Below are 55021 nucleotides of genomic sequence, written 5' to 3'. Positions count from 1 at the left end.
GATATAATCTAAATCTTTCTAAAATAGTTTCTAAAGAATCTTCGTTATCATCAAATAATTGATTTTCAACAAATTCCTTATTCTTTACTATAGTGTTAGATATCAAAGCGATTAATGTATTTTTAATTTGAATGTTATGTTTTAAGAGCTGTAAATCTTTTACATCCATTTCTATGCTTTATCCTCCTATATTTTATAAAAAAGGTATTTATTACTATCCTTATTTAAAAATAAGAGTAAAAACAGGTTAATTTCCTTAAAAGTTTGCAAATAAGCTATATATTTTTGAGTTCTTATTTTTAAAGCTTCTATATTTTCCGCTCTTGCAATCTGAAGATCAGGATTACTTCCCAGAACAATTTCTTTATAAATACTGTAGCGAGGATCATGTAAAAGCGATAAAATGTTTTCTTTATTTGTTATATGTGAAAAATAAGTTTTTAGTAGATAAATTTTCATTTGTAGTTCAGATAAAGCTTGTGACACGGCTTGAAATGATAAATATTGTTTAGCCTCAGCGAAAATAAGAGAATTATTATTTTTGATTACAACATCTATTTCAATTCTTCTTGTCCCAAATTTGTTTTCAATTTTTTCATCTAAAGTAAATGCTATCCGTTTATATTCTTTTATATGAGTTTGTAAATTAAACTTATCTTTTAATACTTTTTTAGCCTTATCATATAACCATTGTTCTCCACTTTTATTATTACTCATAAGCTATTTCCTTTATGATATTACTGACACAGACATTGCATTACTTTGTAATCTATACCCCACAACCCCTTTCTTTCCCTTTTAGCTTTCTCAAGTAAATCATCAAGAACCTCTGGATACCTCGCTTTTTTATATATACAAGCATAACCGTCAGCAATAATGTCAAAATTATATGGTTGCTCTGCACTTTTTCTATAAACCACAGCAAGACTGCGACTATAATAACCTTTACCATAAAAATCAACTTCAATGTTTTTGCTGTTTTTGAAGTATTTTTTTGCATAGCTGGTAGCCATTTTTCCTAACCTGATTATTCTGTTTTTAGATACATCACATTTCATTGCATCTTTTTCAAGTTTTTTGGATGGATATTTTTCTGGAGTATCTATCCATAATAATCTTAATTTTAGTTTTCTATTATAATTGTTTTTAATTATAAAAGTATCTCCATCTGAAATTTTAACTAATCTAACAACATCACCAGCATATACTAATGTAGTTGCTAATATTAGCAAAGTTGATATTATATAAAGATTATTAAAACTCATTTTTGATTTGATATTTTTATTCATCCTTTTGTAAAAAGTCGCATTTGTATATCTGTTAAAACAGGAAGTTTTTTATCACATTTTATATCACTTTTATTATTTTTTTCTTCTTTTGATATCTTTACTTTTGCCAATTTTTCTAAAATATTTGTTAAAGTATTATAATCAATTTTATCATTTTTGTTTGTTGGTATAAGAGTTAAATCATAAATCCCAAAACTTTTATATAAATTCCAATTTGTGTAAGCATTTGTTTCCGTTAAAGTTTTAATTATTGTTTCTAATGCATTATTTTTACAATAAGTAGGTATTTTTGAAGAATATCTTAAAAAAATTTGTGGAACAGGCAATTCTATCTTGTTTTTATCTTTTATATTTTTTATAGTAACATTAGTTACTGTTTTTTTAAATAATAAGTTATAATGTAAGTTGTTTTTTAAATTTTCCAATAGTTCATAAAGTTTCCCATCATTGTTTAATTTAAAGCCTAAAAGAATTATAAAATCTGCCCAGGTTGATGTTTGTATGACTAAAAATTCAAAGTTTGCAAAATAACCAATAAGATACTCTTTTACAGAATTACAATCATATGAATCAATTTCATCTTTTTTGATTAAAAGCTTTATAACTTCATGGGTTAAATTTGTTTCTTTTCCTCCAACTGTAATAATAGTATGAAAAAGATTATAATAAAATTTAGATTTGAAATTTGGAGATAATAGTTCTTTATAAATTTCTTTATATTCTTTATCCAAAGTTAATTCAATATTTATTATTATATCATTTTTATCAAAAAAACCTATTAATTGATTGTCAATGTCATTATAATTGTTATTTTCTGATAAAATATCAGATAAAAGTTTTTTGTAAAATTTCTTTATATTACTTTCATTTATAGTATTAAATAAATTATAATTAAAATGATATATAATATGACCTACTATTTCATATTTGTAGTAAAATATATTTCTCTGTTGATTAGAGTTTTGTTCTGAATTATTCGTTTGATTTGAATTTCCTCTTTCATTACAAATACTAATTATGTTATTTATTTTATGAAAAACTTTGTTGAAATAATTATCATGATGGTCTTCAAAATTTTTGTCTTTTAAATTGCCTAAAAGCTCGTAGTTAACTAAATTATAGGCTCCAAAATTCAAAAAAGTGAAATTTTTATAAACATTATCTTTCTCTATGAAATTATAAATATTGCTATAAGAAAAACTATCATTATCAAATCTCATCTTTAAAAAACTTATTTTTAATAATCTAAACTTAGTAGTTTCTTGTAAAAAACTTATAATACTATTTTTAGATTCTGACTTGGTTATGTTTCTAGCATTTTCATCTATATTACGAATTAATTCGTTATAATCAATGTCTGTAAAGTCAACAAAATCTAATAGATTTAAAAAATTGGTAGTAATTCTTCCCTCTTTAAAAGAAAACCTATTGAATTGTTCATTATCTAAAAGTTGTTCAAAGTTAAATTTTTTTGCTTTCTCTATAATTTCATGAATTAAAAATCTCTGAGCAATTAAATAATTATGTAAGATATTTAATGGATAGTTATTAGTAGAATTATTATTATCAGAATTTTTACTGTTAGAAGCTTTTAAATAATTATTAAAACCAATCTTTTCATTCAAATTTTTAAATAGTAGTTCCATAGATTTAGTTATTATTCTGTAAATTTTAATGTCTGTAAACAAAAATTCTTTTGATTTTTGTGGACTGTTTTTAATTATGGTTTCTTTGTATTTATGTAGCAAAAAATACTTTAACTTATCCTTTATTTCTAAAAAACTTTTATCTTTAATGAATTCCAAAGATATTATCAATCTTAACCATATTAAATCATTTCTTGGTTCATAAAGGTTAATATCAGAGTCAAGTTTAAATTGAGAAAATATTAAAGAGTTAAATAAAGGTAAATAGTATTCCATACCAAATATTTTAGTTAAATATGAATCAATAAATATGTCATCATATACTTGAGCAATAGCTTTAATATCTATTGATAAATTTTGTTTTATTATTGTATATTCAAGTTTTATAAGTAAATCTTTTTTGATATCAAAATATTTTTTGACAAATTCATTAGAACTCTCAAAGTCAACATTACGATATTCTAAATTAATCAAATAATGTAAAGCCTCATGTAACATATTTATCCATAATGAATGTCTATTTATAATAAAATATGAGCTATCTATTAACAATAAATCATTTTTATCTGATTCTAATATAGATTTTTCAATAAACATATTTATATTATTTGAAGACCAGTTAAAAATTACATCGGTAAAATTAAGTTTATTTTTATGATCTTTAATATCTGTATTATTTGTGTAAGTTTGTATTTTTGTTTCTAATATTTTTGCTTTATTAAAAATATTGAAATGTAAATAGTTCATAAAAGATACAACTAATCCTTTTAACCATTCATAACTTTTTAGTTCTTGTTTCGTTCTATATAGCGTAACTGTTGGAAAATATATGGGATAACAATCTAATATATAATTAATTTTTCTTTGAAGAAAGGATAATTGAGTCGAAATAATATTAGATAAAACATTTATTTCCAATAAATTGTTATAAAATATCTCCAAATTTTCTAGTTGTTTTGGTAATTCATTGAATATTTTAATTAAATTTTCAGTGTTTTTAGAGATTCTAATCGCCAATTTTCTCAACGTAGAAAATGCATATCTTATTGATTCTCTATTATTTATATCATTTTCATCTTTACTACAATGTTCAAGTGTAAAAAATGTATAATTTAAAAAAGTAGTTTTTATTTCTTGCAATAATATGTTAATATTATGTTTTAGATCTAAATAAATAATTTTTTCTATTAAGAAATCATCTTTTTCCATATTAACCCTCATAAAACAACTAATACAATTATGTTGCTTGTGAAAAGATTATCTTAATTAAACTATATAGTTTTTTTTCATCAGAAATAAGTTTATTCAAACTTTCTTTCAGTTCAATATTTAGTATATCATCTTTAATTAGTTTATAATATATTACAACATCTTCAATAAGCTTTTTTAATTGTATAAATCTTAATAAAATTCTTAAAATTAATATAAATATGATAAAATATATCAAAAAGTGAATTAAAATAGAAAAATACTTGAAGTTTGAGGAACTCAAGCATTGATATAAATTAAAAGAATTTGAAAGATTCAAATATTGTGAAATATTTGAATTTTTGTATGTATCCTTGTATATAAAAAGTAAAACAATAACCATTATTATCTCAACACAGTAATTGTAAACAAAATAACTTTGTTTTTTCATCACTAAATATAATTCTTTATATTTTTCCATAAAAATATTTATAATATTATAAACTTCATATTTTATTAAAATTCTATTTGATGTAGATATTTCAAATCTGGATAATTTTATTTTTTCTTCTTTTTCATATTGTTGCGGAAAATGAATTTCATAAGTTAATATATGTGAATTGTTAATTTTATTAAATGTATATGTAAAATTTGGTTTATTTTTATTAATAGTATTTTCACGTATTTCAATTTTTATTTCTCTATTACTATAAAGCGAAAGTCCACAAGAATTTAAAAACATAATAACTAAATGAATTAAAGATATTACGATAAATATAGTTAAAATTAATAAAATCAGTGGTATTATACTGTCCAATATAGAACTAAAAACATATATGGCTTTACTGCTCGAATAATCCAGATATGATATTTTTTGGAGAAAGGTTAAGATTAAACTTTTTATTTTAATTAGGAATAAACTATTATGAAATTTTGATAGATAATCAAAAAATTCAACAAGGATTGAACAACTTTTTGATGCTAACAAAGTCATAATAATAAATAATTTTTGAGAAAGAAAGTTGGCAATACTATAAATTAAGTCAAAATATAAACAATATAATCCTGTAGCAAACAATACAAAATCTACACTTTTAATGTCTAAAAAAGAAAAGAATTTATTGCAAAAGTTCTTGTATAATAACAACATTTAAAGCTCAAGCCTTTAAATAAAACCATAAAAATCTTGATAACTTAATATAATTATTTTTATACAAAAAGTTTTCTATAATTTTAGGTTAAAACATTATAGTTTAAATACTCTTTTTATAGCAGGCATATTAAACCCATGGCCTGAAGGAACTGTACTAAAAGTGGATTCATTTTCACTTTTAAAAGTTGATAGTAGCATTTGGGATAAATCATTTGATGTTTCAAGGTAACTAATTCTTCTGTTCATAGAATCTATATCATTTTTTACTTCTTTTACTGTAGATTCAAGACCTTTTATATCATTTTTTACTTCTTTTACTGTAGATTCAAGACCTTTTATATCATTTTTTACTTCTTTTACTGTAGATTCAAAATTCCCCATTCTTTCTTCCATGCTTTCTAATTTCTCCATAATAACTTCTAAAGTGATTTTCCTTTTTTCCATATCTGCCTCCCTAATAACCTAACCCATTCCCCTCCCCAAAAAAAATTGGAAATATTATATAAAAATAAATTCCAGAGTCAAGTTTTTCTAAACATAGTATAACAAAACTGCTATTCACAGATATAATAACAAACAATAATTTATTACTCATCTTTGAGTTAAACAGTTATTTTCATCTGCAATATCCTTACAATTTTTGTTACAGAGCCCAAAGTTTTCCTTTAACGTATTCCAATATTTTCAATATAGAATTTAGCTATTTTATGTTTCAAATCTTCAAAAGTATCAGTAGGTAAAAAATAATTAGTTTCTAATCCTATATTTAAGACCTCAACAAAAGATTCTTTTGCATAATTTTTTAATTCATTTAAATAATCGTATTCTATAGTATCTAATTTAGATATTAAACAAATCATTTGGTAAGATTTATCTATATAGCGTAAATTACCATTAGGATGTGCTCTACGATAGTGTTGGTCTGCTGTTAATGCAATTAAGTTTTCTACTTTATCTGCTAACTCAGGAAACTCATTTTTTGGAAAAATATGATGAATATAAATTGTTCTATAACTAGGAACAGGAAATCTATGTATTTCACTATATTCTTCTAGTTTTTTAACATAATTCATAGCTTTTTTTATTTCATATTCGTATCTTGCTTCACTATTACCAATCATAAGAGAATTATTAAACTTTTGTATAAATTCTTTACGAGTTATATACTTATCTTTTTTAATATCTCTCCAATTAGGTCTGTTATAAAGTAAATCATCAAAATTAATAATATTTTTTGATATGTAACCTTTTATTGCTCCTTGCTTTCTATATTTAAAAGATAACGGATTTAGTATTTTAGGAAATATTCTATTAACTTCTAATTCTTTATTAATAGGAGTATGTTCAATTATAAAACTACTAAATGTTTCTTTCAACACTTTAAAGTTCTCACTATCTTGTCTTTTAAAAAAATTATTAAAATATATCCATAAATCACTATCTCGTAGAACTTTTTCTAAATATTTTACGATGAATACTAAAGAATTTCTATCACTATAAGAAATAAACTCCAATATATCTTTTTCTAATATTTTATAAGAATTAACTCTACCATTAGTTGATTCTTCTAACACACCTGCGTACGATAACATTTTTAAAGGCTGAGAAAAAAATTTATCATATTCATTTGCAGCGTTTTCATTATTAACTGATGGTTTATTAAAATATGATGTAATAATATCATTAGCATAATCATAGTTCATTAAATCGTTTCTTGTAAAAATTTCACGATTTTCATTAGTTACATAATTTACTATAATATCTGCAATAACACTAAGTACATCAGGAGTTACTTTTTGATCCATAAATCTTGCATTTCCTGATATTCTTATATCATAATTTTTACTAGATAGAAGTTGTTCTATCTTTTTCACTACTCTCTTCATTTCTTTTCAACCTCCCAAAGAATTTAACAGATGTTTTATCTATATTAAGACTTCTAGTTCCAAAATTTTTTACAATTCTGTAAAAATCTCTAAATTCATCGCTTGAAAAGTATTCCAAATCTTTTTTACTTATTTCAATATTTTTTTTTGGTATTAAGATAGCAACAGATCCATCTACGATTGTATTTTGAGGTAAAAATACTGCTCTCGTAAAAGGTGTTAAATTAGGGACTAATACTACTTTTTTATTTAAAAATTCACTAACTTTCAAATTAGATATATCATCTATATATCTATCATAATTATCCATATTAACTATTTTATTATTCCCAATATTCCTTGCTTTTAAAACTCTATATTTACCGTAAGTTTTTAACATTTCTTTTTTTATTTGCCTATCTCTAAAAACATCAAATATATTTAATTCCAATTTGCTAACTATTCTATCAAAAAATTCATCTCTATATATTAACCATATATCAAAGTTTTTATCACATACATAATCTTGTTTTTTATAATAAACTTTATTTGTTATATAACTTTCAATTTCAACAATATTTTTTCTAACATTTTTATTTTCAATAAGTATACTAATAGTTTCAATTCTCACATCAAAAGCATTTTCGCCAAAATCAGTTATTTTTAATATTTTTTTCTTTGATAAAAGACTTCTTGTTAAGCTGTATTCTGGAGAACTTAAAAAACTTTTTGGAATTATTAAAGAAACATATTTAGCAAGAGTTAAGCTTTTTTCAATAAAAAAGATAAAAATATTATTAGTTTTTGTATTAACAACATTTTTTTTATAGTTTTCCAACAATTTTTTATTTTTAACTATTTTTTTAAAAGGGGGGTTACCAACTATTATATCATATTGTTTTTTAAATTCATGTAAAAGAAAATCACTATGTATAATATTTATTTTAACATTCTTTCTATGATTTATCTTTTGTAAAAGCAATTCAAATATTTTGATAGACTTTTCATCAATATCAACAGCATCGATCTCTAAGTCAGCATACTGATATTTCTTTATTAACAAAGGAATAAAATTACCAACACCAATAGATGGCTCTAATACTGTTATTTTATTTTGTTTTAATTGTGGTAAATCTTTAATTAACGAATAACAAATTTTACTATCAGTATAATATGCCGAATTTTCTAGTCTTTGAGTATTTGATAATTCTGCTATCTTAAATAAAGTATCTAAATCGTATTTAGATATATTATTTTTTAAAAAAATATACAAATTTTCAAATTCATATAAATTTTCTTTTTTAATTAATTCCAATATTTCTTTTTTATTTAAAATTAATTCACTTGTTTTCTGTATATATTTTTTACCTATTTGTTCAATTATGATAGGAGGAATTGCTTCTCCAATACATTGTCTAATATTCATTTCATGTTCTTTAAGAAATTTTACTTTTTTATCATAATCCCAAGTGTTTACTACACTATCATATTCAGTCCATTTAAAATCTTCGGGAATATTCATCATCCGCATTAATTCTCTTATACTGAAAACTCTGTCATCTTGTGGATGGATAGTATTTTGAGAGGCTAATATATCATTCCGGGTATGAACACAGGGAGCAACTTTATCCCAATATTGTCTTTTATATTTATCTCCATTTTTATTTTTGTTAAAGACTATTTTGCCATCTTTAATTTGATGAGGTCTTTTATATGGTTCTTTATTATCAAAAGCACTCTGCCCCTCTTTTAAGTCTTTAATCCATTCTCTCATATAACTTTTATAAGGACGAAAATTATGATAAATATCTTTTTCCCATATTTCACCCATATTCTTTAATGATGGTAAATCACCAATAACTTCTCTTAATGTTTTTTCTTTTGAATAATCTGGAAATATATCGAGAGGAGTAAAATTTAAGTCTTTTCTAACTCCTATCACAATAGTTCTAGTTCTACTAGAATTTGCACCATAATTTTTAAGATTAACAACTTGATATTCAATTAAATAATCTGTTGCCAAATTCACTTCAATTGACTCTTTAATTTTTTTATCTTTATTATCTAAGTCAGTACATATAGAATTCAAAAAGGTTGCAACATTTTCAAATATAAAAACTTTTGGTTTTAATTTTTTTACAATTTCTATACTTTTAACTATTAAAGAATTTCTTTTTATTTCACACTTTTTTTTATGGTTTACAACACTCATCCCTTGACATGGAGGTGTGGCAATTATTATATCTATTTCATTAACATTTTCTTTATCTTTATACCATTGTACCACATTAAATAATTTTTCCAGTACTTCTTTTTTTGAAAGATCACCATCGATATAGCCTGATTCATATTTACACTTTTGATTAACTTTTTGAATATCTAGTCGTTTTGAGATATACTCAACTGTTGCTATACAATCAAAACCCAACTTATTTAATGAATAACATCCAATTCCTGCACCACTGAATAAACTTATATACACATATTTATTCTTAACTTTACTTTTCATTAAACAACCTTTTTAGTTTTTTTTTTAATAAAAGAATAAATGTTTTTCAATATTGTTTATTAAGATATTCGTTTAATATTATCTTTAAAATTCAATTTAAGTTTATTATTTTGCTCATATTACCCCCTTGTCTTTCATAACTTCTTCTAACTCTTTACTTGTAACAGACAAATATATTGAAGTATTCAAAATACTCGCATGCCCCAAAAAATACTGAATATGGTTTAATGGTATCCCAACATTAATTAATTCAATAGCTTTTGTATGCCTAAGTACGTGGGGATGCAATTTATCCTTACTAATACCTGCTTTTTCGTCATTCTCTTTCATTTTAGCGTAGAAATTTTGATATTTCAATTTAAACACTTTACCTCTCATGTCTGGATATTCGGCAAGGTATCTAAGGAGCTCGTTTATAAGCTCAACAGGAACGGGAATTGTCCTGTAAACTTTCTTTTTTCTTTTTAACGTTATAAGTTTCACCCTTGAATATCGATAATCAATATCTTTAATGTCATCTATATTTAAAACTTCGCTTACCCTTGCGCCAGTGTATTTAAGAAACAAAAAAGTCAGCCAATACCTGCCGGCACTTTTCCTACGATAAGCATTATCATAATATTGTTGAAACTCGGCAGTTAAAGCGTTTATCTCCTGCTCTGTAAGAAACTTGATTTTACCGGCAGACTCTAAAATAGATGGGACATTGTAAGGGACTAAACTCATTATTTTTCTTTATTTTCAAGATTGTTTAACTGTTCAATATCAGCCTTATGTTTTTTCCATGCCTTTTCAAAAGCCTCTTCCATTTTTATAGCCATATCTTCAGCTGGAGTATCGTCCTCTTGAAAATCTTTTAAAAATTTTGCAAGACCTTTAAATGATTTTAAATTGTTAGTTCTTCTATTTAAATCGTCTTTTTTATTCATATCTGCCTCTCTTATTTTTCTTGCACAATATATGTTCCATTAATAATTACTGACTTACCGTTTTCATCAATGAAATAAAGACTACTGCCCCTTCTTTCTATATTGAATCTGCCTTCCCATCTTTTTATAATTTGGCCATTATCTGCATAAAGTATTATTTCTCTTTTAATTCCAATGGTTTCAGCTTTAAAATCCTTTAATTTCTTCTTTTGAGATTGTGTGCAACTTATAGCAAATATTGAAATCAATAATACTAATATTAATTTAGCTCTAAGCATACTAACCTCCTATTGTTATTCGCACAAACATTGCATTACTTGATAATCAATACCCCACAACCCCTTTCTTTCCCTTTTAGCTTTCTCAAGTAAATCATCAAGAACCTCTGGATACCTCGCTTTTTTATATATACAAGCATAACCGTCAGCAATTATGTCAAAGTTATATGGTTGCTCTGCACCTTTTCTATAAACCACAGCAAGACTGCGACCATAGTAACCTTTACCATAAAAATCAATTTCAACATTCTTGCTGTTTTTAAAATACCTTTTGGCGTAGCTTGTGGCCATCTTACCCAGTCTGATCATCCTCTTTTTACTAACTCCGCATCTTCTTGCATCTTTTTTCAGCTTCTTTGATGAAAATTTCTCCGGTGTATCGATCCAGATTAGTCTGAGTTTAACTTTCTGATTCTTTTCGTTTCTAACAATAAACGTATCACCATCGCTAACCCTTACTATCCTTGCCAACTCACCAGCGAATACATTACCTATAAGCAATAAAATTATATATATAATCATTAAATATTTTCTTTTTCTCATCAGCACACCTCTCTTTTATCCACAATAGAACTTGACAATCCACATGAATACTTACTGTATAATTTTGGCATACCTTGAACACTTTTCGGTAATTTTCTAACGAAACTTAGAAATTCTCTTATAACTGTATCAGAAAAATTACTTTTATATCCTCTCGTAACAATTAATTCTTGTAAACTGTCAGGTAAATTTATAGCATTAGAACCAAAATAAACAAAGTTTGTTGATATTAACACATACTTACCAGATAAATCACGTTTTTTGGTTTCTATGTTTTCACTACCATCTTCATTTGAGTGTAATGAATAAAGCTGTTGAAACTCACCGTTTCCCAAAGGTTTATAAATATTATCACCTAATCTTTCTTCAAATTTGATAGAATCCATCTTTGGCTTTTTTCTTTCAAATCTCGGATCATTAAAATATTCCTCAAATGTTAATTTTTCATTTACCTCCATCGCAAAAACAAACTTATTACTATCTGCTTTAGGTGAAATACCTATAATAAAGTCACCTATGTCAGCCGCACTACGTATTCTCGGTTTACACGTTGCCAATGTGCAATACCCCCAGAATGGATTTGGAGCAAACCCACTGTCATAAGCTATAATATAAGAAAATAACCTCATTTTCCCTCCTTTTGTTTTTTATAGTGGTAAAATACCGGCAAAAAATATTAAAAACAAAAAAGTTCTTTCAACCATGTGTTTCTATATCTCTTTGAAATATTTTTGCAAGCTCTTACAAAAGCATAAGGCTCACCAATAATATGAACCCCTATTTTAGCCCTCGTGATAGCAGTATAAAACCATTGGTTGTCAAGCATAATGTAATTACTTAAACTTAAAGGTATTATTACAATCTTAAATTCGCTTCCTTGTGCTTTATGAACCGTTAAAGCATAAGCTAAATCAATTATATCCCCCATTTCAAGAAAATCATAGATTACAATATCGTTTGTTACTGTCTCCACATAAACATTTTCATTGTCATGATCAATTCTCTTTATAACTCCTAAAGTCCCGTTAAAAATTCTTTTACTGCTAATATCTGAGTCATCCAATACCGGCATATCTTTGTTTTTCAAATGAACAACCTTATCGCCTACACAATACCATTTGCCATTCCTTTCAAGTTTGTCATATTCACTTTTCATTTCAGGAGGATTTAATATTCTTTGTAATTCTATGTTTAAATTCTCTATTCCTAAAAGTCCTTTTCTTTGTGGAACTAACACCTGCAAATCAGCAATCAAATTTTTAATCCCGTGTTCTTTGTATATGCTTGTAAGCTTCAATATGTATTGAAGAATTTTACTGTTTATATCTTCTCTTAACTTTTTAAATTCCTCATCATTCATTTTCTTTTTCTTTTCCCAATATCCTTCTATTTCTACAGGAATAAAATCCCAGTCTTTGTATCTTTCTTTGTAACCATTAGGAACGTTACCTTGTCTGATTGTATTTGCGAAAAAATTGATCACACTGTCATTTCCTTGCCTATATATTTTATCAAGCTTAACAGAAGGGATCATGCCAGTGTTGATTATATCAGAAAAAACATTTCCAGCACCTATTGGAGGCAACTGAGCGTCATCTCCAACCATTATAAAGATAGAGTCATCAGATATAGCATTTATCAAAGCATAAAACAGTCCTACATTAACCATTCCTGCTTCATCTAAAATAATGACTTTATAGGGTAGGGGATTGTCTTTGTTATATTCAAAACCATTGCCAGTAAATCTTAATAACGAATGAATAGTATAAGCAGGAAAACCAGTAACGTTAGCAAGCCTTCTTGACGCTATACCACTCATAGCACAACCAACTATCTCTCCCTTAAATAAACTATTCAATATGAGTAAAATAACTTTTGAAACTGTTGTTTTACCTGTTCCTGCGTATCCTGATAAAGCAAATATTTTGCTGTTTACCGCTGTCAATACCGCTTCTTTTTGCTTATCTGATAAGCGTATCCCTGATTTATGCTCAAAATACTTTATAAATTTTCCAATATCGCTGTCACTAAAAAAGTTAGTTTTTATGTTAGCCCTTTTAGAAATGAAATCGAAAATTTTTTCTTCAAGTTTTTTATAAACACCTAAATAAACTCTATCACCATCAACCTGTATGTTAGGATCAAGTGTTATTGCTTGCTCAAACAGGCTTTCTATATCAACTTGCGCATCCAAACCTAATTCATCTTTCAGCCTATCCAAAAAATAGCCGTAATCAAGATATGTGTGTCCATTCTCATTTGACTCTTTTTCTAAGATGTATTGACTACAAGCTTGAACCCTAAAGGGAGAATCTACTTCAATCCCCATACTTTTAGCGATCTCATCAGCTTTTTTAAATCCTATGCCTGTCACTTTTGTTAAACAGTAGGGATTGTTTCTGATTTCTTCAATCGCTTTTTCGCCAAACGTATTATAAACTTTTACTATCAGGTTTGATGTTGCACCGTATTGTCCGAGAAACTTTGATAATTGTCTTAAATGGCTGTATTTCTTCCATGACTTGAGGATTTTTTCTAACTTTTTCTCTTTTATCCCTTTTACTTCCATTAACAGGTGAGGCTTTTCTTCAATGACAGTTTCAAGCTCATCGCCGAATACTTCTATTAAGTGTTTTGCAAGTTTCTCGCCTATACCAGAAACTATTTTAGTCAGAAAGAAAAACAGTTCATTAGACTGCATTTCAGCATAATCAAATTGAAATACTCTACCATATCTATCCGTTGTCCAATTGCCATAGAATTTATATTTTAGACCAGTAATGTCACCGTTAAAACTATCCGTGATGTGACCTTTAACTACAATTTTGTTAGCTAATTGAATGATATAATATGATCCGTTATTAAATATAACTTTTTCTACTTGTCCAATAATACAAACCACTAATTCTCCTCAAAAGGTTCGCAACGATTGACATAATAGACTGTATTATCGTTTAGAATAATTTTATCGTTAATTACTCTATAGCTTTCTTTTTTTATAAGTTTTGTTTTACTTCCTATACCGCCAGAGCAAATCAAACTATATTTTCCAGTTATGACTTTGCTTATCCTTAGATAATCAGAATATGTCGCAAATAATAAAAGTGCGCACATTACAAAAAGGGATAGAATTGTAATTAAAATTATTTTCTTCCATGAATACTTTGAGAGTATGAGTCCAGCAATTATTCCACACATGCCTATTGTAAGCGCAAATAGCAATAAAATAAGCATTGGATTCGTTAATAAAATTTTAATTACTTTCAATTCCATTTTTACCTCACTTATACTTTTTGTCTAATATTTTTTCTAACCAATTAACAGCTTCCTTTTCTGTTTTAAAAGTATCAGAATCAAAGTAATTAGACATGCCCTCTGTTTTCACTCATAACTATTATATTATATTTTATAATCTCATATTTATAAAATAAGAAATTAAATTAAAAAAACAAGCATAATTTCAATTTTAGTTTGTAAATTAAGTATTTTAAAAGCTACAGTTCTAACTATGAGAAAAGAAATATTTGCTTATATTTAATAAAATTCCAAGTCAGTTTTAAATTATCAAAAAAATATCACATTCATTGATTAATACAGTATGTTTATCTAGCAGATAAGAGAATAAGATATCCCTAAGCTAGCTTAAAAATCTTTTATAAAAAAGTTAAAGTTAACATTAGTATAGTTAAACTTTAAATTTTAATAATAAAGAATGTAGTTCATTAATGTTGTCTTTCATTATCAAAACTGATTCTATTAATTTATCTAGTAATTGAGTATCCGAATCAATATCATTAATAACTGATTGTATAGAATCGTTTACAGATGCTATAGCAATAGTTTGTTCATCAATAGATTGAAGTATTATTTCACTGGAATTATTTATATCCATAATTAAATTATAGAAATGTTTAAAAATTTCATTTACATGATAAATCTCAATTTTACCTTTTTCTACACTTGACAGAGAAAGGTCCATTTGCTCATTAGCTTCTTTAGTTTCAGTTTTTAGTTTAATAATAATTTCTTCTACTTCTTTGATAGCTTTTTGAGTTCTTTCTGCTAATTTCCTTACCTCATCTGCCACTACAGCAAACCCTCTTCCATGTTCACCGGCTCTTGCTGCTTCGATGGCTGCATTGAGAGCTAATAAGTTTGTTTGGTCAGCTATGTCATTTATGACATTTAAAATCTCAACAATTTCCTCTGATGATTTATCAAGATTATTCATAACGTTTGATAACTTTTGCACATTTTCATTAATAGTATCCATATATTGCACAGATTGGTTCACAATAGTTGTTCCTTTTTCTGTTTCTTTAAACAAAATTCTAGTTTTATTAACATTATCTTCTACATTACTTTTAACATGTAGTGAAGTCGTATTCATTTCTTCAATTGCTGAAGCTGTAGAGGCTATTGCATCTTTTTGATTTTTAAATGAAGCTGTAAACTGGTTTCCATACTCGTCTAAAGATTTACTAATTGATTCAAGTGTTTTTTCTTTTTCTTTTATATTTATTACGATATTTCTTAGCTTATTAATAAACTTATTAAAATGTTGAGCTACTTCAGCAATAATATCTTTACCACTAATATCAAGCTGTTTAGTCAAGTCTCCTTCTCCTTGAGACAATTCAGCTAGTTTATTAGTTACTCTTCTTAATCTACTTATAACACCTATTACTACAAAGTAAGAGACAAAAGCTGTTATAATCAATAAAACTATAGTAAAGATGATAACCATTTTCATGTCGCTTTTCATATCATTTAAAGCATCAGCTTTTTTAATTGTTATTTTTTTATAAATGTCATCGAGATATACTCCTGTAGCTATTACCCATCCTAATTCTGGTATTCTTTTAGCAAAAGTAAGTTTAGCAACAGGTGTTTTTTCACCAGGTTTTGGCCACTTGTATTTTACAAAACCATTTTTCCCATTCATTGTTGATTCTACAATTGCAGTAAAAACATTTTTCCCGCCTTCTGCTACATTAAATTTTTCAGCAGTAAGTCTTTTACCTACAATTTGAGGTAAGATAGGATGCATGACAACTTTTGGTACAGGTAATTCATCATTTAATACAAAAAAGTATCCTCTACCTCTATCATAACGCATTTTTGCGATATACTCTAATATTTGTTTTTTAGTTTTTTGGATAACATCATCTATATAAACTCCAGTACCTAATATCCATCCCCAAGGCTTAAATAGCTTTACGTAAGAAAGCTTTGGTTGAGGATCTGTGTTGCCAGGTTTTGGCCAAAGGTAATCAACAAACCCTTCACCTTTTTCTCTACAAACTTTAACCATTGCAACAAAAAGGTTTTCACCTTTACCCAAAGCTACGTTATACTTAGGATTATTTAAAATCTTTCCATCTAAAGATGGAACAATAGGATGCATAATCATTTTTGGAAAGGGTAGTTCATCATTGTTTATCCATATATATCCAACACCTTCATCATAACGTAATGTTTTTATTAACTTTTTAGCTCTTTCTTTTGCTACATTTTCTGTAACTTCTCCTTTTCTATATTTATTATACTCAGTTTCCAAAATATGGTATGCCATTTCTATGATATTTTTTAAACGCGTACCATAGTATTTTTCAATGTATTTTTTATTAGTAGATTCTCTATAAGTTGTATATGCAAAATGATAAGCAGATTCAATATGATCTCTGAGAGTCTTTTTTATATGTTCTATCTCATTTATCTCATAATCTTTTATTTGTTTATTGAAAGTGCGTTTATTATCAATATAAAAAAATATTGAAATTGACAATGTAGAAAGAAATACAGCGAAAAATACTATTAGAAATATTTTTGTTTTAAATTTCATATAATACCTCACAAATATTATACTGTGTAAGTATGAATTCTATTTGTTATAATATTCTATTTTTTCAAAAGATGTCAAACATAATTTTTTGGAAACATCTCATTTTTTATTGCTAGTTTAATTTATGTATGCATATCAAAAGTTACATGTTGTTGTTTATGAAAAAATTTTCTCGAAGTTCAAGTTTCCATCAAAACTCATAAATTGTAGTTTTAAAGGAACCTGTCTTAATGCAAAACGGATGTTTTGTAAGAATGAAGAAAATGTCTTAATATAAATAACATAAAACATGGTTTTAAGAAAAAATGGTATAGTAATTTTTTTGAGACCATGAAAATTTCTTTTATTACTAAATATGCACATTTTTATTTTAACGCTTTAGAATTGAATTTAAAAATACTTGGGAAACTAATATAAGTACTTTATTATAACAAAACCTGAGATAACTACAGTTTTACAATTTCCCAAGTGGTATATTCGACCTCATAAAAAAGATTATTAAAAACGATATGGCAGGCACTCCATAAATAAACAAAAATGGATTAATAGGAAGCGGCGAAAATAAATAACCGAATATAAACAACAACTTCGCCGATAACGCCAAATTCTTAACCCAATGAAAACCTAAAGCGCTCACTATACCAAACTCCTCTTCCTTCCTCTGATACCTGATCTTACCTTCCACAAAACCAATTATTACGGCTATAACAAACAGCGGCAACATAAATTTATACATGTAACCCCTTATTATTACTAACTGCATCATAGGCTTAAACCAACTTTCTATACCAGAATACGCTCTCCTTAAAGCTCCCTTCATAAAATTATCTACATTGTTGATCACGTTTATAATTGCTTCAATATCTTCTCTGTCTGCAACCATTTTAAAATTCTCTTGCTCCTTTACCAGCAAGTTCCATTGATAGTTGGGATTTTGATTAAGCTTGTATTGAAATATAAAAAATTCGCCTGCTATTGTGACAAGCAGCAAAAATACAACCCAATACCTAAAATTACTTATTGTTGCTATTTCAGACATATTCCAACCCCCTGTTAATTTCTATTACTTTATCCATAAACTTATGCTCTATCTTGTCTGATATTAAAGGTATTCTAACCTTGTAAGGGAGTCTTCCTTGAGTATACATAAACACTTCGCCTTTTGGTAGTGACGTAAGCAACTGGGGTTCTACTAACTCTACTTCTTTATTTATTAACCTTTCGCCTGCATTTGTTCCATAATATATTCCGTTGTCGCCCACATCTGGACTTACACTTATTGTTTTCATTCTTTCTTTGATAACAGTTTTGCCAAACATCTCCGAAAACAGTTTGGCAACCTCTATTTCCGGCACTCTGAAGAAAATTTTATTGTTTGTGTTAGCAAGTATCTGCATTGCCTTTGGTTCGCTAACAACACTTTCAACGTCTTTGCTTGTTTGCATGGCAAGAGTTACTCTGACGCCTGCTCCACGAGCTTTGTTTAGTAAATCTACATATCCATCGAAAATTACATTGTAAAATTCATCTACGAATACATTTAAAGGAAACTCAACATCAGGATAGTGAGCATATATTGAACCAACATAAAATAGTAAATCCTGCAAAGCCATTCGGCCGACATTTCTCGCTACCTGATTGTCAATCATGGAACTTAAATAGAAATAAACCACTCTGTTTTTATTAATAACTTTCTCAAATGTTATATCCGATGGTATTGTCGATAACAAATCTCCAACTTCACCGTGACTCAAAGAAGCTAAAACGGGCTCGAGTGAAGCTGTTACTTTAGCAAAGTGATCTCTCGGATGACTTTCAATCTTTTTAAGGTATTTTAATGCAGGCTCAAGTTTTGTTACTATTGCTTCATCATTATTCATTTTTGCTTCATTGTATCTTTTTGTAAACTTTGTCATCAATTCTTCAAAATCAATAAGAGAATATCTATGTATTGACCTGATAGTTGGTTTTTCATCAAGAGATAAAAGGGCTGATGTAATTCCCAGTATCAAATTCCATGCAAAATCAGCATAAAAAGGTTCTTCGCCTATATCCATTATGGACCTTATTCTTGACGCTATATCTGTGGGCTTTGAAAAATTTTCAAGAGGGTTATATGTGCTACTGCTTTTAGGATGTGCAAGAGAAAAGAACATAAAATCATTTTTCCTACCAGCCTTAACGCATATATCATATACTCTATCAACAAGCTGATTATCGCCCTTTGGATCAATTATAACAACAGGTTCATCCCTAAGAACAGCCTGACCAATAAGTAACTCTAAAGCTCTTGTTTTACCTACGCCGGTTGTTCCCACAATTGCCGTATGCGTGTTTAACTCTTTAGTTGGGATATAAACGTTTTTTTCCTCTTTTTTACCAACTCCATGTATCAATGTTAGTCCGTCGCTATTAAAGTCCAAAAAATCATCAAGCCTGTTCATGTTTTTTAGGTCATACATTTTTTGAACATGATCGTTTTGCCAAACAAATCCTTTACCGATAAACACTTTATCTTTCGGTATTTTTCCTTTTTGTAAACTGACAGTTAGTATATTGTTTTTGCTCATTTGCTTTAGGAAGGAAGAACGCTCCATATACCTATATAATCTTGTAAAGGACAGGAGTATAATTAACACTCCTGTTAAAACTCCTATCTTATCGCCCAATAGTAAATAATTTCTAAAATAGAGAACCGTGCATCCTAGTATGAATTCAATGATAAAAGGCGTAAAATAATAATTCTTTGCTAGCATGCTTTACTCCTTCTTTTCATATAATTTTTACAAAAATGCTCAAATTCTTAGCAAATAACAGTTGCAACCTTACTGTTAAATTTTCCAAGCCGAATTGATATAAGGTTCAGTATTTCAGCTATAGGAACAGCGGTTTTTTTCTCTGTTTTTGTTAGAGTCAATACGGCGTCTTTAAGTAGCTTTGATGCAAAATCGCTCATAAAAACTTCCTTGAATATGCTTTCTATAGATGTTTGACTAATTTTGTTGAAGGATTCTTTTTTGCCCAAGCTTACAATACAGTTTTTGTCTTTTTTTTTATTATTAAGCAGTCTCCATCAGATAATTTAATTGCTACCATTTAACGCTCCTAAAGTTATTGATTTCAATGCCTCTATAATATATTCGAATTTGCCAGCAGAAAATTTTAGAGAATACACCTTTTCAGAATCTAAGATTTCCAATATTGATTCCGAGACTCTAAGTTTTAAATTTTCCGTAACTCTTAAAGTTTGAATATCGGTATCGGCTAGAGGCGTTTTACTCATCAGCATCATGTGCATCAAGTCGTAAACATCGTCATACCACAATTGAAAAACCAGTTTCTTTGTAGGTTTGCCGCTATTAGGTTCGTAAATTTGAAACAATACGCTGTCTTTTGAAACTATATTTTCAAAAACTAAAATATACTTTTTATCTTCTGTTTTTACTCTATACATTTTTTTACCTCTTTTTTAGTTTAGCAATTTCCATATTAAGTATTCTGAGAATCAGATTAGGCTGATAACCGCTAATTGGATGTCTATTTATGATTATATATGGTGTTCCTTTAACTCCTAATGCTTGTCCCTCTTTTTTGTTGCGTTCTATTTTGTCGATTACTTCTTGAGAACTCAAAAATTTGTAAAACTCAACAACCTTATTTTTAGGCAGTTGATTTTCAAAGATTTTCAATATTTCATCATTATTCTTATTCCTGAAATCGTAACTATACATATCCCACTTATAACCAAGCTTTCTGCCAGCTTCATAAATTTTGGCCAATAACTCTGCATGTTTGTGAAAAGATAAAGGAAAATGTTTATAGAATATAGCAACCTTATTTTCGTATTTTTTTATGATTCCCTTTATTTCTTTTGACGCTCTTTTACAGAATGGACATTCAAAGTCGCTAAATACAACAATTTTTACAGGAGCGTTAACATTGCCATATATTAACTCATCGCTTCTTATTTCTACGTTTACAGTATCGCTTATTGCTCTGATATAATTAATTACGTTTTCGCCAGTCTTTAAATCGGCTAAACCTGTAATAATATACTTGCCGTTTGTGTAAAATCCGAAAGTTTTGTTATCTGCATCAGTGATAATATTCAACTTGATATACTTGAAACCATCAATGACTTTAGGATCAACTTCATCAAGCAGTGTTACTTTAGCTTTACCTCTTATGCGTTTTTCTACAATTTTTTTAACTGTTTTAGCAGTCTTTGAAAATTTCTTTGTTTGAGCGAACCCTGTTCCAGCAAAAATAGATAACGTTAAACTTAAAACTAAGATAGCAAATACTACCCTAATAATTCCTTTTTTTGTTTTCATTATTCCTACCTCCTTCTATTTTTTACTGACAATCAATATAGGTAAAAGAAATGATTAAAAGTGTGGTATTTTCTATAAAAACAAAAAAGCCCGCCACCAAACGGCAGCGGGCTCTTTTGCGGGACGTTTCCCCTTGCTGTATACTGCAAGAGGCGCTTCCGTCTAATATTCGACGGAAGGTATATTTACTTCAAGTCTCTTTAATAATTGTTGAACATAAATCTTTTTTCTCTTTTTTACATCTTTGTATTTTTTTGTCGAATTCCAAATCTTATCCATCAGTTTTGATATTTCATTTGCTCTATACATTAGACACCCCCATTACTGTTACTGGAGTGTCTATTATTATAACTGCATGTTTTTTAATTTTTTGTGGTAAATTTAGCCATGTTTCGGCTGAGACTATGAATACTTTTTTGATTTGTGGTATTTCAAATCTTATCATTTTTCACCTCCTGTCCTTTTTTGGGCGGGCAACCCATAAAAGGCACGGCAGGGAGAACGGAGGCAGACAATTCTCCCAATGGCTACCCCCACAGCCATTTTGGTTACCGTGCCCTCTATGGGTCACCCGCCCTTTCTCAAGGACGGGAGGTTTTTATATTGATTCTATCAGAACCTTATTGGCAAAATTCAACAGTTTGTCATCATGTTCTATTTTAAAATTTTTCCAGTATTTTCTTCGACAATCTTCGCATATACACTTTTCAAACCACACATTATCCGGTTCGATCCAAAATGTTCCATAAAAATCTTCCCATTCTTTTTCTTCTTCAAAATCAGGAAGATATAATGGTTTATTGCAACAATCACATATTATTTCTCTATAATACTTTTGAGGGGTAATTTTTATTATTTTTTCCATATCTACCCCCTTTTTTATAACAAACCATCACTTTTCATTGATATGTAATCATCTTTAGTTATGAGGATATGATCTAATATTTTAATACCTAATATATCTCCACTTTTAATAAGTCTCTCAGTAACCGCTATGTCATTATCACTAAACCTTAACGCACCTGACGGGTGATTATGCGCTAATATTAGAGATTTAACTCCCTTTATTATAGCGAGCCTAAACACTTCTCTTGGCTCAACTATAGTCATGTCAAGTGTTCCTAAAGTAACTAACTCAATATATTTAATGATATTTCTGGTGTTTAATCCTATACACCAGAAATGCTCTTTGTCTTGATCGATTTCATGTTCTGAACATAAAATTGCTTGTAAAATCTTAGCTACGTCTTCAGGTTTTGATATTGATTTTCTTTTATATTCTTTCAAAATCATTTTCTGCCTCCTTTTTTTATTTTCCCCAACAGGAGGCAATAATCCCTCAGCAGGGGGATACTGCCCCCTGCTGGGGATATTTTTAATTTCTATAATTATTATCTATTTCAAAACATTTCTGTATATTCCTGTGTTTTTTCTTTGGACACCCGTAACAATATGTGTGGTGTTCAACCAAACTTCCGTCAGCTTCCTCTCTGAGAATTTGAACTCTTTCGAACCAGCACACCAGTTGATACAGATTGAAGTCCACCTGTATCCCTTTTTCCTTTACCTTTTCGTAAATTTCAACAAATTTGATGTATTTTTCTACCAGTACAGGATTTTCCAAACTCTTTTTAAGTAGTCTTTCGAGTATCATCTCCCCCTCCCTAACCGCAGGCTGAATATCCACAGCTATGGCATTTTTTACAGCCTTCCTCAAACACAAGGGATGAACCGCATTCTGGACAGCTACCTGCTGGAGTTTTGGGGGAGTAGTTTGTTATAATTTCTTTAATTTTACCGTATTTCCTTACTATTTCTTTGGAATATTTGCAAAATTCTTTAACGTTATTAAATACAAATTTTTCTTGCTCAGTTAAAACTAATACTGCCATCTCTACCTCCTTATCCTTTTTTTTGCCCACCCAAAGAAGGACAGGAGGCAGTCGCAGTAATCCCCCGACAGGGGATAACGACTACCCCCTGTCGGGGTGGGTTTATTATTTTTTTATTTATTCATTATCGCACCTCTAATTCAATCTTCCGCTTTCCTTGAGGACTTCATAATAGAGTTCTTCAACAAACAATTTTTGATAAATTTCTGAAATCGATACTAACCACCGAAAGAAACTTCGGTAGTTTCCTATAAAAATGATCTTATTTTTTTCATTTGACACTTCATAGGTTTCATACAAACTATGTGGTTTGTAGTAAATTTTTAGTCGCAAGCCTAATTTGTTCAAAAAGTTTAAAATATTTTTTACAGCAACATCTTCAAATTCTATTTTTTCTATTTTTACAGGATGTTCTGATTTTTGGTATTCCACCTTTACCATAGCCTGCCTCCTTCAGTTTTTCTATCGGGAGCAGGCATTAATCCCCTCATCGGGGACAGTCGCCTGCCCCCGATGGGGGTGGGTTATTATTGTTTCTTTTCAGAAATTTGTAGTCTTAAACTTCCTTTGACTAATTTTTTGCATTTTTCGTATATTTCAGGGTATTCTTTTTGCAATTTTTTGCTATCTACTCGCCAGCTATCAGTAGATTTAATTACTTTAACGATTATTTTTTTAGTTTCTGCATGAAAATTTTCGTTGTTGGCAAAAGTAAATATTTTTTGTTTAATATATTTCTCTTTTTTTTCTATCTCTTCTTTTTTGTTTCTTAACTCAATATATTCTAAAGCAAGCTCCTCAATATCAGAAGGAATATCATCTGTATTGTCCTTTTTAAATGCTGGGCAATCGGATCTGTATTGGCAATATCCGCAAAGTACACTTTTTTCAGGTTTTGCATTCTCAATATCTTTGTTTTGCCATAGTCTCCACAGTCGTTCAGCTTTTTCAACGATTGTTTTAAATAGAATTTCATTTGGTTCAAATGAGTTAAACTCTCTCAACTCTCCTGTATTTAGATTTAAACAGAGTATGCTCCCTTTAATTTCTGCATTTGGATACTTTTGCTTTACAATTCCCATTTGAGCTTGCAATTGTAAAATCCAATTTTCATGGGGCTTTTCTGGTATCGATGATACAGTTTTACACTCGACTATTCCAATTTTGGAATAATCTTTAGTGTAAAACATAAAGTCTATTGTTGCTTTAAAAAATTCGTTGTATTCAATTTGTTCTTGATACTTGTATTTGTATTGTGTTTCATTAAAAACATCCTTTAATAACATTTCAGCAATATGCCCTCTATAAAATTGGATCAATGTATTCGTACTAAATTCCTGAGGACTTAATTTTGATAATATGAATTGCCTTTCACATTTACTTATATCAGAAGCACCTATATAGTTTCTTTTACCAAATTGGGCATCCGACATTTTTTTGTTTATAATTGGAAGTTTTTGTTTAATTAAGTTGCTTATGATTTCTTTATTCATTTCTGCCTCCTTATAATTTTTCTTGCAGGAGGCAGACTTATCCCCTCGCAGGGGACAGTATCTGCCCCCTGCGGGGGGATATTTTTAATTTATACGATTTTTTTATACCATTTGTTTGTTTTCGAGTTAATTTTATAACCCATATTTTTCAGTATGTTTTTATGCTTAAATGTGTCTCCTTCAATTATTCCAATATATCCGTCTTTGTAAGCTCCTTTAAGACCAAGTTGTTCGAGTGCTTTAATTTCATTTTCAAGTTTACTTTCTATTTCTTCTTTTTCGACAGAATTGATATCCACTTTCTCATAGTTGTTCAATGTGTCTAATTCTGATTCGTCTAATATTCCAAGTCCACAAATCGATAAAGTCGCTCTCCTCTTTGCTTTAGTCTCAGCCTTCATTATTAGATTTGCCAGTTCTGCATCTTTTGCATTTCCAATTGGCACAGCACCAGTTGCTATATCCTCTCTACCATCTTTATCTTGGACTTTGACAGTAACAACTAAGATTTCATTGATTATTTCTTTTGTCATTTCTTTTACCGATACACCATATTTCTTTCTTAATTGTTCTGTTGCATCTTTAGTAGCATAAAGCACTTCTTTTCCCTGTAATTTGAGAAGTTGAAAAGGTTTAGTTAATGGATTCAATCCTAATGATTCGCAGAATTTGTTATAATAAAACACCTTGTCTTTTGGAGATAGCTTCGATAGGTCACCATTAATTACGATACTTTCAAGGATTTCGCCTATTTTTTGCTCTTTTAGTTCATTTTCTTGTAATTTTACTACGTTTGCCATAACTCTGCCTCCTTTATGTTTTTTTTCTCCCGCCGAGAGACTCACTCCCGCCACGGGAGTCCTCTTTAAGGAGGCAGTAATCCCCCATCGGGGGATACTGGAGTCCCCCGACGGGGAGGGGTTTTATTTTAGATTAAAATGGTATGTCATCTTCATCAAATTCATCTGAACTTTCAAACTCTTCTGTTTCAGAAATACCTTTCGAGGTTTCCTTTTTACTTGCAAATTGAATTGAATCTGCAATTACTTTTAATTTTGAGTTTTTGATTCCATCTTTTTCCCATCTATCTAATTTTAATCTGCCTTCTACAAAAATTGGCATTCCTTTAACGAAATATTCACCTACAAATTCCGCCAATCTTCCAAAAGCTTCTACACCTACATAAGTAGTTTCTTCATTTGTTTGACCATCTTTAGATTTCCATTTTCTGTTGATGGCAACAGTAAACTTGGCAACATAATAAGCTTCTTTACTTTTTGAAATGTTTTTAATTTCTGGATTTTTTGTCAAATTTCCAGCAATTAATACTTTGTTTAAATACATAGTTTTACCTCCTTCTTCTTTTTTACCCACAGAAGGAGGCAGTCCTATCCCCGCAAGGGGACGCAAATAGACTGCTCCCCCTGCGGGGTGTTAGTTTTATTTTATTTTATTTACTGTTTTTTTAGTTAGATATTAGTGAATTACTCCAATTAGTTTTTTCAGATTAGTTATTTCTGATCAGATTGAATTTCTTTTTCCTTGATTTTCAATAGTAAATATCCTGCTGTTAGACCTATAATTCCTGTTCCTAATGCTAATAACATCAGAAAAATTGGAACACTCATTTTTTTGCCTCCTTTTTTTCTCCCTCTAATTTAAATTTAACGTTTTCAAACAAAATCGTCAATAGATAACAAATAACAAATGCAACTACCGACCAAAAACCGAAATGTTTGTTAACCACTATGTCCGCAATAACTGCCAATAGTGCTGTTTCGGCCGTTTTATGTGATGTTATCATTATTGAAGTAAGCAGTTTCTTACGTTTAATAAAAAACCGTATTATTATATTCATTTTCCTCACCTCCTTTCTTTAAGACCCAACCTATCCCGCAGAAAGGAGGCGTAATTATCCCCACAGAGGGAGAATTGCCTCCCCCTGCGGGGGTTATTACCATTAGTAATATTATTATTTAATAAGCTTTGAAGCTTCAAATAATAACCATAATAGGGGGGCTGAAAATATAACCCCAATTATAAATCCTGTTTTGATTGCATCAATTATAGCTTCAAGAATAGTTTCAACAAAACCGTTTATCATTTTCTGCCTCCTTCTTATTTTTTTTCACAGGAGGCAGACCTATCCCCCCGCAGGGGACAGTGTCTGCCCCCTGCGGGGGTTGTTTTCTTATTTTAGTTCTTATGTAGGAATAATCCCGAATCTTATTAGAGCCTCGATAATTGAACGCCTTTCAGCGTCTGTCAGGCTCTCATCCTCTTGCTCAACACTTGCCTGAGCAAATATTTTTCCGTTCTTCTGGATTTTAGTAGTTACTAAACCGTCTTTTGTTTTAAATGTGTTGATTTCCCAGCCTTCAGAAACGGGAAAGTCTGTTCTGAAAGCTTTGAGAATCTCGAAATATTCTTTTTCAAATTCTTCTTTTTTTGATTTTTTTGAAACAAACTTAAACATAACTCTGCCTCCTTTTTTATTTTTTCCCATCAGGAGGCAGTCGTATATTCCCATCAGGGGACAATAACCGCCCCCTGACGGGGATTATTTACATATTATTTTTCATCCCTGTCAGCAAGTAGCTAACAGAGATGTCATAATACCGTCCCTTTAACAAATCCCTCGCATACAAAAATACTGCAACGACATATAGATACACCAATATTGTTAAAGATCGTGATTATTGTTGCAATACTACTGTATACGGGGATTTTTTATAAAAGATTCTTGGATTGTTTTAGGAATGTTTTAAGATACTGAGAAAATTTCAGGAAATTTTTAGATAATTTAAAGAAGTTATAATTAAAAAGTTTAATAAAATATAATAAAAATAGGCAAATTACTTTTTATCTTTTCATTGTTTGAATGTTTCGAGATTTCTTTTACTTAACAAATTTGTTAAGTTATGTCAACGTAGATATAATGAAGCGAGGGTAACACTTTTTTCGGGCTACACATACCTGCTGGGATATTGCACCGTCCCTGCCCAACGGGACTGCCCACACAGGCTGGTGTTGTATTCAGTTTTCAAACAACAATATAACTATATATTATCTATAATAAATTATCAATAAAAGTTGTCAATAATTTTTCTTCATCATCCAAATCTATCACACTATTTATACTTGATTCACAAGCAGCGATTAACTTAATACTAAAATTTCTATCAAGCCCATCAGCTTCTATTGCTTTTCTTAATGCGTTAATTACCTTGTTTTTTATCTCTGTTTTTGGCTTATGTTTATTATATATTCTATAAAATAAATACTGTTCTTTACAGTTTATCTTAATTGTTTTTTTTTATTACATCAAAACAATTTGCCGATGAAATGTTTATAAACACTAAAAATAAAACGAACGTTAAAACAACTTTTCTCATAAAACCCTCCGTTTTTTTGTAAAAAAGCCGCCTGCATTGCACAGACGGCAAAAAAAGTTTTTTTTGGGGGGGACAAGGGGGAGAAGAGGATGTATGCCAACTAAATTGCAAACTCCTTGAATTTTTTGCCTGCTACGAATCTTGGTATTTTTTTTGCCGGTATTACCATTTCCTCCCCAGTTTTTATATTCCTTACCTTTCTTTCACCTCTCTCAGTTAAAACAAACTTGCCAAAACCTATAACATTCACCGGTTCGCCTCTTTTGACAGTATCGTTTACTACTTTAAAAAAAGCATTGACAACAAGTTCAACCTCAGATTTTTTTACCCCTGATTTCTTTGATATTTCTTCAATAAGTTCTTTTTTGTTCATCTCTACCTCCTATATAATTTTCAAGCTTACAATCGTTTTGATATTTACACTCGTCACATGTTTTTACCATTTCTTCATTCTTTAACAGATAATACTTAAAATCAGGATTATTTTTAACTGCAAGTTCATTGTTCTTTATAGTGAAAAACTTACTGGAACGAACTCTATTTTCCATCATAATACATAACTTGCCAATAATGGGATAATAAACACAACCTCTTTTTACCATTTATAACTAAACCACCACCGCTTTCTCTACTTTTGCCCCGCCATCAGCCTCAACTACTTTTTCCTTTTCTTTTTTTCCTTTGGCAAATAATTTCTTTGTTAATTCACTGTTCATTGACGTAATCTTGTTCACAATTTCCTGATATTCACTTATGATCTTTTGATGAATTTCGTAATCCAGATGACCCGCCATCAGCCTGTTGTTTACACTCCTGAGAATACTGTCAGTCCTAATCACTTCGCTTGCAAGTTTCCTTGTTATCGGGGTATTTGGAACTATCTCAATTATACTATTTTTTTTAGCCATATGTCTACCTCCTTTTCTATAGTTTTAATCCTTCAAAAGGATTCTTCTTTTTATTATCATAATCACTTTTTGGCTCTATTTTTGTGGTTTTTTCTGTATTTTCAGATTTACTTTCAGTCTTTTTGATATCATGTGCTTTAAAATCCGTGTCATTTAATACACCTATTTCCAACACTTTTAAAAGCATACCTCTGATAAATTTGCCACGTATGTTTCGTGGCATCATCTCCAACATGTTTATTAAAATTTTGTCCTTTTCATTGTTTTTATATAACGTGAAAGAATAAGATTTGCGCTCACTCATTTACTGCTCCAGAAATGAACTTTCCTATCTCGTAAATAATTATCCTTTCATTTTGCCTTTTACATTCTCTACACAATCGGTTATGAGCCCCTTTACTAACAAATATCTTACCGCATTTTAAACATGGTATTTCCATTGAAATCTTACCTTTTCTCCACATATTTCTTATCTTTTGTTTGCTTTCCATCGCTCAAAAACTCCTCCGCGTATTTCATATATCCTATGGCATTTGCAAAAGCCGGATTTTCAGGAACTAAAAACTGCGGATCGGCAGGTAACATGTTCTTAATAACTTCAGCTCCACCGCCAATAAAAAGCATTTTCTCGGCTTCTTTTTGGCTGTCTTCCCACTCATCTTTAATCATATTCACCAAATCAAAACAGTAATTCAATTTGCATTCGTCAATAATATGATCAACCTTATGTTCAGCTCCCTTGATTTTGATTTTCTTTGTTTTGACAATTTCCTCTATCTTTTTATAATCAGGACGGTAGTTAAATTTTTTGCTAATTTTCTTTGCAACGTTTTTATATAGTTCGTGAATGCCAAAATTAAATGATAATGACCTGTTAAAAACAAATTTTCCATCAAGAAAAAGCGCTAAATCAATCGTATAATAGCCGATATCAATTATAGCCATTGAATCATATTTGTCCTGATATAACATTACCGCCCCGGCGCCTTGAGGCAACACAATGACATCTTTAACTTTTACGTTAAAACTCTGGTCATTTACGCTTGCTGTTATTGATTTAATAGATTTGATTTTCTGTTTTCTTTTCTCATTGTATTGATTAAGCGGCAAACCTAAAATAAGCAAATCAATATCGCTGTAACCACCTTTTTCTTGAAAATACCTGTATAAAGCATAACTTAGAAGCGCTTTCCATTCGTTTGATCCGTGAAAATTTTCTCCTATCAAAGGGATTAATTTACCCATAGTATAAGCGTCTTCACCGACATAGAATTTATTGTCGTTAACTTCTATATAGTCTGGTGTCGCAAAAAAACTTATATCAGAAGGAGTGTATTTGACTAAATATGACGGATAGCTAAACTTTATCTTACTGTTATATAGTTTTATCCTGCCATATCCTATATCTACTGCAACAATATTCATATCTGCCTCCAAATTTATATTTATTAACTAATATACTGTTTTTAAGGTGAGATTTTGTGGTATTTTAACAATCTGATTATATCGACTGAGTTTTGAGAAAATATAACCCTGCGCAAATTGAAAACCAAGACTCTTTATTCTTTCTAATTCCTCTTGAGTCTCTATTTTCTCAAAAATAACGATCTGACAATGCTTATTCAATTCGGCTAACAAATTGATTAGAAACACATCTGAAAAAGTTAATAGAACTCTGTCTAACTTAACGCCATATGGTTTTAATTTTATTATTGTATCAATATTTGCATTACCTGTTCCAAAATCATCAATAACTATTTTATCCTTTTCGTTACTCAAACAATTTTCATAAAAATTAAATTTTCTTCCATTCTCAATTACCTCAAAATAAACATTTTCTGGAATCTTTAAAAATAATTCTCTGTCAGAACAAAGTGTCTGTATATTAATATTTATAAAAATTTTCTTTTCCAGTTTACTACATTTATCTAAAAAAAATTCTTTGATTTTATCAAATATAAACAAATCAATATAAACACTTGGCTCTTTAAACAAAACATCATTTGGAATACTTCCATTAAACAATATTTCATAACCAATAACTTCGTTGGATATAATGTTTACTACAGGCTCTACTTTAAACATTACAGTATTTTCTCCTCATAGTTATAATAAACCCAGCTATCTATAATTTGCTGTGCTTCTTTAATTTGCTCGTTAATAATTTCTTCTAATTGCCTTTTATTTATGTAGCCCTGTTTTATTAAGATTTCACCTAAACGAACATATGGAGTTTCTTGCTGTATTTCTAAAGCCTTCCTGAGTTGATTTTCAGTTATATAACCTTTGCGTACCGTTATATCTCCTATACGGGAGATTACATTGCCTGTCGCATTTAAAATTTTTTCTCCATCCCTTAGCAGATAAATGTAGCTTTTACCTTTCCAGTAATGTTCCACCTTTCGCACCATGTTCCCTCTCAACAAGAATCTTAATTGCTTCGGATAAGCTGCAACCTAATTCATTCTGGATTTGCGCAATTTTCATTTTGTCATTAGCGTCGGTTGTATAAAGATAATACGTAAATCTATCGACTAATAAGCGTCCAATACCAACACCTTTAGAACCGATGATCATCAACTCCGAATATCTCCCTTTGACAGTATCAACCGTCTTGAGCAAATCAAAAAAGTAGTCGTGCATAACTATTTTCTTTTCTTCTTTTGCTTGTTCAATTGCTTCATTTTTCTGACCCAAAAATATTTTCCATTCCGCATTATTAAAAAGAGCCTTTGTAGTTTCGTTTGTAAAATAGTCGTTTATTGTTTGAGTTACTGTCATGGCAGAGGCATTATGTTTTCTAAATCGCCTAAAACCTTTCTCAATAAAAGCTGACGAGATATTATCCCTTAATAACTGCCAAGCTTCATCAATGATAAACATCTTCCTGCGTTTAAAATCGAAGAAAATATCCTGACTGATCCGAAACATCATCAGCATTAAAATTAATGATTTTAAATCTTCTTTCTGCTCTAGCGAGTCCAATTCAAGCACTACGAAATCCTTTTGATACTGAAAGTTATCCCTTCCGTTTAACCATTTGCCGTAGCGACCATGTATTGAAAAAGGATACAATGCCTGAGCAATATCCTTTGCTCTATTATCTGAATGTTCTTGCAAGATTTCATAAATATCATTAATTGTCGCATCATGTCTTTTTTCCTGAAAAGCCTGCCTGCAAGCTTGTTCAATAAACGATGCAAGAACTCTTTTGGTAGGATCTTTTTCCTCTGTGGAAGCCATTAAATTCATGCCGCACATATTACCTATGAAAGGAACAAGCAACTCAAACTCAGAACTGTCTATATTACCGTGCTCATCAGTCTTAATGTTCGTAAAAGGATTAATGACAATATTCTTCTTTTCATCAAACTCTATAAACTCACCACCTAATTGTTCGCATATCTTTTCATATGAACGCCCAACGTCAATTACAAAAACTTTGCCGCCTTCCCCTAAGACTGAAGTGATTAATTCGTTTGTAAAAAAAGACTTTCCTTTACCTGACTCTGCGGCCACCGCAATATTGTAATTACCGTCAGAGACAAACGGATCAAAAGCCATTATCTGTCCACGCCTACTGATAAATGTTAAAAGTGGATATCCGTTTCCTTTATAGTCGCCAAATATAGGGGCTAAATTAGCCGTATTATGACAAAACATTGGCTCAAACCTATGTAAAAACTTATCATAATAACTATCTATTTGCATTGGAAGGGTTGATAAAAATACGGTAAACGAAGTGTCGTCGCTTTCCTTAGTAAGCTCAAACCTATGCTGTGACCAGTGATTGCGGACAAACTGAGATAAATATTCTATATGGTGCTCATTATCCCCTACAACCCAAAAAGCTAGCTGTGTCGGAGTTAATACCTTGCCGTCCTCTTCAAAATATTTCAAAGCTAACTGATAATTTTGATAGCGTATATAAAGCGTAGGTATATACTTAGCTACTGGATTGCCATCCGCCTGCTGCGTTACAAAGTTAGATTTCATTAACAATTTCTCTTTGCTCTTTACAGGATCGACCAGCTTAACGTTCATTGCTAAGCCAAAAGCGGTAGGAATCTGTTTCATATTATCAACAAACGAACCTATTATTTCGTTAAATTGAAAAAGATTGATTTCGTTTGGGTAAGTCTTAACCGAAAATACGCGTAATGGATTACCGTTTATCAGTAAATCGCCATTATCTTTTATTTTTATTTTTGTCGAAGGATATATTATTTGTTCTTTGATTTCTTTATGAGGGTTGTAGTTATTTATGGTTGGTTTTTCTTGATTCAAAACCTCCTTCATTATAGCAATATATCGCTCTGGTGATACTAATCTCGGAGCTAAACCCTCAGACTTTAAAACGCCAAAGTAAGCGTTTTTTGCTTTTATAGCGTCTTCAACCTCAATTTTTACGTCCATTTCGGTTGCCGTTTGTTTCTTGTTTTTATATGGTATGATCACCGAAATAAACAGTTTTAAATCCCTAACACGAAAGTCAAACTCATCAAAAAATGATTTTTTTGTGTGTTCTTCGTAAAACTTTCGCCTTTGCTTAAAAAGCTCAAGAATGACATCGTCATTGATATTTGTTTTTCCTTCTTCTTTTCTTTTAATGTATTCATCCATTACCTCGTCTATATAAGGAGAAGCATATAAAAAAATATTTAAATACCAATTTTCAGAATATCTCGGAGCTGTCAATAACGACTCTATAGCCTTAGCTGTATTTGTGCCGGCAAACGGCATAGGTTCGCATTCAATACAAAATCCCCAGCCATCACGCAGGGCGTAAATACCGTCTTTAATATAGTGATATACAGTCAAATAATCCGCTATTCTCCCACGCTCAAATATTGCCTGTAGATTTTTTACCGCCAATCCCATATAATTGCTCCTACCTTATGATTTTACTTTCTGGCAAATATGGTTTAAGCGGATTAAACTGTTTGCTTTGCCTTAATATCTTTGTCTGTTCGTTTTCTGGTATAAATAACCAATCAGCTTTCTTTCTAACCGCATATATGTAATGACTATACACTAAATCACCAGAATCATTCTTATAAGGAGCGATCCAGATACTGATAACTTCGTCAGGTTGTCTTAAAGGTATTCCTTCGTCTGCTCTTAAGGCCTTGTATAAAGCTTTGTTGCCGATACCTGTAGTGATACTCTTTTTTTGGAGGCTAGATTTTATTTGCTTTTTCAATTTGTCATATTCTTTACTTGCCCTATAAACGCAGTCATTATACTCAAAATTCCCTTCGCTTTCGCTCGTATTCTTTAAAAATCCGCATTTTTCTTCAATATATGTATCTTTATCTGGTAACTCTTTAAACTTTAAAGACTCTATATTATGTCTGTTTTGATACACAGTAGTTACGTCGGCGCATACACCTGTTCCCTTCGCTGGACATTTAAATTCTGTTGCGCCGGGGCTAAGCACCTTTGCGCAACCTGAAAACATTACTGAAATACCTATAAACAGTATTATTGCAACTCTTCTCATTTCTTTCTCCTAACAAGATCAAACGTAGCGTAAAAAACCCTACCGCCTTGTGATGCTGACATGTTCATTTCGAAGTTATATATACCAACACAGTTAGAAAGCTTAAAACACATATCTTTTGTTGTCTTTAACAGTTCTCTAATACCGATATCGATATCCATATAGAGCGGTTGAGTCCTATAACTATAAGCCATCGTAATTAACTCATATTTGCTATGGTCAAAATCCGTTTTTGTTATTTTTACATTTCTCGCAAAAGCCATTGTTGAAATTATTAAAAATAACGCTATAAAAACGCTCTTTTTCATTATTCTACCTCCTCGTCATTTATTGTTTGGACTATTTTCTTCTTATCTAAAATTAACTCTTTTCCGTCTTTAATAACTACCGTTACTGTTCTACCTGCTCCAACTTCAATCACGGGGAACATACTTTCAGCCATTTTCATATAAAAATCTTCTAAACGTTTCATAGCTTCGCCTATACCGGTATATGCGGCGGCTTGAAACGTTTTGTTAGGATCAATAGTGCTTACCGAACCCTCTGGAGTTACGCTTATATTGCTTGCAGAATTTGTAAACGCTTTAGATACTCCTTCAGCAAACCCAGCCAACAGTGCCTTTGCAAGCAAAGAACCTTGTTTTGACACAAGTCTGCCTCTCACACCAACCTTTCCATCTTCTCCTATTACCCATCCTGTAATATCAGTATCAATTACCTGCTTATTTTTATCTATACATGAAAGTTTTACTAATCTGATATAAGCCCTTTCGCTTGAAAGATCGCCATATCCGCTACCTAATAGAAAACAATCTACAATGTCAGTCGAGTAGTTGTTTGGTAATATTGCATCTTTGTTTACGTTGATTAAAGTGGGTTGAGGATTATTTGTTCCTGCTTGCATAGTTGGAGCATCAAGTCCAGTTAATAATATGCCCTCAAAAAAACTACCTGATGGGATATAAATACTCTTTTTAGGTTTTTCCTCTTTTACTGTTTTGGGTTCTTCCGCAGGTTTATAAACTCTAATACCTACGTTTTGACTATTGCTTCCTGATCTTGTATTTCTTACTGTTTTATTGTTATAGCTTACAAAATTTGTTTTACGCACATTAGAGTTTACATCTCTATTATTGGGTTGAGGGGGAGGGGGGAGCAAATTTAAGTCAAACTTTGCAGTTTTTGGTTCTACTTTTTTCTCATCTTTATACTTTTTTAATACTTCTTTCTTTATTTGCTCGGCATCTTCTTTCTTTATAACTACCTTTTGTGTTTTTTCTTCATTTGCATTTTTATTTTCTTTTTCAGTTTTTGCTATAATACTTTTTTGTTCTTCAATAGTCTTTTTTAATTGCTCATTTTCTCTTTTGAGCCTTTCGAGTTCGGACTCAATATAAACCTTCCAAGAGTTTTGCTTATCTTCGTCAGTTATTATAGAGTCTTTGCGAACAATTTTATTTTTCTTCGCATATTCTTTTACTTTGTTGGCATAACTAAAATAACTATATGCAATAATACCTAAAACAAGAACTATAGCGCCTAATCCTATATACATTCTCTTTCTATTCAAAATATCCTCATTAGTTACCAAATCATCTTTTTTGAATATATTCTTAATTTTATCAACCATTTATCACCTCACAATATAAAGTAAGGTTTCTTCGCCTTGAGCAAGATTATGCTTTTCAATACTGATTGCCCTCATCCCAATCATGTAAAAGAACGGCTCTTCTAAATATAAAGCTCTGTCCGATATGTTTTTAACTTTCCACACCTCAGCGTTGTATTTATATCCTTGATATGTCCTAAGTTTTGTTAATTCCAGCTCGTTAGTTTTGATTGTTTCATTATCCGCTTCTAAAACAGAATAGCCTTTTACTTTTCCTGTTTTAGAAATTGACACGATAATGTTCCTTATCGCTTTTTCATAGGGCATTGATTTTTCTTCTTCATAGACTTTTTTCATCTCTGCTGTTTTGTCAGTAAACTCTATTGTTTGTGATGGGATGTTCTTCGGGTTCAAGATAATATTAATTGTTGTTTCATCCGGATCATTTAGCATAACAAACAATTCGGTTGGCACTTTTTCAATCAATTTAACAAACACATTTTTACCTCTAATATTCATGGATAAATCTTTGCTCGATTGAACCTCTTTAACCTGATACGGAAATCTCAAAAGATTAATGTCTTTAATTGATACATTAATAAATTTATTGCCCAAAAGCTCTCGGATATCTTTCTTTATTACTCCAGCATATGCAGATATTGCAAAACTAATCATTAATATGCTTATGATTAATCGCTTCATCTATTTCCTCCTTACCTTGTTTAGGAGCTTGATTTTTATCGTGAATTTTAGAAATCCCAATGATGTATAAATGACCGTCTTCGATCATCATTTTTAATTCATAACCTTCCTTAATTTCATCTTTCTTGAAGCCTATGTATTTCAAACCCTTGCCAAAAACCCTGACAAGAGCGTATTTTCCACGATAATCATATTCGGCTCTTTTCCAATCTGGAAAAAAAGCCTGACTTATTCTGTTTTCTTTAACAGTCTCTCTTAATTTTTCGAGATCGGTGGTTACCTTATTGTAAATTTGAGGATGTAAATATTGAGAAATAATATAAATATTATCCTCTATCGTGTCCTGAGTATAATTAGTAAGCGTTGATATAATATACCTTGCCCACATCTTGAAAAACGCCGGATTAGCCTCGTTTGACGCAAAACTTACGCTTTCTACAAGCCTTGTGGGAGGTAATTGTATTACTGTTTTTCTATGTGTGCTTACATATCCCAGTAAAACTAACTGCAAAATATTTAAAACAAATAAACCTACTGCAACATAAGTTAGTAAGCTTTTACTTTTTTTAACGTTTTCCCACTGTTCTACAAAACTCATATTAATCTCCAAATTCCTTAATGTGATATGGCGGAATGTTTTTTATTTGAACAAGACCAAGCTTATATCCAATATGGAACAAAAACCCTTTATGCTTTTTCTTTTTGATTTTTTTAAACGTCTGAACAACCGTAAAGGCTATAACAATACCTATAAACTGGTGGCGTATGAACATGCTTACAAAAATTATGATTATAAACAATATAAATTCATCTAACTCCCAAAAAAGAATGACTGGCTGGGAGTCTAAATACTTTGGTATCCTGTAGTCCTCTTTGTTCATACGCCACCTTTTTAACTATTAATGCCCAAAGGCAGTTCCACCTAAGTTAAAGAAGCTTTTCGCAATACCGCCAAGACCACCAATTACAAATGCAAGAACAATTGCCCATCCCAGAGTAGCAAGAGATTTTGTCGCAATTGAAATACCAACACCAATAATGAATGTTACAAGAGCCAAAAGAAGACCAAGATTACCGCTAATCCAATCGGATATTGTGCCGTATGCAGCGTCCCAAGGATCGGTTGTTTGAGCCATTACGTCAACGCTGGAAATAGCAAAAACAAACGCTACGATTAAAAGCGCTTGCACTTTTGGATTGCAGAGCGCAACATAAACTTGATTAGCTAAACTTTTTAAATTTTTCATTGTTAATTCACCTCCTTTTTGTTTTCTACTATAATTTCTACTCTTCTTGATTTTTTAGGTGTGGTTTTATAGCAACATTTACCTTTTCCCTCCGGTTTTACAGTCAACCCAGCTTTCCACAAATGAAGAGCAACCTGATAAGCTCGTTTTCTCGCAAGTTCATCGTTATATTTTTCTGTTCCAAACCAGTCGGTGTATCCGATGACTTTGATTGTTTTGTTGGAATATCTTGATTTAAGAATTTTGATGATTTTTTTGAGTTTTACATATTCTTCCGGCTTTATATTATATTTATCGAAATCAAAGTATATATTTTCTATCACCTCCTTTCTTTCAAATTTTTGTTTTTTCACGCTTTTTGTTTTTGGCTCAGTTTTTTCATTTAAATCAGTTTTTGCAGTCAAAACTGCAAAAGGATTTACTGATGGATAATTTACCTGTTCTTCAGTAATTACAAATTGTCTGCTTTTGTTGTTTATTGCCTCATGATATTTGTAATAATCAAGGTTCTTTTCAATAATTATAACCGGCATAATTACACCTCTGTTATTTTCTATTTTAGAAATTATTGAATTTTATGGCGTCTGTTTGTGGTATTTTTGAAAAACCACTATTTTTTTGACAAAATTCTAATATTGTAAGAGTATGAGATGTAAAAAATGTGATGCGGATTATATTGTTTTTAAAGCAGTGATAGATAGAAAGAAAAAAATTTTATCATTGCTATATATCTGCCCAAAATGCATGGCTGTAAAAAACAAAGATATTCCTATTGTTGAACACTTCGATTTTAGAGAAGATCATGAGTTTAAAAAACATAAAAATAGTATTGTTAACCTTAACGATTATTTTAATCATCGCTAGCGTTGTGAATTATCTTTCGTTTTCAAGCGGTGTTATTACAATTAACGGCAAAACGCTTCATGTTCAAATAGCTGACAATATGTATTTACGGCATAAAGGTTTGAGCAATATAAAACATTATCAATACGACGGTATGCTTTTTATTTTTAACGAAGACAAGGTCTATCATTTCCAGTCATTACAAATGCGTTTTCCGTTGGTGATTTGCTCACTAAAGAAAATAGCGCTAAAAGAATTTTCATTAAATGAATGCTTCGATTTCCCCATTAAGAAACTAATTTCAATTAAAGGAAAGTATATTATTGAAATACCAAAAAACAAATTTCCAGCTCAAATTGATAAAACGCCATAATGGTTATCAAAACTTGTCTTGTTGCGACAATTTGAACATAAACGGTTTTTTTTGTCCCTAAACAAATATTCCTTTCCGCAGCATATACATTTTTTTATTTCATAATTCTCACTATTTTCTAGCAATTCGAATAATATTTTAACATGAACGTCTGAAAACTTTGAATACAATAACATAAAATCTTCTATTCTGAGTTTAAGATTATTTCTTTGGATATAAAGCAATATTTTTTTCTTATCTCTCAATGTTATTTTTTGTGAATTTAAATTAATAATCTTTGGGTTATACAATCCCTTTTTGATGAGTGTTTTTCTTAAACTCGAATGATCGGGAGTGAATCCATCGTTTGCATATTCTAAAAGTTTACACACTTGACGTAAAGAAAGCCCCAGTTGAAGTAGTTTTGAAGCGTCTTGAAAAAAAATGTCAACAACGTTGAGGTATTGCTTGTCCAATATATCACTTAAACTTTCGTATAGTATATTTGCGTCATATTCCGATAAGATTTTGAGAACCTCTAAAAAGTTTTTACCTCTTTTTATTATTAACAATTTGGCTATTTCTATTACTCTTTTATTAGGAAATTTTGCTACATAACATTTATCTAAACCGTAATTTTGTTGTATATAAGAGATAGACAATCCGGTTATTTCAGCAATATGTTTGTTTAGTAATTTTCTTTTCTTTAAGAATCTTATTATTTCGTCATACTTAAGCAATATTCTACTCCAAAAACTTCAACACATGCTCTTGTATAACTTCCTCGTATTTTTTTTCGTCTTCACTCAATTCAATATAATCAGCAACGTTCTTTAAATCTACCCTAAAAATCGGAACGACTGGGGGTTTAACAGAACTGAATAAGGTTGTGTCTATTTCTATATTTTCATCAGCAAAACCCATTTTTTTCATATCTATCGAGTATCTTGCGCATTTTTTTATCAGGTTTAAAATATGATAGTTAATTGCTATTATGTCTCTAACGATTTCTGCGTCTCGTTTGATGGTTTCAGGTTCAAGCCCTTTAATTTTTACGTTGTTTTTAAATTCAAGATATTCCCTTTCTATTTTTTTGATTTTTTCGTCCTTCTTTTTATTTTCATTTAGCAATTGTTTTATTTTTTGTAACTGAGTGTTTATAGTTTCTTTTACATCATTAGAGGCTTTTTCTTTAACTACATTGTATATTTCGTATTGGACTTCTTTTGAATGAGTGGCAAGTTCGTTTGCGGTATTTATATTTATTTCCCCTTTATCAAGCATTGCCGCAAATTCAGGGATTAAGTTATTAGCGATTTTTAAATACTTGTTTATTTGCCTTGTTTTATATTCCGTTTTTTCGCACAGTTCTTGTATCTTTTCAGTTTTTGTTTTTTTGTCAGAAAGTTTATACAGTTCATTCATTAACTTGGCTCTCTGATAGGGTGTTAAATGTCTTCGGATAAGATTATCTTCAATTAATGTTTTAATTTCTTCGTTTTTATTTTCAAATTTTTTAACGATACAAGGAAGTTCTTCTATATTAAGTTCTTTACAGGCTTTATATCTCTGATTACCGCAAATTATTTTATAATATCCATTTGTATCTGGTGTAACAACCAAAGGCTCTATAAGACCGTTTTCAATAATGCTTCTCTTCAATTCTTCGAAATCGTATCCAACAACATCCTCAAAAAATTCTTTATTTTTTTCGTGAGGTTTTAATTGGCTTATACTAATCATTAAAACTTTCATAAAATCTTCCTCCTTATTTTGCACTCAGGGACATATTTCACTTTTTTTCACTTTATTTCACTTTGTTTACTAAAAAATACGAACATAATCTTTAGTAACAGGATCAAATACGCTTATACTGCTTGCAAGTTTATAATATCTTTTCGCAATCCAAATGCCTATCTGATAAGGAAATTTACCTTGAATTTTCAAGTCTTTATTTAAAACACTATCGGCATCAGGCAGTTTCTTTTTAAGCAATTCTACAAGTTTCCAAAACTCAATATCTTTTGCCTTAACAATTATATCAAGCACAGAATTTAAATATCTCACTTCAATATAACTCTCTGCCTCTGATACTTTTCTATTTCCTCTTTGGTGAAAAAATTCCTTTTCCCTATTTTTAAAACTCTTAACTCTCCCTTCGATATTAGATTGTAGATAGTTCTTTCTTTTAACATTAAGATTTTTGACGCCATTTTCATATCGCATATTAAATCACCTCCGTAATTAATCCATTTAACGTCCTGCATTAATTACCTCCCGCTAAAAATAGAGGGGAATAACCCCTCTAAAATGGTAGATCATCTTCATCAAAACCGTCATTCTCTATATCCTGATCTGGCGTCATTCTATCAGGCCTACTGAAAACAATTCGATAATCGGGATGTTTTTCTTCTTTTTTGTTCTCGTTGGCAAATATTGCAATATTATGCTCCATTAATCCAATTTGAATAACACCTGAAAAATATTTCTTATTATTACCATCCTTATCCGTATACTCCTTTAACCAAAGAGCTCCACAAGTATTCTGCTTGTATTCCTTCTTCCCATCATCACTAGCCACCTCTTCAGACATAACAATACGCCAATCTGGATGTGTATCTTTTTCCTTCTTTTCATTTTTAAACGCTGATATCCTTTTGCGACCAAGAATGCCAAGATTTACTTCACCAGTAAGAAAAGCATGTTTCTTGCCATCCTCACCTTTGTAATCTTTTTTCCATAATGCTCCAACTGTGCTAAGCATGACAAACCTCCTTTTTGTTGTTGTTTTGCTTCAAGATTTTTATGTCTCTCACTTTTTTAATAGCTTGCTCCAATGTTATTATTGCGTTCTCATATTGCTCTTTATTGAGCAAATCGACTGCTTGACATAAAAGAATGCCAAGCCCCTGTTTTTTCTCAGAGATTACCTTTTCCCTTACACTCATTAGCACCTCCCTTAATTCCATCTTCCGCACTGGCCACAACCAGTACAAATGTCCATATATGCGCCGCAAACTGGACAAAAAAACCTATTTGTTACCACTTCCATATATTCAAATTCAAGCCCGCATTCCTGACATGTGAAGTTTTTGCACCCTGTGTGTTTTTTTGCGTTTATTTTTAATTTTTTATCTTTTGCCTGAATGATCATATCTGCCTCCTAACTTTATTTTTAAAAAGGAATATCGTCCTCTTCTTCCTCTTTAAAAATAACTTCGTTTTCCATCTTTAACTTCTCATATAACTGTTTGGCTTCCTCTTCCGTTAAAGACTTTTTGCCGGTTCTCTGATAGATAAATTCTACAGCTCTATCTTTCTCCTTCTTGATATCGATTCCATATTTTTTGACTAGCAACTCTCCAAGTAAAAATTTATAACTAACCTTCGATTTCTCTGTCTTTACTTGTTTATTTATTTTCTGAACTATAACGTCATTCTCTAACATTCCTGATAAATCCTCTACGTCCTGCGTGAAAATATCAGATGCCGCAGTTCCATTTAACACAGCCGCAATCAAAGCCCTTTTCGAAGCCATTTTCAGGATAGTGTTATCTATATCGTATGGGTTCTGCTTCCTGTATTTCTTTTCTCTACTGTTGCAACTACCCAACCCTGAAGATACTCTATTACCCGTGTTAATATGATAAAGAGTGCACTTGACTGTATAGGAAACAAAGTCTTTTTCATGAACAGATGAAATTACCTCATATTCAGGATCAAGCCTGAACGTGATTAGTAGCTTCTCAGCTCCAGCTTTATACAAAGTCGGTTTCTTAGTTCCCGGTATAATTCCGTAATGTTCGCCTTCTTTCATGACTGTTTTCATGACTTCCTGAATTAAATTTACCTGATGTACAATATCCTGAGGAGTTAATAACGGCTTATTTAAGCTTAATTGATTTTGAGCATTCTGCTTATTTTCTACAGTTTGTAGCGCTGTCCCCTGCATAATATCCTCCTATTTTGATCCTTGAAAAATGCTTGTTTGCAAAAGCACAAATCTTTCTTGCTTCTTGAACAAACCGCTCAATACTGACGTCATAATCGGCAAGCAACTCGCCAAGTTTCTGCATTCTATGTCTGAATTCATCATAAATAGCTCCTTCGGGATAAATAAACCTTTCCCTTAACCAAGCCATTAACCTGTGATATATTTCAAGTTTTTTATAGGTTTCTTGCATTCTTAAATCCCTCTTAATACAGCAAACTTTTCGGGAACTTTGAAAAATCGAATAAGCCTGTTGGTTCTCGCAAAATAACTGACTAACATTCCAAATTCAGTTTTACTGTAATTCGCATGAGTATTGTTTCTATAATTGACTACAGAAAATTCCGTTTCAAAATAATCTCTACACCAACCAGAACCATCTTCACGAACAACGTGCTTTGAATTTACATCTACATGTAAAGGTAGATTTTTGGTTTTAATCGTTTGAATAAAACTTCTATAAAACTTATAAAAATCATAATCGATCTTAAGATTTGTTATTGATACACCCTGAAATAATCGACTGTTTTCAAAAATAAATTTTGCTATGGCTGTTCTATGATTACCATCGGCATCAACGTAGTAATTAGTCTTGTCTATTGAAATATATGATATTTCTGGAAGTTTTTTATCGACATTATAGTAATAATCGGGATTCTGCTCATATAGTTGTATGTTTAACGGCATTCTTTTTCCAACTTTTATAAATTCTCTCCATGTCAAACCTATGTAATCGGGATGTTTTGTGCCTATTATTGAGCCGATGTTTATTGATGTGTCAGATATCCATTCACAACACACAACAAAAGGCTCATAATCTTTTTTGAAAACATCATACCAGCTTTTGATTTGCCTATCGGCAAATTCAAGTTTTGAATTGTTAACCTGTTTAATAAACTTGTTTGTTGCCATTCTGTACTCCTTTTTTGTTAAAATTTCTTCTGACGAATAAGCATAATTTCCTGCATTCGTTTTTAATTCTTTCAATATCTGCCTCGTTTAAGATAAGCATGTCTATTTTGTTTAACCTCTTAAAAAGCTCCCTTTCCGCTTCTTCATTGTCAGTCCAATCGTATCTTTCTCCTATCCAGTGAATAGCTTTTTGAAAAGTGTTCATCCGTTCATTCTGCCAAAAATTCACAGCCCACCTCATGCTTCAATTGCTACGTTAGCAGGTTCTAATCGGCCGTATTCGAGCGTAAAAAATATCTTGCCGGTTCTGTGAGTCACTCTGTTTTTTGCAACATTTACTTCTAAAAAATCAGGTAAACTTTTGTCGTAGTAATTTGGACGGTATAGGAGCATAATACAGTCTAGATCCTGCTCAATTTGTCCGCTATCCCTTAAATGCGACATCAACGGACGTTTGTCTTTTAGTTTTTCAACTTCTCTGTTTATTTGTATCATTACGACGATAGGAATATTTACTTCTACAGCCAACTTCTTAAGATTTTTTGAAACTTCAGCCATTTTTTCATGCCTTGTCATGTAAGACGGGTAGTTGCTAAGAGATATAAGCCCAAGATAGTCAATAAAAACTATATCTACTTTCTCTTGCATTTTTAGCTTTTTTACTGTCGATACAATATCAAAATCAGTGCATACTTTTTTGGCTAAAATAAAATCCTGACTTACAAGCCAATCTTTCGCATCAAAAATCTTAAAAATATCTAAATTGTCATTATCGATTTCCGTATATGAAAAACCGGCTTTTTTAATTGATAGGAGCTTTGCAATATCTTTACCCTGCTGTTCAAAATTAAAATACAAAATCTTTTTTCCTTGCTCTAATGCCCTTAAAGCCAATTCTAACCCAAATTCTGTTTTTCCCATATGTGTTCGGCCTGCTATACCGTAAATAAACCCGTTCTTTAAACCGCCAACAACTCTGTCAAAATTTTCTAAACCGGTCTGAACACCAATCTTTGTTTCATTGTCTATAAGCTCCTGCAATGCCGTCTCTATTTCATCTTCAATTTCCTTAATATCAACTACTAACTGCTTTGTTTCCTGTTCCTGCATATTTTCAAGCTTCAAAATTAAGTCTGACACTAAATCCATTTCGGGAACTAACTGTCTGTCGATATGGGTAATGTATTTTTCTAAAAGATTTTTGACGCTTTTTAGCTGATAGAACGCTCTTAAAGACTCAACTGCTGAAATATACTCGTTTTCACTAAATGCCCCGTTTACGTTGTCAATTACGTTTTCTAGCTTTAATTTAATGATTAATGGTGTTACTGAAGAAAGGCTAACATTTTCTCCAGATTTAATTTTTTCTATGATTAATGATGCAAGTCTATGATACTTACCGGTAAAATACTCTTTTTTTAAATCCGCTAAGTATAAAAATTCATTATTAATAAGCAAACTATTGATTACATATTCTTGCATGGTTGAGTAATCGAATTCAAAATATTTCATCGTCATACCTCCTAAGCGCTATAAGGTCTAATTATGTATTTAACCTTTTTCTCGCTGGTATCTGATTCTGATGTTTTTGTTCCGCCCCTGTCCTGTTGTTTTGATAACCAGTTAAGGATAAATTTCTCGTAGTTCTTTTTCCGTTTGCGAGGATTAGCAAGCAACCATAGTCTCATACGTTTCAATTCAACCTTAATATCACACGCAGGGAACGCCTCGCTCCAGTCTGATATATGCGACTCCGTTATGTTTTCCCATTCCTCAGTCTCAAAATTAAAGTTGATTTTTGGCTTTTTATTGGCTATACTTTTATATCCCAGACCAGTCCCAGTCTTTCGATGCTTATCACCAGCGGGCGGGTCGGTGGGCTCGCTCGCAACTAATCCATCGCCGGCAGCGGCACGGGCGGAACTCTTCCTTTCTATCTTGCAGTCTACGCTATCAGACTCGTTTACCGTTGTATCCCTGTCTACGTTTTTAGTATCGTTTTGAATTTCTAAAGAGGGTGTTTCAGGTTGGTTTGTTTTTTGAGTTTTTTCTTGTTGTTGATTATTAGTTGAAGTTTGACCTTCCTCTCTCTTTCCGTCAGCACAGAACGATCCGTTATCGTTCGGTGCAGTAGTATTTAAAGAATTATTATTTTCTGTAATTGAAATCTCCGTAATTGTATTCTCTGTATTTGTATGTCCCTCTATGTCCATACCCTCTGTCCCTGTATGTCCATACCCTCTGGACATAGAAGTGCATACCTCTGTACCTGTATGTCCATAGGTGTGTCCCTGCCTTGATTTTTCAGGATTTTCCGAAGTGCATACCTCTGTCCCTGTATGTCCATAGGTGTGCTTCTCATTTGATCTGGTAGAGCTTGATATTATTTCTGACGAATGACCATAAGTTAGCTTTTTTATTTTTTCAGGAAATATTTGTATATACATTACGTTTGTTAGTTTTGAACCATTATCTATTTCAATGTTACGAAATATTCTCTTGGTTAATCCTAATTCCTCTAGTTTAATCAATGCGGTTTTTATTTGTTTTTTCGAAAAACCGAATTGATTTTCAAATGATTTGTAGCTTCTTTGAAGTAAATCTTCTTTGATTTTTTTTCTGTATCCTAAAAACTTTCCGGTTGTTTCGTCTTTAACTGGTTCTGGTTTATACCAATAGACTATATCAGACAGAATTATAATCGCTGGTAAATGAGGTTTTCCGTTATCGAACGTAATTGCTTCATACCATGAATGAGGTATAATATTGCCCTCAAGATTTAGTGACGCCATTTGCAAAAAAATGTTTTTGTACGTATTATTGCTGTTACTCTTCATTGATTTACCTCCTCTTCGATATCTAAAAGCAAAATATCTATTTCATTTTTAGGACGGTAAGAGTTAAGATTAGAATTAGAAGAACGGAGCATTTTCAGTATTTGTAAGTAATGTTCTTCCTTGATTACTTTGTCTCTAAACCTGATATTGACAAGTGTTTCAAGCTCTTTAATGGTAACTTCATACTTGGGATTGCGATATATTCTTAAAATGGCGTCGAGAGATTCTTTAACAGGTAAGCCAGACAGAATCGTTAATGGAGAAATTTTTAATATTTTTGCGATTTGCTCGATCTTACTTAAAGATATTCCCGTATAGCCTGACTCAACTTTTGATATATATCCTTTTGAGACACCTAATTTTTCAGCAAATTCCTCACCTGTTAACCCAAAAATATTCTTTCGCCAAAACTGAATGGTTTTGCCTACTAATCTCTCGATTCTTCTCATTTTTATTCACTTAAAACAAGTTTTTTGATTTCTTCATCTTCACGAAGCATTTTAATTGTTTGAGGTAATTCTTTACTGGGATTTAATGATGTAAGAACGAAGATTCTAATAAGTTTAGATTTTGGTATAAGACTTTTTTTATGAAGAATATTAATTAATTTTGAGGTTTTTCTATCAAGTGTAAAATTTGTTACCATAAACACCTCCTTTTTTATATGTAATTTAAGACATTTTAACCATTTGTCAAGTGATATATTATGTTAAATATGATTAACTAATCACTTGATTGCGTGATTTATTTGTTTATTATTAAGATATGAGTCACGATGAGAAAAAAATTGAAAAACTAATAGGTAAAACTATACAATTTTGGCGTAAAAGTGTTTTTGGATATACAAGTGAGGATTTAGCTAAAAAACTTGGTGTTTCTAAAAGCTATATTAATAACATAGAATCCGGTTATTCAGGTATTTCTTTTAAAAAAATAGAACAAATCGCCAAAGCTCTCAAAATTTCACCTCTCACTCTTTTAAGAGGACTGCCTGAAAAAGAAGCTCTCGATGCTATCATGGAAATTTATCGTGATCCTAAATATAACGTTACTATAAAAGAACTTGAGGCTCTTATTGGAGCTAAATTCAGAGGAAAACACATCACTAAAAAAGGTTATCTCCAACTATTAGACCTTATTCGTTCTGGAGACTTTGTTATAGATTCCGAAAGTTATCGCCCCAGAGATATGGTTGATATTCTTCTTGATGAAATTGAAGAGGAAATTAACGGCAGAAAATAAATTACAAATCTTTATAGTGGGGGATATATGTCTTTTATTCAATCTGCAAGTTTAACAACAAGTCGAAAGATTATTACAGATTGTAAAGTAAAAGAAAAAATAATTTCTAATATCGTAGAGCGTTTTAGAGAAATTTCTAATATACCGTTCCCTCCTTACGACCCTTACAGTCTTGCCGAATGTTTGGGATATAAAATAACTTCTAATAAAAAACACGACATCCCTGAATTTGAAGGATGCACTTTACCTTTTAGCAAAGTTATTTATCTGCACGATACAAATTACTACAGAAAAACATTCACTCTTGCTCATGAAATATTTGAAGATGCATTGAATAGAAAATATATTGGCTTTGTTGAAAAAGATTTTAATTGGGCCGCCGCTGAGTTTTTAATGCCGGCAGATGAATTTACGGAGCAGGCTAAAGCATATGGCTTTAATCTATATCACCTGTATGATATTTACAATAATTGCTCCCCTTTAGCCATATCCATGAGACTGCTAAATCTCGGGCTTATTGATACTGTTGTTGTCCAATACAACGGAAATGAACAACTATATGGTTGTGAATGTTATTCGCCTATCCAAGAGTTTGAAATCGGCAAAAACTATAAGATTATTTTTGGTGAAGATGATTTGCCTTTTTGAAAACTAAATACTTTAAAGTTTATGGGGGTGAATATGAAAAAACTAATTATTTTTTCAATTATTCTCTTCCTGCTTTCTTTGACATCATATGCAGAAAATAAGAGTGAAAAAAATGGGACAAAAAAGGCATTGTTGTTATCAGGTGGAGTTCTTAATGGAAATGTGATGGATTATTATCCAAATACAAAAATTCTTGCAACTTTTCCCAATTCCTATTCGGGGTTTGCAGGTAACTATACTTGGCAAATAACAATATAAAAATTCATAATTTTTTACTGGATAGCTATTCAGATAGTATGCAAGCTTTATTAGATGAAGCTAAAAGAAAATGTGAAAAACAGAACTATGATGGAGTTATCTATTATGGCGTTTCAAATTTAAGATTTGATTTTAAAGTTACTGACGATATGGTAGTTTTCTTTGTTACTGCTGACTTGTATTGCGCAAGGTAAACAAAATAAGGAGAAGGGGAGAGTATCATGAAAAAGTTTATACTTATACCTTTACTGGGTTTTCTTCTTATCTCTTGCTCCTCAATGCCTAAATGCGACGATAGTTCAATTCTTGGTCTTGTTTCCAATATCCTGAAAAAAGTCGCTGTGCTTAATTTCTATAAAAATGAATGTGTTTCTAAAAAAGACTTTCTCCTACCGGCATTATCTCTTTCTGTCATGAGTTCCGGTTCAAGCATAATTACTCTTGATACAATTAAAAAGCTAACGGAAATCAACCAAAACGATAATCAAACGAATATGTATAAATGTTTTAAAGACAAATTAGATAACTTAAACTTTGAATACAAGGACATTGTCATAGAGCAACTTAACAAAGATACAAAAACAGTTATTTGTTCTGCCAGCGTAAAAATCTCAGATAATCGTAAGTATATGGAAACTAAAATAAAATACAAGGCTTATAAAACAACTGACGGAAAACTCGGAGTAGCTGTTGATCCTGAGAGTTTGAAAGATTTTACTTTGGATTTTATCATATTTTAAAGGGTGGATACAGCATACTGGCGTGGGCCAGAACGATTTTTTTTTGTCGCTTATTTTCCATATAGTCAGCAAGAATTTTCAATAAATTGTATATTGAAAAATAATTATAAAAGTCGCATAGTTATAATTGATAGGGGAAAAGAAAACATATAAACAAAAATTATGAAAATCTAACTACAAGAAGCTCTATTGCAAAATTAAAGTTTTTATGATAAATTTAATTATCTAAAAAAATAGTTAAGATTTTCGAATGAATAGTGAAGAGAAATTTATTATAAGGATTATATTTAAAAAAAAGATGCTGGAAGCTAATGGTCAATCATTTGAGAATATATTTACTGAGATTATGCAATACAGAGAGAAAAATTTTCTGCAAGTAAGACCTTGGGGACAAGATGGAGATAGAAAGAATGATGGATATATACCGCTAAAAAAAAGATATTACCAAGTTTATGCTCCGCTGGATCCTGAGAATAAGTTTTGTGAAGCAGTAAGAAAAGCAAAGAATGATTTTGAAGAGTTGATAAAAAATTGGGAAGTTGAAGAATATTTTTTTGTTTTTAATGATAAATATATAGGGGCTCCCCCACAGTTATTAGAAATTTTAGATGATATAAGAAGTACTTACTTTTTAAATGATAGTGGAGTTATTGTGTGTAAAGACTTAGAACATTATTTATACGAATTGGAAGATGATCAAATATTTAGTATTTTAGGATATATTCCAAAATTAGAAGACATTAGTAATTTGGAGTTTGAAATATTACATGAAGTAGTAAACCATTTGATGAAATATAATAGTTCTCAGAAAGAAAATATAAAAGCACCTGACTGGGATGATAAGTTGATATTTAATGGGTTAAATGGAACACCAGCAGAAAAATATTTAGAAGCTGGAGTTTGTTTATTAGAAGAGTTAGAGGAGTATTTGAATAATAATTCTGATTTTACTTCTGAACATATAAGGGGTAAAATAAATCAAATTTATATAGATAAGAAAAAATATTTTCAAGGTTTAAAGTTGTTTGAAGAAATAGTAGATGAACTTATCCCTCGACCAGAAACTAAATATTGGAATGCTGTTTGTGCGATAATGAGTAAATACTTTATAAGCTGTGATGTTTTTGAAGACCCTCCAAATGATAGATGAATAATGCTTGTTCCCGGTAAGCATACAAATTTTTCACAGTCTTTGTTAGGATTGGGTGGTTATATAATACAAAAGCTTTCAGAACCTAAAGCTGTAGATGAACTGTGGGATGAGTATCAAAAGGATTTAAAGAATAATAAATATTTTTTTAAACATAGTTTTGAAAATATATTATTGGCTATTACTTTTTTGTATTCAATAGATGTTGTAGAGGAAAAAAATGGGCTTATTTACCTTAAAATCTTTTCAGTTGAAAAGTAAATCATATTCGAGAGAAATTATTTTTAAAAAAGGGATAAATATTATTTTAGCAATACATTCAGATAATGAGGACATAAACAATAAGAATACTTATAATGGAGTGGGAAAAACTCTTTTGATAAAACTTATTCATTATTGTTTAGGAGCAGATAAAAAGAATTACTTAGAATTTATCCAAAAATTACCCGATTGGGAGTTTATGTTAAGTTTTGCAATAGGGAAAGATGAATATAATGTTATTAGAGCTAACAGTTCTCCAGATAAAGTTGTTTTTAATGGTGAAAAAGTTAGTGTTGATTATTTTAATAATGTTATGAAATATACTGTTTTCAGTATTCCTGATGGAGTTCCTTTTTTATCATTTAGGACTCTTTTGCCATTTTTTATTAGAAAAGACGATAAGAAATATTATATAGATTATGATAAACCAACTTATTTTCATACCGATTACGAAAAACTTTTAGCAAATGGTTTTTTGCTTGGGATAAGTCCTTTTTTGATAGCAAGAAAAGCAGAAATAAAAGAGGAATTAAATAAAACTCATAATTTTAGGAGACAGTTAGAAAATGATCCAGATATAAAAAAAATATTTTTCAGTTCTGAAGGTGATGTTAATCTAAAGGTTAAGGATTTAGAAGAACAAATTGCATCTTTAGAAAAAAATTTAAAAGAATATAAAATTGCAAAAGATTATGAAAAAGTAAAAGAAGAAGCTGATCTGTTTGCAAAATTGATTGAAGATTTAGAAAATAAAAGGTTTTTGATTAAACAAAAACTTGAAAAAATTAAACATGCTTTGGATAATTTAGAAAAACCTGATTTTTCTAAAGAGAAGTTAGAAAAAATGTATGAAGAAGTTAATATTTATTTTTCCGATAAGTTAAATAAGAGATTGGAGGAATTAGAGAGTTTTTATAAAAATGTTATTAAAAACAGGCAAATAGTTCTTTTAAATCAGCTGGAAAAACTAAAAAAGAAGTTAGTAGAAATAACTAAAAAATTGGAATTTGTTAGGTCTAATTATGATGAAAAAATGCGATATTTGGGAGAACATAAAGCTTTGGATATGGCTATTAAAGTAAAAGAAAAGTTAGAAAATTTAAAAAGGAAAAAAGAAAAACTAGAAAAATATAGTAAGCTTTTGGAGGAATATAGAAGGAAAGAGCTTAAATTAAGAGAAGATTTATTAAAAGTTATTAAAGATGCTAATGATTATACTGAAAAAGCAAAAAATAATTTTGAAGAAAAAAGTAACTTTTTTAGGATGATAACAAAAAGGCTTTATCCTGAAGCATCAAGCGGATTGACTATAAATGTTAACGAAGGCCAGAATAAAATTCTTTTCGATATAAGTGCCAAAATAGATGCAGATGCTTCATATGGTATTAACAAAGCTAAAATATTTGCTTATGATAACACTTTATTTTTTAAAGGGGAGCATCATAATATAGGTTTTTTATTTCATGATAGTGTCTTATTTGATGGCGTTGATGAAATTCAAGTGACGGAAATGTTTAGATTTGTTAAAGAAATGTTTAAGGATAATAAACAATATATTGTAACTTTAAATCAGGATAAAGTTGAAATTTTAAAAAAATACTTAGATGTAAAAGAATTTAAAGAAATTATTGAAGATAATATAATTTTAATTTTAAGAGATAATCCTGATACAGAAAAATTACTGGGTAATAAAATAAATCTTAAAATTGAATCAACATAGTCGATTCCATTCATAACAGTAGGTATTCTACTGAGTGGGAAACCACACAATCCATTTGCAAAATTATATTTACTTTAGTTTTTTCTAATGAAAAACAACAAATATTAAAAACAACGAAGTAGTTTCCACCGAAAATTATTTTCAGTGGAATTACTTAATATATCATATTTTATAATTCCATAGTCTGTTGAGGTATCTGGACGGCGTCCTGCCGCCTCAGACGAAAAAAACACTTTTAATTTAAAAATAATTATTGATTTTTCCAAACTCTGTATTATGTTCTGTATTATAAATACATGATTGAGGTGTAATATGAATACAGTTAGATTAAATATAACTCTTCCGGCTGACGTCGCCGATATGCTTAAAAACGTGAAAAATAAATCTGCCTTTATCGCTGAATCTATCAGGGCATATGTTAAACAGGAAGAAAAGAAACGTTTAACTGAAGCACTTAAAGAAGGATATATCGCTACAAAAAAAGAAGATAAAGAATTATCAAATGAATGGATTGATACAATAGGAGACGGTATTGATTGATATAAAAAGAGGTTATGTATATCTTGTGAATTTAAACCCAACTAAAGGAGCAGAAATCAACAAAATTAGGCCAGCTGTTATCGTATCGAACGATATAAATAATCAATACGCTGATACGGTGACAATAGTTCCTATCACTTCAGGTAATGTTCAAAAAATTTATCCTTTTGAAGTAAAAATACCAAAAGGTATAGCTAATTTAGACAAAGACTCAAAAGCAAAAGCAAACCAAATTAGAACAATAGATAAGTCAAGAATTGTAAAAGAAATTGGAAAACTACCAGATGATATTACAAAGAAAATTGAATATGCTATAAGTGTTCATTTGGATTTGAATATCGGGTGAATTTTGCCGATTGGATAGTTGACGTAAGCCTCTCTTGAGGTTATATTATGTAAAAAAGTATGGAGTGTGGTATGAATACAGTTAAAGCAACTTTTTCAATTCCTCAAGAAATTATGGATGAATTAAACAATTATGCGAAAGAAAGCGGTTTAAAAAAATCTAATGTTGTCGTTTCAGCTCTTGAAATGTTTTTTGATTATATGGACTTGAAAATTGCAAAAGAAAGAATCGATGAAATTAAAACTAAGAACCTTAAATATCTTTCTACAGAAGAAATAGAAAAAGAGCTTAGACTTTGAGTTATACTCTCAAATTTGCGCCTCAAACTAAAAAAGACTTAAAAAAACTGCCAGTATATATCCAGAAATTCATTTTAAACTCTCTTAAGGAATTTGCCAATAATTTATCAAATGAATACGAAGCAGAACTTATTAAGACTGGAAAAATAAAAAAGTTAAAAGGCGAATGGGAAGGATTTTATAGGTTAAGACTTAGAACCTATCGTGTAATTTATCAAAAGAATGCTAACGAATTGGTGGTTTTGATAATAAGAATTAGCCATAGAAAAAACATCTACCTTTGACACCAAAAATCGCCCTGTAAGCCACGCTTTTCATCCGACCTACAGAGAGATCCATTGCTCGACACCAAAACGACGCTCTGAGAGCCTCTGACGGGCTCAGAGAGGTGTTTTGCTTGCCAGTTCTTAATCCTAACTCAAATCTTAAAGCAGGTAATAAGATTTAAGGGTATTGCACAGTAAAAACAGCATAATCTATTGATATTTCATCTATTTTCTGCTAAAATGCAGTTGATTTTCAGATAAGACAGGAGGTTTTCCATGCCTGAGAAA

Annotated in this window: 78 protein-coding genes (1 of these 78 cut by a window edge); 14 read left to right on the top strand and 64 right to left on the bottom strand. The window is 30.4% G+C overall.

All coding sequences use genetic code 11. From position 1 onward, the window contains the following. From OWK30_RS09450 to OWK30_RS09210, 49 genes are all read right to left on the bottom strand, one after another. On the bottom strand, positions 1-169 hold the beginning of the coding sequence (locus tag OWK30_RS09450) for a hypothetical protein (protein ID WP_423325891.1). The gene continues 320 nt to the left of window position 1, outside the view; only the first 169 of its 489 coding nucleotides appear in the window; its start codon is at positions 167-169; its stop codon lies beyond the left edge, outside the window. Between the two features lie 17 nt (positions 170-186). Continuing rightward, positions 187-717: a hypothetical protein gene (locus OWK30_RS09445; RefSeq protein WP_423325889.1), complete on the bottom strand. Its 531-nt coding sequence runs from the start codon at positions 715-717 to the stop codon at positions 187-189. Between the two features lie 20 nt (positions 718-737). Then, positions 738-1265: a thermonuclease family protein gene (locus OWK30_RS09440; protein ID WP_423325887.1), complete on the bottom strand. Its 528-nt coding sequence runs from the start codon at positions 1263-1265 to the stop codon at positions 738-740. A gap of 20 nt (positions 1266-1285) precedes the next feature. Next, positions 1286-4144 (bottom strand): hypothetical protein, encoded by a 2859-nt coding sequence (locus OWK30_RS09435; RefSeq protein WP_423325885.1) that lies wholly within the window; start codon positions 4142-4144, stop codon positions 1286-1288. Between the two features lie 28 nt (positions 4145-4172). Then, the gene (locus OWK30_RS09430) at positions 4173-5117 is read right to left on the bottom strand and encodes a hypothetical protein (RefSeq protein ID WP_423325883.1); all 945 of its coding nucleotides are present in this window, start codon (positions 5115-5117) and stop codon (positions 4173-4175) included. Positions 5118-5369: 252 nt separating this feature from the next. Continuing rightward, on the bottom strand, positions 5370-5720 hold the full coding sequence (locus tag OWK30_RS09425; RefSeq protein WP_423325881.1) for a hypothetical protein: 351 nt from the start codon (positions 5718-5720) through the stop codon (positions 5370-5372). 221 nt (positions 5721-5941) lie between these two features. Next, the gene (locus OWK30_RS09420) at positions 5942-7162 is read right to left on the bottom strand and encodes a restriction endonuclease (RefSeq protein WP_423325879.1); all 1221 of its coding nucleotides are present in this window, start codon (positions 7160-7162) and stop codon (positions 5942-5944) included. Beyond that, positions 7122-9650 carry a DNA cytosine methyltransferase gene (locus OWK30_RS09415; RefSeq protein WP_423325877.1) on the bottom strand — a complete coding sequence of 843 codons (2529 nt, stop codon included), beginning with the start codon at positions 9648-9650 and terminating at the stop codon, positions 7122-7124. Before OWK30_RS09415 ends, OWK30_RS09420 begins: the two co-directional genes overlap by 41 nt. Before the next feature lie 114 nt (positions 9651-9764). Beyond that, positions 9765-10376 carry a tyrosine-type recombinase/integrase gene (locus OWK30_RS09410; RefSeq protein WP_423325875.1) on the bottom strand — a complete coding sequence of 204 codons (612 nt, stop codon included), beginning with the start codon at positions 10374-10376 and terminating at the stop codon, positions 9765-9767. Further along, positions 10376-10579 (bottom strand): hypothetical protein, encoded by a 204-nt coding sequence (locus tag OWK30_RS09405; RefSeq protein WP_423325873.1) that lies wholly within the window; start codon positions 10577-10579, stop codon positions 10376-10378. The genes OWK30_RS09410 and OWK30_RS09405 overlap by 1 nt, the downstream gene beginning before the upstream one ends. A gap of 11 nt (positions 10580-10590) precedes the next feature. Continuing rightward, positions 10591-10857, bottom strand: coding sequence for a hypothetical protein (locus tag OWK30_RS09400; RefSeq protein ID WP_423325871.1), 267 nt, complete (start codon positions 10855-10857; stop codon positions 10591-10593). Between the two features lie 15 nt (positions 10858-10872). After that, positions 10873-11400 carry a thermonuclease family protein gene (locus OWK30_RS09395; RefSeq protein WP_423325869.1) on the bottom strand — a complete coding sequence of 176 codons (528 nt, stop codon included), beginning with the start codon at positions 11398-11400 and terminating at the stop codon, positions 10873-10875. Beyond that, positions 11400-12029: an Nmad2 family putative nucleotide modification protein gene (locus OWK30_RS09390; RefSeq protein ID WP_423325867.1), complete on the bottom strand. Its 630-nt coding sequence runs from the start codon at positions 12027-12029 to the stop codon at positions 11400-11402. Before OWK30_RS09390 ends, OWK30_RS09395 begins: the two co-directional genes overlap by 1 nt. 47 nt (positions 12030-12076) lie before the next feature. After that, complete coding sequence (recD2, locus tag OWK30_RS09385; RefSeq protein WP_423325865.1) at positions 12077-14302, bottom strand: SF1B family DNA helicase RecD2; 2226 nt, start codon at positions 14300-14302, stop codon at positions 12077-12079. After that, the gene (locus OWK30_RS09380; protein WP_423325863.1) at positions 14302-14673 is read right to left on the bottom strand and encodes a hypothetical protein; all 372 of its coding nucleotides are present in this window, start codon (positions 14671-14673) and stop codon (positions 14302-14304) included. Before OWK30_RS09380 ends, recD2 begins: the two co-directional genes overlap by 1 nt. Before the next feature lie 412 nt (positions 14674-15085). Beyond that, complete coding sequence (locus tag OWK30_RS09375) at positions 15086-17245, bottom strand: methyl-accepting chemotaxis protein (protein ID WP_423325861.1); 2160 nt, start codon at positions 17243-17245, stop codon at positions 15086-15088. Between the two features lie 454 nt (positions 17246-17699). After that, positions 17700-18284, bottom strand: coding sequence for an IncC plasmid conjugative DNA transfer DtrJ family protein (locus OWK30_RS09370; protein ID WP_423325859.1), 585 nt, complete (start codon positions 18282-18284; stop codon positions 17700-17702). Further along, positions 18277-19815, bottom strand: coding sequence for a type IV secretion system DNA-binding domain-containing protein (locus OWK30_RS09365; protein WP_423325857.1), 1539 nt, complete (start codon positions 19813-19815; stop codon positions 18277-18279). Before OWK30_RS09365 ends, OWK30_RS09370 begins: the two co-directional genes overlap by 8 nt. A gap of 233 nt (positions 19816-20048) precedes the next feature. After that, entirely contained in the window at positions 20049-20201 is a 153-nt protein-coding gene (locus OWK30_RS09360; protein ID WP_423325855.1) for a hypothetical protein, read from the bottom strand. Positions 20202-20327: 126 nt separating this feature from the next. Beyond that, positions 20328-20699 carry a hypothetical protein gene (locus OWK30_RS09355; RefSeq protein ID WP_423325853.1) on the bottom strand — a complete coding sequence of 124 codons (372 nt, stop codon included), beginning with the start codon at positions 20697-20699 and terminating at the stop codon, positions 20328-20330. A gap of 4 nt (positions 20700-20703) precedes the next feature. Next, entirely contained in the window at positions 20704-21579 is an 876-nt protein-coding gene (locus tag OWK30_RS09350) for a DsbA family protein (RefSeq protein ID WP_423325851.1), read from the bottom strand. A gap of 162 nt (positions 21580-21741) precedes the next feature. Next, positions 21742-21888 carry a hypothetical protein gene (locus tag OWK30_RS09345; RefSeq protein ID WP_423325850.1) on the bottom strand — a complete coding sequence of 49 codons (147 nt, stop codon included), beginning with the start codon at positions 21886-21888 and terminating at the stop codon, positions 21742-21744. Continuing rightward, the gene (locus tag OWK30_RS09340; RefSeq protein WP_423325848.1) at positions 21881-22024 is read right to left on the bottom strand and encodes a hypothetical protein; all 144 of its coding nucleotides are present in this window, start codon (positions 22022-22024) and stop codon (positions 21881-21883) included. The genes OWK30_RS09345 and OWK30_RS09340 overlap by 8 nt, the downstream gene beginning before the upstream one ends. A gap of 153 nt (positions 22025-22177) precedes the next feature. Continuing rightward, the gene (locus OWK30_RS09335) at positions 22178-22444 is read right to left on the bottom strand and encodes a hypothetical protein (protein WP_423325846.1); all 267 of its coding nucleotides are present in this window, start codon (positions 22442-22444) and stop codon (positions 22178-22180) included. A 14-nt stretch (positions 22445-22458) separates the two neighbouring features. Next, positions 22459-22872, bottom strand: a complete 414-nt coding sequence (locus OWK30_RS09330; RefSeq protein ID WP_423325844.1) for a JAB domain-containing protein — start codon at positions 22870-22872, stop codon at positions 22459-22461. 82 nt (positions 22873-22954) lie between these two features. Then, positions 22955-23233, bottom strand: coding sequence for a hypothetical protein (locus tag OWK30_RS09325; RefSeq protein WP_423325842.1), 279 nt, complete (start codon positions 23231-23233; stop codon positions 22955-22957). Between the two features lie 10 nt (positions 23234-23243). After that, positions 23244-23471, bottom strand: a complete 228-nt coding sequence (locus OWK30_RS09320) for a hypothetical protein (RefSeq protein ID WP_423325840.1) — start codon at positions 23469-23471, stop codon at positions 23244-23246. A gap of 135 nt (positions 23472-23606) precedes the next feature. Beyond that, on the bottom strand, positions 23607-23912 hold the full coding sequence (locus OWK30_RS09315; RefSeq protein ID WP_423325838.1) for a hypothetical protein: 306 nt from the start codon (positions 23910-23912) through the stop codon (positions 23607-23609). 86 nt (positions 23913-23998) lie between these two features. Further along, positions 23999-24964, bottom strand: a complete 966-nt coding sequence (locus tag OWK30_RS09310; RefSeq protein ID WP_423325836.1) for a PD-(D/E)XK nuclease family protein — start codon at positions 24962-24964, stop codon at positions 23999-24001. 89 nt (positions 24965-25053) lie between these two features. Continuing rightward, the gene (locus OWK30_RS09305; RefSeq protein ID WP_423325834.1) at positions 25054-25764 is read right to left on the bottom strand and encodes a hypothetical protein; all 711 of its coding nucleotides are present in this window, start codon (positions 25762-25764) and stop codon (positions 25054-25056) included. Positions 25765-25897: 133 nt separating this feature from the next. Further along, a complete protein-coding gene (locus tag OWK30_RS09300; protein ID WP_423325832.1) occupies positions 25898-26374 on the bottom strand; it encodes a single-stranded DNA-binding protein in 477 nt (158 codons plus the stop codon). Positions 26375-26936: 562 nt separating this feature from the next. Then, the gene (locus tag OWK30_RS09295; RefSeq protein WP_423325830.1) at positions 26937-27068 is read right to left on the bottom strand and encodes a hypothetical protein; all 132 of its coding nucleotides are present in this window, start codon (positions 27066-27068) and stop codon (positions 26937-26939) included. A 99-nt stretch (positions 27069-27167) separates the two neighbouring features. After that, a complete protein-coding gene (locus tag OWK30_RS09290; RefSeq protein ID WP_423325828.1) occupies positions 27168-27494 on the bottom strand; it encodes a hypothetical protein in 327 nt (108 codons plus the stop codon). Between the two features lie 965 nt (positions 27495-28459). Further along, complete coding sequence (locus OWK30_RS09285) at positions 28460-28732, bottom strand: HU family DNA-binding protein (RefSeq protein WP_423325826.1); 273 nt, start codon at positions 28730-28732, stop codon at positions 28460-28462. Continuing rightward, a complete protein-coding gene (locus tag OWK30_RS09280) occupies positions 28710-28961 on the bottom strand; it encodes a hypothetical protein (RefSeq protein ID WP_423325824.1) in 252 nt (83 codons plus the stop codon). The genes OWK30_RS09285 and OWK30_RS09280 overlap by 23 nt, the downstream gene beginning before the upstream one ends. 6 nt (positions 28962-28967) lie before the next feature. Continuing rightward, positions 28968-29267, bottom strand: coding sequence for a hypothetical protein (locus OWK30_RS09275; RefSeq protein ID WP_423325822.1), 300 nt, complete (start codon positions 29265-29267; stop codon positions 28968-28970). Positions 29268-29283: 16 nt separating this feature from the next. Then, positions 29284-29571, bottom strand: a complete 288-nt coding sequence (locus tag OWK30_RS09270) for a hypothetical protein (RefSeq protein ID WP_423325820.1) — start codon at positions 29569-29571, stop codon at positions 29284-29286. Between the two features lie 143 nt (positions 29572-29714). Further along, positions 29715-30692: a ParM/StbA family protein gene (locus tag OWK30_RS09265; RefSeq protein ID WP_423325818.1), complete on the bottom strand. Its 978-nt coding sequence runs from the start codon at positions 30690-30692 to the stop codon at positions 29715-29717. A 27-nt stretch (positions 30693-30719) separates the two neighbouring features. Then, positions 30720-31352 carry an EAL domain-containing protein gene (locus OWK30_RS09260; RefSeq protein ID WP_423325816.1) on the bottom strand — a complete coding sequence of 211 codons (633 nt, stop codon included), beginning with the start codon at positions 31350-31352 and terminating at the stop codon, positions 30720-30722. Beyond that, positions 31352-31675: a cyclic di-GMP-binding domain-containing protein, MshE-related gene (locus tag OWK30_RS09255; protein ID WP_423325814.1), complete on the bottom strand. Its 324-nt coding sequence runs from the start codon at positions 31673-31675 to the stop codon at positions 31352-31354. Before OWK30_RS09255 ends, OWK30_RS09260 begins: the two co-directional genes overlap by 1 nt. Then, positions 31644-34148, bottom strand: coding sequence for a type IV secretion system protein TraC (gene traC, locus OWK30_RS09250; RefSeq protein WP_423325812.1), 2505 nt, complete (start codon positions 34146-34148; stop codon positions 31644-31646). Before traC ends, OWK30_RS09255 begins: the two co-directional genes overlap by 32 nt. Before the next feature lie 10 nt (positions 34149-34158). Next, entirely contained in the window at positions 34159-34770 is a 612-nt protein-coding gene (gene traV / locus OWK30_RS09245; protein ID WP_423325810.1) for a type IV conjugative transfer system lipoprotein TraV, read from the bottom strand. Next, positions 34767-35078 (bottom strand): hypothetical protein, encoded by a 312-nt coding sequence (locus OWK30_RS09240; RefSeq protein ID WP_423325808.1) that lies wholly within the window; start codon positions 35076-35078, stop codon positions 34767-34769. The genes traV and OWK30_RS09240 overlap by 4 nt, the downstream gene beginning before the upstream one ends. Beyond that, on the bottom strand, positions 35078-36400 hold the full coding sequence (locus OWK30_RS09235) for a TraB/VirB10 family protein (protein ID WP_423325806.1): 1323 nt from the start codon (positions 36398-36400) through the stop codon (positions 35078-35080). Before OWK30_RS09235 ends, OWK30_RS09240 begins: the two co-directional genes overlap by 1 nt. A 3-nt stretch (positions 36401-36403) precedes the next feature. Next, positions 36404-37081, bottom strand: a complete 678-nt coding sequence (locus OWK30_RS09230) for a TraK domain-containing protein (RefSeq protein ID WP_423325804.1) — start codon at positions 37079-37081, stop codon at positions 36404-36406. Next, positions 37047-37679, bottom strand: coding sequence for a TraE/TraK family type IV conjugative transfer system protein (locus OWK30_RS09225; protein ID WP_423325802.1), 633 nt, complete (start codon positions 37677-37679; stop codon positions 37047-37049). The genes OWK30_RS09230 and OWK30_RS09225 overlap by 35 nt, the downstream gene beginning before the upstream one ends. A 1-nt stretch (position 37680) precedes the next feature. Beyond that, positions 37681-37962, bottom strand: coding sequence for a type IV conjugative transfer system protein TraL (traL, locus tag OWK30_RS09220; RefSeq protein ID WP_423325800.1), 282 nt, complete (start codon positions 37960-37962; stop codon positions 37681-37683). A gap of 18 nt (positions 37963-37980) precedes the next feature. Then, the gene (locus OWK30_RS09215) at positions 37981-38328 is read right to left on the bottom strand and encodes a TrbC/VirB2 family protein (RefSeq protein ID WP_423325798.1); all 348 of its coding nucleotides are present in this window, start codon (positions 38326-38328) and stop codon (positions 37981-37983) included. Between the two features lie 2 nt (positions 38329-38330). Further along, positions 38331-38861 carry an OmpA family protein gene (locus OWK30_RS09210; protein ID WP_423325796.1) on the bottom strand — a complete coding sequence of 177 codons (531 nt, stop codon included), beginning with the start codon at positions 38859-38861 and terminating at the stop codon, positions 38331-38333. 112 nt (positions 38862-38973) lie between these two features. Between OWK30_RS09210 and OWK30_RS09205 the strand changes: the two genes are divergently transcribed. Beyond that, positions 38974-39192, top strand: a complete 219-nt coding sequence (locus OWK30_RS09205) for a hypothetical protein (protein WP_423325794.1) — start codon at positions 38974-38976, stop codon at positions 39190-39192. A gap of 79 nt (positions 39193-39271) precedes the next feature. Then, positions 39272-39544 (top strand): hypothetical protein, encoded by a 273-nt coding sequence (locus OWK30_RS09200; protein WP_423325792.1) that lies wholly within the window; start codon positions 39272-39274, stop codon positions 39542-39544. Here the strand turns inward: OWK30_RS09200 and OWK30_RS09195 are convergent. The 15 genes from OWK30_RS09195 to OWK30_RS09125 all read right to left on the bottom strand — a co-directional run bounded on the left by OWK30_RS09195 (position 39523) and on the right by OWK30_RS09125 (position 47909). Then, complete coding sequence (locus OWK30_RS09195; RefSeq protein ID WP_423325790.1) at positions 39523-40263, bottom strand: hypothetical protein; 741 nt, start codon at positions 40261-40263, stop codon at positions 39523-39525. The two genes, OWK30_RS09200 and OWK30_RS09195, sit on opposite strands and share 22 nt — an antisense overlap. 4 nt (positions 40264-40267) lie before the next feature. Continuing rightward, positions 40268-41278, bottom strand: a complete 1011-nt coding sequence (locus OWK30_RS09190) for a ParB/RepB/Spo0J family partition protein (protein ID WP_423325788.1) — start codon at positions 41276-41278, stop codon at positions 40268-40270. A 69-nt stretch (positions 41279-41347) separates the two neighbouring features. Continuing rightward, a complete protein-coding gene (locus OWK30_RS09185; protein ID WP_423325786.1) occupies positions 41348-41590 on the bottom strand; it encodes a hypothetical protein in 243 nt (80 codons plus the stop codon). Then, the gene (locus tag OWK30_RS09180) at positions 41587-41718 is read right to left on the bottom strand and encodes a helix-turn-helix domain-containing protein (RefSeq protein ID WP_423325900.1); all 132 of its coding nucleotides are present in this window, start codon (positions 41716-41718) and stop codon (positions 41587-41589) included. The genes OWK30_RS09185 and OWK30_RS09180 overlap by 4 nt, the downstream gene beginning before the upstream one ends. 110 nt (positions 41719-41828) lie before the next feature. After that, positions 41829-42287: a hypothetical protein gene (locus OWK30_RS09175; protein ID WP_423325784.1), complete on the bottom strand. Its 459-nt coding sequence runs from the start codon at positions 42285-42287 to the stop codon at positions 41829-41831. Continuing rightward, positions 42280-42471: a hypothetical protein gene (locus tag OWK30_RS09170; RefSeq protein WP_423325782.1), complete on the bottom strand. Its 192-nt coding sequence runs from the start codon at positions 42469-42471 to the stop codon at positions 42280-42282. Before OWK30_RS09170 ends, OWK30_RS09175 begins: the two co-directional genes overlap by 8 nt. A gap of 11 nt (positions 42472-42482) precedes the next feature. Next, positions 42483-42677: a hypothetical protein gene (locus tag OWK30_RS09165; protein WP_423325780.1), complete on the bottom strand. Its 195-nt coding sequence runs from the start codon at positions 42675-42677 to the stop codon at positions 42483-42485. Positions 42678-42698: 21 nt separating this feature from the next. Then, positions 42699-43475 (bottom strand): hypothetical protein, encoded by a 777-nt coding sequence (locus tag OWK30_RS09160; RefSeq protein WP_423325778.1) that lies wholly within the window; start codon positions 43473-43475, stop codon positions 42699-42701. After that, positions 43441-43707, bottom strand: coding sequence for a hypothetical protein (locus OWK30_RS09155; protein ID WP_423325776.1), 267 nt, complete (start codon positions 43705-43707; stop codon positions 43441-43443). The genes OWK30_RS09160 and OWK30_RS09155 overlap by 35 nt, the downstream gene beginning before the upstream one ends. Before the next feature lie 2 nt (positions 43708-43709). Further along, entirely contained in the window at positions 43710-44426 is a 717-nt protein-coding gene (locus OWK30_RS09150; protein ID WP_423325774.1) for a hypothetical protein, read from the bottom strand. Then, on the bottom strand, positions 44404-44655 hold the full coding sequence (locus OWK30_RS09145; RefSeq protein WP_423325772.1) for a hypothetical protein: 252 nt from the start codon (positions 44653-44655) through the stop codon (positions 44404-44406). The genes OWK30_RS09150 and OWK30_RS09145 overlap by 23 nt, the downstream gene beginning before the upstream one ends. 8 nt (positions 44656-44663) lie before the next feature. Further along, the gene (locus tag OWK30_RS09140; protein ID WP_423325770.1) at positions 44664-45938 is read right to left on the bottom strand and encodes a DnaB-like helicase C-terminal domain-containing protein; all 1275 of its coding nucleotides are present in this window, start codon (positions 45936-45938) and stop codon (positions 44664-44666) included. An 11-nt stretch (positions 45939-45949) separates the two neighbouring features. Beyond that, positions 45950-47263, bottom strand: coding sequence for a hypothetical protein (locus tag OWK30_RS09135; protein WP_423325769.1), 1314 nt, complete (start codon positions 47261-47263; stop codon positions 45950-45952). Then, positions 47260-47712 (bottom strand): helix-turn-helix domain-containing protein, encoded by a 453-nt coding sequence (locus OWK30_RS09130; RefSeq protein WP_423325767.1) that lies wholly within the window; start codon positions 47710-47712, stop codon positions 47260-47262. The genes OWK30_RS09135 and OWK30_RS09130 overlap by 4 nt, the downstream gene beginning before the upstream one ends. A 2-nt stretch (positions 47713-47714) precedes the next feature. Beyond that, positions 47715-47909, bottom strand: a complete 195-nt coding sequence (locus tag OWK30_RS09125) for a hypothetical protein (protein WP_423325765.1) — start codon at positions 47907-47909, stop codon at positions 47715-47717. Between the two features lie 119 nt (positions 47910-48028). On the opposite strand from OWK30_RS09125, the gene OWK30_RS09120 reads away from it, so the two are divergent. From OWK30_RS09120 to OWK30_RS09065, 12 genes are all read left to right on the top strand, one after another. Beyond that, positions 48029-48505 (top strand): helix-turn-helix domain-containing protein, encoded by a 477-nt coding sequence (locus OWK30_RS09120; RefSeq protein ID WP_423325763.1) that lies wholly within the window; start codon positions 48029-48031, stop codon positions 48503-48505. Positions 48506-48532: 27 nt separating this feature from the next. After that, a complete protein-coding gene (locus tag OWK30_RS09115; protein WP_423325761.1) occupies positions 48533-49153 on the top strand; it encodes an ImmA/IrrE family metallo-endopeptidase in 621 nt (206 codons plus the stop codon). Positions 49154-49186: 33 nt separating this feature from the next. Continuing rightward, positions 49187-49411 (top strand): hypothetical protein, encoded by a 225-nt coding sequence (locus OWK30_RS09110; protein WP_423325759.1) that lies wholly within the window; start codon positions 49187-49189, stop codon positions 49409-49411. A gap of 38 nt (positions 49412-49449) precedes the next feature. Further along, the gene (locus tag OWK30_RS09105) at positions 49450-49605 is read left to right on the top strand and encodes a hypothetical protein (RefSeq protein ID WP_423325757.1); all 156 of its coding nucleotides are present in this window, start codon (positions 49450-49452) and stop codon (positions 49603-49605) included. A gap of 27 nt (positions 49606-49632) precedes the next feature. Further along, positions 49633-50151, top strand: coding sequence for a hypothetical protein (locus OWK30_RS09100; protein ID WP_423325755.1), 519 nt, complete (start codon positions 49633-49635; stop codon positions 50149-50151). Between the two features lie 250 nt (positions 50152-50401). Further along, positions 50402-51301 (top strand): ABC-three component system protein, encoded by a 900-nt coding sequence (locus OWK30_RS09095; protein ID WP_423325753.1) that lies wholly within the window; start codon positions 50402-50404, stop codon positions 51299-51301. A 3-nt stretch (positions 51302-51304) separates the two neighbouring features. Next, positions 51305-51562, top strand: coding sequence for an ABC-three component system middle component 6 (locus tag OWK30_RS09090; protein WP_423325751.1), 258 nt, complete (start codon positions 51305-51307; stop codon positions 51560-51562). Next, complete coding sequence (locus OWK30_RS09085) at positions 51522-53282, top strand: DUF2326 domain-containing protein (protein ID WP_423325749.1); 1761 nt, start codon at positions 51522-51524, stop codon at positions 53280-53282. Before OWK30_RS09090 ends, OWK30_RS09085 begins: the two co-directional genes overlap by 41 nt. Positions 53283-53594: 312 nt before the next feature. Beyond that, entirely contained in the window at positions 53595-53822 is a 228-nt protein-coding gene (locus tag OWK30_RS09080) for a hypothetical protein (RefSeq protein WP_149266883.1), read from the top strand. Continuing rightward, the gene (locus OWK30_RS09075; RefSeq protein WP_423325746.1) at positions 53815-54168 is read left to right on the top strand and encodes a type II toxin-antitoxin system PemK/MazF family toxin; all 354 of its coding nucleotides are present in this window, start codon (positions 53815-53817) and stop codon (positions 54166-54168) included. The genes OWK30_RS09080 and OWK30_RS09075 overlap by 8 nt, the downstream gene beginning before the upstream one ends. Positions 54169-54239: 71 nt before the next feature. Then, positions 54240-54467: a hypothetical protein gene (locus OWK30_RS09070; protein ID WP_423325744.1), complete on the top strand. Its 228-nt coding sequence runs from the start codon at positions 54240-54242 to the stop codon at positions 54465-54467. Continuing rightward, a complete protein-coding gene (locus OWK30_RS09065) occupies positions 54464-54751 on the top strand; it encodes a type II toxin-antitoxin system RelE family toxin (protein ID WP_423325742.1) in 288 nt (95 codons plus the stop codon). The genes OWK30_RS09070 and OWK30_RS09065 overlap by 4 nt, the downstream gene beginning before the upstream one ends. The last annotated feature ends 270 nt before the right edge of the window (positions 54752-55021 follow it).

The sequence above is a fragment of the Deferribacter abyssi genome, assembly GCF_049472655.1.
Taxonomy (GTDB): domain Bacteria; phylum Chrysiogenota; class Deferribacteres; order Deferribacterales; family Deferribacteraceae; genus Deferribacter; species Deferribacter abyssi.
Note: the sequence above shows the minus strand (reverse complement) of the source record. Positions and strands in the feature narration are given on the sequence as shown.

Bases quoted from the DNA above. Each gene is read 5' to 3' on its own strand.
- OWK30_RS09395 (WP_423325869.1), bottom strand. From the start codon at position 11,400: ATGAGAAAAAGAAAATATTTAATGATTATATATATAATTTTATTGCTT.
- OWK30_RS09290 (WP_423325828.1), bottom strand. From the start codon at position 27,494: ATGGGAATATACGACTGCCTCCTGATGGGAAAAAATAAAAAAGGAGGC.
- OWK30_RS09420 (WP_423325879.1), bottom strand. From the start codon at position 7,162: ATGAAGAGAGTAGTGAAAAAGATAGAACAACTTCTATCTAGTAAAAAT.
- OWK30_RS09360 (WP_423325855.1), bottom strand. From the start codon at position 20,201: ATGAGCGATTTTGCATCAAAGCTACTTAAAGACGCCGTATTGACTCTA.
- OWK30_RS09430 (WP_423325883.1), bottom strand. From the start codon at position 5,117: ATGACTTTGTTAGCATCAAAAAGTTGTTCAATCCTTGTTGAATTTTTT.
- OWK30_RS09305 (WP_423325834.1), bottom strand. From the start codon at position 25,764: ATGGCAAACGTAGTAAAATTACAAGAAAATGAACTAAAAGAGCAAAAA.
- OWK30_RS09440 (WP_423325887.1), bottom strand. From the start codon at position 1,265: ATGAGTTTTAATAATCTTTATATAATATCAACTTTGCTAATATTAGCA.
- OWK30_RS09070 (WP_423325744.1), top strand. From the start codon at position 54,240: ATGAATACAGTTAAAGCAACTTTTTCAATTCCTCAAGAAATTATGGAT.
- OWK30_RS09155 (WP_423325776.1), bottom strand. From the start codon at position 43,707: ATGCAAGAAACCTATAAAAAACTTGAAATATATCACAGGTTAATGGCT.
- OWK30_RS09320 (WP_423325840.1), bottom strand. From the start codon at position 23,471: ATGGCAGTATTAGTTTTAACTGAGCAAGAAAAATTTGTATTTAATAAC.
- OWK30_RS09120 (WP_423325763.1), top strand. From the start codon at position 48,029: ATGAGTCACGATGAGAAAAAAATTGAAAAACTAATAGGTAAAACTATA.
- OWK30_RS09140 (WP_423325770.1), bottom strand. From the start codon at position 45,938: ATGAAATATTTTGAATTCGATTACTCAACCATGCAAGAATATGTAATC.
- OWK30_RS09315 (WP_423325838.1), bottom strand. From the start codon at position 23,912: ATGGTAAAGGTGGAATACCAAAAATCAGAACATCCTGTAAAAATAGAA.
- OWK30_RS09095 (WP_423325753.1), top strand. From the start codon at position 50,402: ATGAATAGTGAAGAGAAATTTATTATAAGGATTATATTTAAAAAAAAG.
- OWK30_RS09110 (WP_423325759.1), top strand. From the start codon at position 49,187: ATGAAAAAACTAATTATTTTTTCAATTATTCTCTTCCTGCTTTCTTTG.
- OWK30_RS09225 (WP_423325802.1), bottom strand. From the start codon at position 37,679: ATGAGTTTTGTAGAACAGTGGGAAAACGTTAAAAAAAGTAAAAGCTTA.
- OWK30_RS09370 (WP_423325859.1), bottom strand. From the start codon at position 18,284: ATGTCTGAAATAGCAACAATAAGTAATTTTAGGTATTGGGTTGTATTT.
- OWK30_RS09365 (WP_423325857.1), bottom strand. From the start codon at position 19,815: ATGAGCAAAAACAATATACTAACTGTCAGTTTACAAAAAGGAAAAATA.
- OWK30_RS09280 (WP_423325824.1), bottom strand. From the start codon at position 28,961: ATGGTAAAAAGAGGTTGTGTTTATTATCCCATTATTGGCAAGTTATGT.
- OWK30_RS09165 (WP_423325780.1), bottom strand. From the start codon at position 42,677: ATGATCATTCAGGCAAAAGATAAAAAATTAAAAATAAACGCAAAAAAA.
- OWK30_RS09125 (WP_423325765.1), bottom strand. From the start codon at position 47,909: ATGGTAACAAATTTTACACTTGATAGAAAAACCTCAAAATTAATTAAT.
- OWK30_RS09410 (WP_423325875.1), bottom strand. From the start codon at position 10,376: ATGAGTTTAGTCCCTTACAATGTCCCATCTATTTTAGAGTCTGCCGGT.
- OWK30_RS09435 (WP_423325885.1), bottom strand. From the start codon at position 4,144: ATGGAAAAAGATGATTTCTTAATAGAAAAAATTATTTATTTAGATCTA.
- OWK30_RS09130 (WP_423325767.1), bottom strand. From the start codon at position 47,712: ATGAGAAGAATCGAGAGATTAGTAGGCAAAACCATTCAGTTTTGGCGA.
- OWK30_RS09160 (WP_423325778.1), bottom strand. From the start codon at position 43,475: ATGCAGGGGACAGCGCTACAAACTGTAGAAAATAAGCAGAATGCTCAA.
- OWK30_RS09390 (WP_423325867.1), bottom strand. From the start codon at position 12,029: ATGAGGTTATTTTCTTATATTATAGCTTATGACAGTGGGTTTGCTCCA.
- traL (WP_423325800.1), bottom strand. From the start codon at position 37,962: ATGAACAAAGAGGACTACAGGATACCAAAGTATTTAGACTCCCAGCCA.
- OWK30_RS09335 (WP_423325846.1), bottom strand. From the start codon at position 22,444: ATGGAAAAAATAATAAAAATTACCCCTCAAAAGTATTATAGAGAAATA.
- OWK30_RS09295 (WP_423325830.1), bottom strand. From the start codon at position 27,068: ATGATAAACGGTTTTGTTGAAACTATTCTTGAAGCTATAATTGATGCA.
- OWK30_RS09105 (WP_423325757.1), top strand. From the start codon at position 49,450: ATGCAAGCTTTATTAGATGAAGCTAAAAGAAAATGTGAAAAACAGAAC.
- OWK30_RS09340 (WP_423325848.1), bottom strand. From the start codon at position 22,024: ATGATAAGATTTGAAATACCACAAATCAAAAAAGTATTCATAGTCTCA.
- OWK30_RS09115 (WP_423325761.1), top strand. From the start codon at position 48,533: ATGTCTTTTATTCAATCTGCAAGTTTAACAACAAGTCGAAAGATTATT.
- OWK30_RS09380 (WP_423325863.1), bottom strand. From the start codon at position 14,673: ATGGAATTGAAAGTAATTAAAATTTTATTAACGAATCCAATGCTTATT.
- OWK30_RS09405 (WP_423325873.1), bottom strand. From the start codon at position 10,579: ATGAATAAAAAAGACGATTTAAATAGAAGAACTAACAATTTAAAATCA.
- OWK30_RS09180 (WP_423325900.1), bottom strand. From the start codon at position 41,718: ATGTTAAAAGAAAGAACTATCTACAATCTAATATCGAAGGGAGAGTTA.
- OWK30_RS09345 (WP_423325850.1), bottom strand. From the start codon at position 21,888: ATGTATAGAGCAAATGAAATATCAAAACTGATGGATAAGATTTGGAAT.
- OWK30_RS09210 (WP_423325796.1), bottom strand. From the start codon at position 38,861: ATGCCGGTTATAATTATTGAAAAGAACCTTGATTATTACAAATATCAT.
- OWK30_RS09350 (WP_423325851.1), bottom strand. From the start codon at position 21,579: ATGAAAACAAAAAAAGGAATTATTAGGGTAGTATTTGCTATCTTAGTT.
- OWK30_RS09205 (WP_423325794.1), top strand. From the start codon at position 38,974: ATGAGATGTAAAAAATGTGATGCGGATTATATTGTTTTTAAAGCAGTG.
- OWK30_RS09150 (WP_423325774.1), bottom strand. From the start codon at position 44,426: ATGGCAACAAACAAGTTTATTAAACAGGTTAACAATTCAAAACTTGAA.
- OWK30_RS09355 (WP_423325853.1), bottom strand. From the start codon at position 20,699: ATGTATAGAGTAAAAACAGAAGATAAAAAGTATATTTTAGTTTTTGAA.
- OWK30_RS09310 (WP_423325836.1), bottom strand. From the start codon at position 24,964: ATGAATAAAGAAATCATAAGCAACTTAATTAAACAAAAACTTCCAATT.
- OWK30_RS09325 (WP_423325842.1), bottom strand. From the start codon at position 23,233: ATGATACTCGAAAGACTACTTAAAAAGAGTTTGGAAAATCCTGTACTG.
- OWK30_RS09085 (WP_423325749.1), top strand. From the start codon at position 51,522: ATGGGCTTATTTACCTTAAAATCTTTTCAGTTGAAAAGTAAATCATAT.
- OWK30_RS09285 (WP_423325826.1), bottom strand. From the start codon at position 28,732: ATGAACAAAAAAGAACTTATTGAAGAAATATCAAAGAAATCAGGGGTA.
- OWK30_RS09400 (WP_423325871.1), bottom strand. From the start codon at position 10,857: ATGCTTAGAGCTAAATTAATATTAGTATTATTGATTTCAATATTTGCT.
- OWK30_RS09425 (WP_423325881.1), bottom strand. From the start codon at position 5,720: ATGGAAAAAAGGAAAATCACTTTAGAAGTTATTATGGAGAAATTAGAA.
- OWK30_RS09235 (WP_423325806.1), bottom strand. From the start codon at position 36,400: ATGGTTGATAAAATTAAGAATATATTCAAAAAAGATGATTTGGTAACT.
- OWK30_RS09240 (WP_423325808.1), bottom strand. From the start codon at position 35,078: ATGAAAAAGAGCGTTTTTATAGCGTTATTTTTAATAATTTCAACAATG.
- OWK30_RS09275 (WP_423325822.1), bottom strand. From the start codon at position 29,267: ATGGCTAAAAAAAATAGTATAATTGAGATAGTTCCAAATACCCCGATA.
- OWK30_RS09260 (WP_423325816.1), bottom strand. From the start codon at position 31,352: ATGTTTAAAGTAGAGCCTGTAGTAAACATTATATCCAACGAAGTTATT.
- OWK30_RS09270 (WP_423325820.1), bottom strand. From the start codon at position 29,571: ATGAGTGAGCGCAAATCTTATTCTTTCACGTTATATAAAAACAATGAA.
- OWK30_RS09170 (WP_423325782.1), bottom strand. From the start codon at position 42,471: ATGAGTGTAAGGGAAAAGGTAATCTCTGAGAAAAAACAGGGGCTTGGC.
- OWK30_RS09265 (WP_423325818.1), bottom strand. From the start codon at position 30,692: ATGAATATTGTTGCAGTAGATATAGGATATGGCAGGATAAAACTATAT.
- OWK30_RS09375 (WP_423325861.1), bottom strand. From the start codon at position 17,245: ATGAAATTTAAAACAAAAATATTTCTAATAGTATTTTTCGCTGTATTT.
- OWK30_RS09100 (WP_423325755.1), top strand. From the start codon at position 49,633: ATGAAAAAGTTTATACTTATACCTTTACTGGGTTTTCTTCTTATCTCT.
- OWK30_RS09215 (WP_423325798.1), bottom strand. From the start codon at position 38,328: ATGAAAAATTTAAAAAGTTTAGCTAATCAAGTTTATGTTGCGCTCTGC.
- OWK30_RS09190 (WP_423325788.1), bottom strand. From the start codon at position 41,278: ATGAAAGTTTTAATGATTAGTATAAGCCAATTAAAACCTCACGAAAAA.
- OWK30_RS09200 (WP_423325792.1), top strand. From the start codon at position 39,272: ATGTATTTACGGCATAAAGGTTTGAGCAATATAAAACATTATCAATAC.
- traC (WP_423325812.1), bottom strand. From the start codon at position 34,148: ATGGGATTGGCGGTAAAAAATCTACAGGCAATATTTGAGCGTGGGAGA.
- OWK30_RS09135 (WP_423325769.1), bottom strand. From the start codon at position 47,263: ATGAAGAGTAACAGCAATAATACGTACAAAAACATTTTTTTGCAAATG.
- OWK30_RS09090 (WP_423325751.1), top strand. From the start codon at position 51,305: ATGCTTGTTCCCGGTAAGCATACAAATTTTTCACAGTCTTTGTTAGGA.
- OWK30_RS09445 (WP_423325889.1), bottom strand. From the start codon at position 717: ATGAGTAATAATAAAAGTGGAGAACAATGGTTATATGATAAGGCTAAA.
- OWK30_RS09330 (WP_423325844.1), bottom strand. From the start codon at position 22,872: ATGATTTTGAAAGAATATAAAAGAAAATCAATATCAAAACCTGAAGAC.
- OWK30_RS09175 (WP_423325784.1), bottom strand. From the start codon at position 42,287: ATGCTTAGCACAGTTGGAGCATTATGGAAAAAAGATTACAAAGGTGAG.
- OWK30_RS09415 (WP_423325877.1), bottom strand. From the start codon at position 9,650: ATGAAAAGTAAAGTTAAGAATAAATATGTGTATATAAGTTTATTCAGT.
- traV (WP_423325810.1), bottom strand. From the start codon at position 34,770: ATGAGAAGAGTTGCAATAATACTGTTTATAGGTATTTCAGTAATGTTT.
- OWK30_RS09080 (WP_149266883.1), top strand. From the start codon at position 53,595: ATGAATACAGTTAGATTAAATATAACTCTTCCGGCTGACGTCGCCGAT.
- OWK30_RS09230 (WP_423325804.1), bottom strand. From the start codon at position 37,081: ATGAAGCGATTAATCATAAGCATATTAATGATTAGTTTTGCAATATCT.